At 72.4% G+C, this 55832-nt stretch carries 52 protein-coding genes (2 of these 52 running past the window's edge); 24 read left to right on the forward strand and 28 right to left on the reverse strand.

From position 1 onward, the window contains the following. Positions 1–846, reverse strand: partial view of a DNA cytosine methyltransferase gene (locus OG989_RS07590; protein WP_327030093.1) — the 5' portion only. It extends 441 nt beyond the left edge of the window; only the first 846 of its 1287 coding nucleotides appear in the window; it begins with the start codon at positions 844–846; its stop codon lies beyond the left edge, outside the window. A 342-nt stretch (positions 847–1188) separates the two neighbouring features. Here OG989_RS07590 and OG989_RS07595 point away from each other — a divergent pair, with 342 nt between their 5' ends. Then, positions 1189–1320, forward strand: coding sequence for a hypothetical protein (locus tag OG989_RS07595; RefSeq protein ID WP_327030094.1), 132 nt, complete (start codon positions 1189–1191; stop codon positions 1318–1320). Between the two features lie 101 nt (positions 1321–1421). Here the strand turns inward: OG989_RS07595 and OG989_RS07600 are convergent, their stop codons facing one another. Together OG989_RS07600 and OG989_RS07605 are read right to left on the reverse strand one after the other, a co-directional pair. Beyond that, positions 1422–3122, reverse strand: a complete 1701-nt coding sequence (locus tag OG989_RS07600; protein ID WP_327030095.1) for an ATP-dependent helicase — start codon at positions 3120–3122, stop codon at positions 1422–1424. Further along, positions 3112–5004: an ATP-dependent nuclease gene (locus tag OG989_RS07605; protein WP_327030096.1), complete on the reverse strand. Its 1893-nt coding sequence runs from the start codon at positions 5002–5004 to the stop codon at positions 3112–3114. Before OG989_RS07605 ends, OG989_RS07600 begins: the two co-directional genes overlap by 11 nt. Before the next feature lie 553 nt (positions 5005–5557). Here OG989_RS07605 and OG989_RS07610 point away from each other — a divergent pair. Beyond that, the gene (locus OG989_RS07610) at positions 5558–5878 is read left to right on the forward strand and encodes a hypothetical protein (RefSeq protein WP_327030097.1); all 321 of its coding nucleotides are present in this window, start codon (positions 5558–5560) and stop codon (positions 5876–5878) included. A 313-nt stretch (positions 5879–6191) separates the two neighbouring features. Here the strand turns inward: OG989_RS07610 and OG989_RS07615 are convergent, their stop codons facing one another. Next, positions 6192–7394 (reverse strand): MFS transporter, encoded by a 1203-nt coding sequence (locus tag OG989_RS07615; protein WP_327030098.1) that lies wholly within the window; start codon positions 7392–7394, stop codon positions 6192–6194. Positions 7395–7825: 431 nt separating this feature from the next. Then, a complete protein-coding gene (locus OG989_RS07620; RefSeq protein WP_151454353.1) occupies positions 7826–8638 on the reverse strand; it encodes an alpha/beta fold hydrolase in 813 nt (270 codons plus the stop codon). A 480-nt stretch (positions 8639–9118) separates the two neighbouring features. On the opposite strand from OG989_RS07620, the gene OG989_RS07625 reads away from it, so the two are divergent. After that, positions 9119–9415 carry a hypothetical protein gene (locus OG989_RS07625; RefSeq protein WP_151454354.1) on the forward strand — a complete coding sequence of 99 codons (297 nt, stop codon included), beginning with the start codon at positions 9119–9121 and terminating at the stop codon, positions 9413–9415. Positions 9416–9894: 479 nt separating this feature from the next. Further along, positions 9895–10605 (forward strand): SAM-dependent methyltransferase, encoded by a 711-nt coding sequence (locus OG989_RS07630; protein ID WP_327030099.1) that lies wholly within the window; start codon positions 9895–9897, stop codon positions 10603–10605. A gap of 166 nt (positions 10606–10771) precedes the next feature. On the opposite strand, the gene OG989_RS07635 is transcribed toward OG989_RS07630, so the two are convergent. Then, positions 10772–11287 (reverse strand): nucleotidyltransferase domain-containing protein, encoded by a 516-nt coding sequence (locus OG989_RS07635; protein WP_327030100.1) that lies wholly within the window; start codon positions 11285–11287, stop codon positions 10772–10774. A gap of 205 nt (positions 11288–11492) precedes the next feature. Between OG989_RS07635 and OG989_RS07640 the strand changes: the two genes are divergently transcribed. Beyond that, positions 11493–12272, forward strand: coding sequence for a DUF4253 domain-containing protein (locus tag OG989_RS07640; RefSeq protein ID WP_327030101.1), 780 nt, complete (start codon positions 11493–11495; stop codon positions 12270–12272). 108 nt (positions 12273–12380) lie between these two features. Here the strand turns inward: OG989_RS07640 and OG989_RS07645 are convergent, their stop codons facing one another. Together OG989_RS07645 and OG989_RS07650 are read right to left on the reverse strand one after the other, a co-directional pair. After that, positions 12381–13478 (reverse strand): hypothetical protein, encoded by a 1098-nt coding sequence (locus tag OG989_RS07645; protein WP_327030102.1) that lies wholly within the window; start codon positions 13476–13478, stop codon positions 12381–12383. Positions 13479–13557: 79 nt separating this feature from the next. Next, positions 13558–13878, reverse strand: a complete 321-nt coding sequence (locus OG989_RS07650; protein ID WP_132235558.1) for a PadR family transcriptional regulator — start codon at positions 13876–13878, stop codon at positions 13558–13560. Between the two features lie 106 nt (positions 13879–13984). On the opposite strand from OG989_RS07650, the gene OG989_RS07655 reads away from it, so the two are divergent. Beyond that, the gene (locus OG989_RS07655) at positions 13985–14866 is read left to right on the forward strand and encodes an LLM class flavin-dependent oxidoreductase (protein ID WP_151454358.1); all 882 of its coding nucleotides are present in this window, start codon (positions 13985–13987) and stop codon (positions 14864–14866) included. A gap of 57 nt (positions 14867–14923) precedes the next feature. On the opposite strand, the gene OG989_RS07660 is transcribed toward OG989_RS07655, so the two are convergent. After that, entirely contained in the window at positions 14924–15355 is a 432-nt protein-coding gene (locus tag OG989_RS07660; RefSeq protein WP_327030103.1) for an ASCH domain-containing protein, read from the reverse strand. Between the two features lie 104 nt (positions 15356–15459). Here OG989_RS07660 and OG989_RS07665 point away from each other — a divergent pair, with 104 nt between their 5' ends. Further along, positions 15460–15996, forward strand: a complete 537-nt coding sequence (locus OG989_RS07665; protein WP_151454360.1) for an alpha/beta hydrolase — start codon at positions 15460–15462, stop codon at positions 15994–15996. Here OG989_RS07665 and OG989_RS07670 read toward each other — a convergent pair. Together OG989_RS07670 and OG989_RS07675 are read right to left on the reverse strand one after the other, a co-directional pair. Then, entirely contained in the window at positions 15984–17192 is a 1209-nt protein-coding gene (locus OG989_RS07670) for a hypothetical protein (protein ID WP_327030104.1), read from the reverse strand. The two genes, OG989_RS07665 and OG989_RS07670, sit on opposite strands and share 13 nt — an antisense overlap. A gap of 33 nt (positions 17193–17225) precedes the next feature. Further along, positions 17226–17777 (reverse strand): phosphoribosyltransferase, encoded by a 552-nt coding sequence (locus tag OG989_RS07675; RefSeq protein ID WP_327030105.1) that lies wholly within the window; start codon positions 17775–17777, stop codon positions 17226–17228. 230 nt (positions 17778–18007) lie between these two features. Here OG989_RS07675 and OG989_RS07680 point away from each other — a divergent pair, with 230 nt between their 5' ends. From OG989_RS07680 to OG989_RS07695, 4 genes are all read left to right on the forward strand, one after another. Next, positions 18008–18649, forward strand: a complete 642-nt coding sequence (locus OG989_RS07680; protein WP_192581377.1) for a septal ring lytic transglycosylase RlpA family protein — start codon at positions 18008–18010, stop codon at positions 18647–18649. A gap of 100 nt (positions 18650–18749) precedes the next feature. Continuing rightward, positions 18750–19877 carry a PP2C family protein-serine/threonine phosphatase gene (locus OG989_RS07685; protein ID WP_151454363.1) on the forward strand — a complete coding sequence of 376 codons (1128 nt, stop codon included), beginning with the start codon at positions 18750–18752 and terminating at the stop codon, positions 19875–19877. Positions 19878–20028: 151 nt separating this feature from the next. Then, the gene (locus OG989_RS07690; protein ID WP_327030106.1) at positions 20029–21885 is read left to right on the forward strand and encodes an acyl-CoA dehydrogenase; all 1857 of its coding nucleotides are present in this window, start codon (positions 20029–20031) and stop codon (positions 21883–21885) included. A 1051-nt stretch (positions 21886–22936) separates the two neighbouring features. Further along, positions 22937–23206 (forward strand): DUF6458 family protein, encoded by a 270-nt coding sequence (locus OG989_RS07695; RefSeq protein ID WP_013730795.1) that lies wholly within the window; start codon positions 22937–22939, stop codon positions 23204–23206. A gap of 55 nt (positions 23207–23261) precedes the next feature. Here OG989_RS07695 and OG989_RS07700 read toward each other — a convergent pair whose 3' ends face one another. Beyond that, the gene (locus OG989_RS07700) at positions 23262–23801 is read right to left on the reverse strand and encodes a SixA phosphatase family protein (protein WP_327030107.1); all 540 of its coding nucleotides are present in this window, start codon (positions 23799–23801) and stop codon (positions 23262–23264) included. A 115-nt stretch (positions 23802–23916) separates the two neighbouring features. On the opposite strand from OG989_RS07700, the gene OG989_RS07705 reads away from it, so the two are divergent. Continuing rightward, the gene (locus OG989_RS07705) at positions 23917–24201 is read left to right on the forward strand and encodes a DUF6458 family protein (protein ID WP_132235282.1); all 285 of its coding nucleotides are present in this window, start codon (positions 23917–23919) and stop codon (positions 24199–24201) included. 67 nt (positions 24202–24268) lie between these two features. On the opposite strand, the gene trhA is transcribed toward OG989_RS07705, so the two are convergent. Beyond that, positions 24269–24946: a PAQR family membrane homeostasis protein TrhA gene (trhA, locus tag OG989_RS07710; RefSeq protein WP_151456780.1), complete on the reverse strand. Its 678-nt coding sequence runs from the start codon at positions 24944–24946 to the stop codon at positions 24269–24271. A gap of 107 nt (positions 24947–25053) precedes the next feature. On the opposite strand from trhA, the gene OG989_RS07715 reads away from it, so the two are divergent. From OG989_RS07715 to OG989_RS07725, 3 genes are read left to right on the forward strand one after another with little or no spacing between them, the layout of a single operon-like run. Then, complete coding sequence (locus OG989_RS07715; protein ID WP_327030108.1) at positions 25054–25737, forward strand: 5-oxoprolinase subunit B family protein; 684 nt, start codon at positions 25054–25056, stop codon at positions 25735–25737. Then, the gene (locus OG989_RS07720; RefSeq protein WP_327030109.1) at positions 25734–26591 is read left to right on the forward strand and encodes a biotin-dependent carboxyltransferase family protein; all 858 of its coding nucleotides are present in this window, start codon (positions 25734–25736) and stop codon (positions 26589–26591) included. The genes OG989_RS07715 and OG989_RS07720 overlap by 4 nt, the downstream gene beginning before the upstream one ends. Beyond that, on the forward strand, positions 26575–27324 hold the full coding sequence (locus OG989_RS07725; protein WP_327030110.1) for a LamB/YcsF family protein: 750 nt from the start codon (positions 26575–26577) through the stop codon (positions 27322–27324). Before OG989_RS07720 ends, OG989_RS07725 begins: the two co-directional genes overlap by 17 nt. Before the next feature lie 2 nt (positions 27325–27326). Here the strand turns inward: OG989_RS07725 and OG989_RS07730 are convergent, their stop codons facing one another. The 3 genes from OG989_RS07730 to OG989_RS07740 form a co-directional block, all read right to left on the reverse strand. After that, positions 27327–29168, reverse strand: a complete 1842-nt coding sequence (locus OG989_RS07730) for an NHL domain-containing thioredoxin family protein (protein ID WP_327030111.1) — start codon at positions 29166–29168, stop codon at positions 27327–27329. 70 nt (positions 29169–29238) lie between these two features. Next, positions 29239–29484 (reverse strand): flavin reductase, encoded by a 246-nt coding sequence (locus OG989_RS07735; RefSeq protein ID WP_327030112.1) that lies wholly within the window; start codon positions 29482–29484, stop codon positions 29239–29241. Then, positions 29484–29795 carry a hypothetical protein gene (locus OG989_RS07740; RefSeq protein ID WP_327030113.1) on the reverse strand — a complete coding sequence of 104 codons (312 nt, stop codon included), beginning with the start codon at positions 29793–29795 and terminating at the stop codon, positions 29484–29486. The genes OG989_RS07735 and OG989_RS07740 overlap by 1 nt, the downstream gene beginning before the upstream one ends. Before the next feature lie 372 nt (positions 29796–30167). Here OG989_RS07740 and OG989_RS07745 point away from each other — a divergent pair, with 372 nt between their 5' ends. Both OG989_RS07745 and OG989_RS07750 read left to right on the forward strand, forming a co-directional pair. Next, positions 30168–30935, forward strand: coding sequence for a DUF5753 domain-containing protein (locus OG989_RS07745; RefSeq protein ID WP_327030114.1), 768 nt, complete (start codon positions 30168–30170; stop codon positions 30933–30935). Next, a complete protein-coding gene (locus tag OG989_RS07750) occupies positions 30926–31117 on the forward strand; it encodes a DUF397 domain-containing protein (RefSeq protein ID WP_151456787.1) in 192 nt (63 codons plus the stop codon). The genes OG989_RS07745 and OG989_RS07750 overlap by 10 nt, the downstream gene beginning before the upstream one ends. Positions 31118–31278: 161 nt before the next feature. Here the strand turns inward: OG989_RS07750 and OG989_RS07755 are convergent, their stop codons facing one another. From OG989_RS07755 to OG989_RS07780, 6 genes are all read right to left on the reverse strand, one after another. After that, a complete protein-coding gene (locus tag OG989_RS07755; protein ID WP_327030115.1) occupies positions 31279–34176 on the reverse strand; it encodes an LppU/SCO3897 family protein in 2898 nt (965 codons plus the stop codon). A 342-nt stretch (positions 34177–34518) separates the two neighbouring features. Further along, positions 34519–34656, reverse strand: a complete 138-nt coding sequence (locus tag OG989_RS07760) for a hypothetical protein (RefSeq protein WP_165947779.1) — start codon at positions 34654–34656, stop codon at positions 34519–34521. 258 nt (positions 34657–34914) lie between these two features. Further along, positions 34915–36399: a dihydrolipoamide acetyltransferase family protein gene (locus tag OG989_RS07765; RefSeq protein WP_151457452.1), complete on the reverse strand. Its 1485-nt coding sequence runs from the start codon at positions 36397–36399 to the stop codon at positions 34915–34917. A 5-nt stretch (positions 36400–36404) separates the two neighbouring features. Beyond that, complete coding sequence (locus tag OG989_RS07770) at positions 36405–37394, reverse strand: alpha-ketoacid dehydrogenase subunit beta (RefSeq protein ID WP_327030116.1); 990 nt, start codon at positions 37392–37394, stop codon at positions 36405–36407. Next, positions 37394–38569 (reverse strand): pyruvate dehydrogenase (acetyl-transferring) E1 component subunit alpha, encoded by a 1176-nt coding sequence (pdhA, locus tag OG989_RS07775; protein ID WP_132235260.1) that lies wholly within the window; start codon positions 38567–38569, stop codon positions 37394–37396. The genes OG989_RS07770 and pdhA overlap by 1 nt, the downstream gene beginning before the upstream one ends. 668 nt (positions 38570–39237) lie before the next feature. Continuing rightward, positions 39238–39831 (reverse strand): hypothetical protein, encoded by a 594-nt coding sequence (locus OG989_RS07780; RefSeq protein ID WP_327030117.1) that lies wholly within the window; start codon positions 39829–39831, stop codon positions 39238–39240. Positions 39832–40081: 250 nt separating this feature from the next. Between OG989_RS07780 and OG989_RS07785 the strand changes: the two genes are divergently transcribed. After that, positions 40082–40633 carry a phosphatase PAP2 family protein gene (locus OG989_RS07785; RefSeq protein ID WP_327030118.1) on the forward strand — a complete coding sequence of 184 codons (552 nt, stop codon included), beginning with the start codon at positions 40082–40084 and terminating at the stop codon, positions 40631–40633. Between the two features lie 176 nt (positions 40634–40809). Here OG989_RS07785 and OG989_RS07790 read toward each other — a convergent pair whose 3' ends face one another. From OG989_RS07790 to OG989_RS07800, 3 genes are all read right to left on the reverse strand, one after another. Then, positions 40810–42033, reverse strand: a complete 1224-nt coding sequence (locus OG989_RS07790) for a hypothetical protein (RefSeq protein WP_327030119.1) — start codon at positions 42031–42033, stop codon at positions 40810–40812. 114 nt (positions 42034–42147) lie between these two features. Then, positions 42148–43833 carry a GTPase gene (locus OG989_RS07795; protein WP_327030120.1) on the reverse strand — a complete coding sequence of 562 codons (1686 nt, stop codon included), beginning with the start codon at positions 43831–43833 and terminating at the stop codon, positions 42148–42150. After that, entirely contained in the window at positions 43830–45671 is a 1842-nt protein-coding gene (locus tag OG989_RS07800) for a GTPase domain-containing protein (protein ID WP_151455879.1), read from the reverse strand. The genes OG989_RS07795 and OG989_RS07800 overlap by 4 nt, the downstream gene beginning before the upstream one ends. A gap of 223 nt (positions 45672–45894) precedes the next feature. Here OG989_RS07800 and dnaK point away from each other — a divergent pair, with 223 nt between their 5' ends. The 5 genes from dnaK (at position 45895) to OG989_RS07825 (ending at position 50977) form a co-directional block, all read left to right on the forward strand. Then, entirely contained in the window at positions 45895–47775 is a 1881-nt protein-coding gene (gene dnaK / locus OG989_RS07805) for a molecular chaperone DnaK (protein WP_151455880.1), read from the forward strand. 48 nt (positions 47776–47823) lie between these two features. Beyond that, positions 47824–48552, forward strand: coding sequence for a nucleotide exchange factor GrpE (gene grpE / locus OG989_RS07810; protein ID WP_327030121.1), 729 nt, complete (start codon positions 47824–47826; stop codon positions 48550–48552). Positions 48553–48636: 84 nt separating this feature from the next. Further along, on the forward strand, positions 48637–49833 hold the full coding sequence (gene dnaJ / locus OG989_RS07815; protein ID WP_151455882.1) for a molecular chaperone DnaJ: 1197 nt from the start codon (positions 48637–48639) through the stop codon (positions 49831–49833). A 46-nt stretch (positions 49834–49879) separates the two neighbouring features. Further along, positions 49880–50320, forward strand: coding sequence for a heat shock protein transcriptional repressor HspR (locus OG989_RS07820; RefSeq protein WP_121399143.1), 441 nt, complete (start codon positions 49880–49882; stop codon positions 50318–50320). A 447-nt stretch (positions 50321–50767) separates the two neighbouring features. After that, positions 50768–50977 (forward strand): hypothetical protein, encoded by a 210-nt coding sequence (locus OG989_RS07825; RefSeq protein ID WP_327030122.1) that lies wholly within the window; start codon positions 50768–50770, stop codon positions 50975–50977. Positions 50978–51144: 167 nt separating this feature from the next. Here OG989_RS07825 and OG989_RS07830 read toward each other — a convergent pair whose 3' ends face one another. The 3 genes from OG989_RS07830 to OG989_RS07840 form a co-directional block, all read right to left on the reverse strand. Next, complete coding sequence (locus tag OG989_RS07830; protein ID WP_151455884.1) at positions 51145–51576, reverse strand: hypothetical protein; 432 nt, start codon at positions 51574–51576, stop codon at positions 51145–51147. 178 nt (positions 51577–51754) lie between these two features. Then, on the reverse strand, positions 51755–52960 hold the full coding sequence (locus OG989_RS07835) for a cation:proton antiporter (protein WP_151455885.1): 1206 nt from the start codon (positions 52958–52960) through the stop codon (positions 51755–51757). Between the two features lie 7 nt (positions 52961–52967). After that, positions 52968–53468, reverse strand: a complete 501-nt coding sequence (locus OG989_RS07840; RefSeq protein ID WP_151455886.1) for a cation:proton antiporter regulatory subunit — start codon at positions 53466–53468, stop codon at positions 52968–52970. Between the two features lie 246 nt (positions 53469–53714). On the opposite strand from OG989_RS07840, the gene clpB reads away from it, so the two are divergent. Next, a protein-coding gene (clpB, locus tag OG989_RS07845) for an ATP-dependent chaperone ClpB (protein ID WP_327030123.1) crosses the window boundary here: on the forward strand, positions 53715–55832 show its 5' portion. The gene runs 474 nt beyond the window's last position; the window shows 2118 of its 2592 coding nt (coding positions 1–2118); the start codon lies at positions 53715–53717; its stop codon lies off the right edge, out of view.

The raw sequence follows: 55832 nt of genomic DNA on the forward strand, positions 1-55832 counted from the left end.
CGTTTCATCGGCGATCGGCAAAGCGCTAGGCAGCGATTGCGCCACCGCGTCCCGAACGGAGCCACGTACCTCCGAGTGCCGTTCCCAATAGGATCCGTCTAGTTGACTCCTAATTAGCGCCTCACGTGAATGGCTCTTACGGGGCGCGAAGCGTTGGAGCCAATCCTCAGCTGTGATGCCAAGGCTGGCCTTAAAGGCCACGATGATCACGCGGTTTCGCACCTGAGGCACCCCGTAATCGGCGGCGTTTACCTCTATGGGTACGACGACATAGCGCTCTTCGGAATCCTGAGGTATCTCTAGGTCGCGCTGGATCAACTGGGCATTATGCGTTTCCCAGCTCGCGTCTTTAGCGCGCTTCTCGAAGGGTAAAGAGAGTTCCCTAAGAATGTATTCAAAGTAGGGGCGAAATGATGTCCTAAGGAGCCCTCGGACGTTTTCGCAAATGATCGCGTTCGGTCGAGTCTGCTCCACTACCCTAAAAAGTTGGGGAAACATGTTGCGGGTGTCTTCGTCGCCCTTGTGAACGCCACCGAGGCTGAACGGTTGGCAGGGAGGGCCACCCGCTACAACGTCAACCTTACCCGCGAGATACCCAAACTGGAATTCCCGAATATCACCTTGAATCAGTGGCCACTCGTCATTCAGGGCCAGGGGGATATGATCTTCGCTCTTTCGCTTAACGGCGCCGTTCTTCAGGAGGGTCTCGCATGCCCGCGGCGCAAACTCATTCATCACTAGGTGACGAAAGCCCGCTCTGTGCATCGCTAGCGCGAGGCCCCCGCCACCCGAGAAGAGTTCAATGCTGGTGCCGACCTCGGTCAGCGGTTCGTTCTGGTCCTCCACCCTCAAACCATACCGCGGAGAAGTCGATCGTGGTAGTGCGACACGCCATACCTGTCCGTGCGCGGGTGCCAACACAGCCGGCGACGGGCGGTGTGGACCGCAAGCCTGCCGCGCCGCTCGATCGCGCCTCGGAAATGACGTCGGGAGGGACTGGAAGCCTGGCAACCACACCGGATCCGAGTAGCGAGGAGGCCGGTGCGGAGATGGCCCTGGATGCTTGTGGCGCTCGTGGCGACCGTCTGGGTCGGCCTCGTTGCTGATCTAGCTCCGTGGGCGGTGCGGAAGCAGTTGGAGGGCAGACCGGGGTGAGACGGCTCCGAAGGCCGTTGCGCGATGTGGTCTTTGAGGCTCAGCGCCGGCGAGGAGATCGGGCTGTCGCGGGTACTGGCCGGACCGCGTCGTGACGAGCTGCTGCGGCAGTGGCGCGACTACCGGGCCGAGATGAACATTCCCGGCGTCCGCCTCAGAAGCTAGAGACGGTGGGGCCGAGTTTTATTGGGCCGCAAGGAGCCACGGAGTGGCGTGGGTGACCCGTGCGGAGGGGCGCGTCCGGTGGGCTTCGGAAGCTATACAGGTTAGGAGATCAGGGATGGTTGCGAGGCGTGGCGAATGATCACCACATGATGGCGTGCCCGCGTGATCGCAACTCGCAGAAGCCGTCGCCGGGACTGTATCTCGGCCTCCTTTCTCGTGAGATCGATGAGCTGGTCATTGCCAAATCTTGTCTCCGCGATGATCACGCCATCGAACTCCTTACCTTTTGACTTGTACATGTTCATGAACGTCGTGGACGCGGTTCGTTCGGCTTGGGTCGCCTCAATCATTCGATTGGCCAGCACTCGACGCACAACCGCAGCAGCGTCCGTATACGCGGTGCCGTTCCAAGCGTCAGTTAATTCCCAAGCAATTGCATCGGTTGCTTCCAGTAGCCGGATGAGCCGCGCCTTGCCGAAAATCTCCTTCAGCTCGGTAGAGCCGCTCAAGCGGGCGCGAGCGAGTTGCCAATCCTGCACTGGACTACCGGTGAACCGGATCCCCTCGGAACAGGCTGCAACGATTATCTTGGCAGTGTTTGATCGAACCTTCGTCCCAGAAGCGATGTTCTGCAGCGCACGTTCAAGCGTTGAAACAGTACCCTTCGCGCCTGCGAACCTAGTGGACTTGACACGGTAGAAGTTGCCGATGTGTTTCAACGTCGTCGTGAGCGCCTCGCTTGTATTGAGGCCAGGCCACTCCAGGATGGAGGCAACTACATAGGCAGACGCAGTCGCGAGGTCCTGGTCGAGGTTGAGCTCGTGGTCCACGGCGGGATAGATCTTTCCGCCGAGCTCGGTGTCCGTCGCCGCCGTCTCCGATAGCCGACCCACGAGGGCGTTCGTCGGGGCGAGTACCGCTACGGTCGGCTCTCTGCCCAGTTCCTTGTGCAGGTGCTGGCGCAGTACGACCAAATATGCGTGTACGACGGTCTCTACCGTCCTTGGGTAGCTGTAGGTGCCATAGGTCAAGTTGTCGGGTACCGGGACGATTGGGTCGTTCCGTAGCACGGCGTTCGCGTATGCGAGCAGGCCCTGCCCAGGGCTGCGGTGGTTGTCCTTCGATAGGTCGAACGCTTTCGGCTGCAGGGTCTCGATAGCGTCCTGGATTCGTCGCTCGTTGACACCGGGCAGGTGATCGTAGATCCGCTGGTCGGGGTCGGCGAGGCAGATAACCGTTGATGCCGAGCTCAGTGCGCGGATTGCTCGCCACTGGTCGTCATTGGTGTCTTGGAACTCGTCCACGATCACGACGGGGTACGCGTTGCTGTAGAGGGCCGCGAGAGCGAGGTAGCGCTCGAAGAGGTCGCCTGTGGTGCAGGCGAGCAGGTCGAACACATACTTTCCTTCGTCGGCGGCCAGGCGGCGGGTCTCGGCGGCCCAGTCCCCCTCGAACGCCGCTTGGAGCTGCTGCTCTTGGTCAGGAGTGATGAAAGATGATGGCTTGCCGGTTTGGAAACGGCCGTGGCTCCGTACGACGTCCATGAAGAAAGCGTGAAAGGTGCGCACCTCTAAGCGCCGCCGTGTCTGCAGATTAAGCAACCCCGTCATTCGGTCGCTGATCTGTCGCACTGCGGCTCGTGAGAAACTAAGGAACAGTACGGACTGTTCCGGCTCTAGGGCGGAAACGGCCTCGCGTGCTTTAAGTAGAGCAATGGAGGTCTTGCCGCATCCAGGACCGCCGACGATGAGTAGATGACCCGATGCCGCAAGGATGTCGAGTCGGGGTTGATCAAGATTCATCGGCGGCTACGCCTACGATATCGTTAGCTACCTCGCTCGGTGTCTTCTCGGAAAGCTCCTCGTTCATCTTAAATAGGAAGTCGACGATCGTCGCCGGAAGATCCGCCTGAGTACGACACTCTTCGACCAGCAGTGGCGCGTAACCGTCGAAAGACCCCTTGCGCTTCCTCAGCACGTTACGCGTGTGATCTTTGACGTCCTGTTCGCCTGCGGTGGCATCGAGGAGGCCGCAGTCCTGCGGGTAGTCGCTTCTGGTGCTGACGGCAGTACAAAATCGGCGCTGTACCTCAACCGGGATTTGATCGGTTAGCAACTCCTCGATCCCGGCGTAGTCGATTACCTTGTAGATGGTGAACTCGATTGCCTTTAATTCCTGCTCGGGTGTCAAGGGTCTGACCGGTGTGTCATGAATACCGAACACAGGCTTGCCCATCGCAGCGAAAACCGGCGCGTACAGCGGCACCGACGTATCTCCGCCGGCATCGAATAAAGAGATGCCCATCAGATCGAGGTGCTGATAACCCGAGGTCGGATCCCGCTCTAGTATGTCGGCAGCGACGCGCATGGCGGCGAGCTCGGTGGCTCCTTCCACGACACAGACAGCGCGTGCCAGGACCGCTTCCGCGAACTGACGCTGGTTGGTCCGATATTTTTTCAGCTTGTAGTCAGGTGGGAGAGCCACCGGCCAGCTAGTTAGCGCTCCGGCATCGTCTCGGGCTACGGTGACCACATGGTCGGGGTCGAACATCTCGATGACGTAGGGCGAATGCGACGTAACAATGACTTGGTCCATCTGATCGAGCGTGAACCGGACCAACCTGCGCTGCGCATGCGGCGGCAGCGCGATTTCCGGCTCCTCCATCGCGAAGATAACGGACTGGTCCTCAGTCAGTTTGGCGATATATGTGAGCAATGCGAAGACCAGCAGATTCAACGACCCGGTACTCAGTCGGTTGAACGGGACCGGGTAGGTGCCCGGCTGTGTCGACACGAACAGCCGGAGGACTTCGCGTAGATGTTCGCGGGTGAGATCCGATACGTGCACGTCCACGGCTGCCGGATGGTCCGTAAGATTGATGAACTGGCTAACGAGTTTGCGGACCTCGGTACGGATCTTCGCGAAGCCCGAGCCGTCCCCAGTGACCACCACTTGGTGCACGTCGCGTATCGCCCGCTCCCATAGCGACGCGTCGGTGCCCTGGGCCTCTAGCCGGACGATCGTATCGATCAACGATCCCCGTTGGAAGCTGAGTGCTCGGTTGCCGGTCCGATTGGCGCGCAGGTAGATAAACCCGCAAAGCCGCTTGTCCTCGCGTTTAAAGGGCTTGAGGCCTTCCCCGAGGTCGCCCCCGAAGTCGGCGAAGCTGTCGGCAATGGCCTCCGGGTACGCGAAGAAGGTACCTGCGGCAAAGTCGTCTTCGTCGGGATCGAAGCGGCCGATGAATACCACCGGTAGGCACCATGCTCCGTCCGACACCGCATCTGAGGTCGGCGCCGTAGCGGCGGTGGGATCCGGGGCCTCGCTGAGCGTCGGTGCAGGTGGTACCACCTCGTTCAGCAAGTCCTGCGTGCTCGCCGACCAGACGCGCAGGTGGCTGCGGAAGCGGCGAGTGGCTTCTTCGGAGAGGTCGGTCAGGATTACCTCGATTCTGACTTCCGGGGTAGTTCCGTCCTCCAGCAGATACTGGCCGGCGAAGAAGTCATGCTCGTCGATCACGGGGCGTCGGCTCATCCGCTCCGGCCCCAACACGAGGTCGAGGGCGTCACAGATCGTGGACTTGCCGACACTGTTACCGCCCACGAGCAAGGTGTGGCCATCCAGGAGCACCGTTCCGCTCTTCGCGCCGCGGAAGTTCTGGAAAGTGATGCGACTTACCTTCACCTGCACTCCTTGAGGCATGCCATGCGGTCCGGCCAGTATGGGGCCAGCCCAAGCCGAGCGCGATGCCCGGATCCGGGCCGTACTGGTTGCGTGTCCGAATAGGACCGCTGTCGCAACGAGCCGGCTAGACAAGGTGAGGTGCACCGATCTGCCTGATCGGCACTCGGGCTTTCGCAAGCCACCTGGCGAACGTCTGTCGCACATCCGACGGACCCAGCTTGCCCATCATCTGCTGCTGAATTGGCCTGTACTAGATCAAGGCACCGCGCTGCGCGCGGTGCGGGCGCGGTGGTCCCGTCCGGCGGCAAACCGCCCCGGCTGTCTGCGACGCCGGGGCGGGAAGCCGCCGACAGCCGACGGGCTGCCGCGCCCGCATCAATCGGGAGCCAGTACGACGATCGGGACCAGGCCGTGACGATCGCCAGGGTGGCCGGCCGCCGTCGAGCTTCCGGCGATCGGCTGCCGCACCGGCTACGCCGGCTTGCCCTCGACCTTTCCGAGTCACCCACACCGCACCGGAGCTGACCGCCCCAGCGCCGCCTACGCTGTCGCGGTGGACGCGGGCAGGGTGTGGCGGCTGTACCACCGGGGCGAGCTGGTCGGCGAGATCGACGAGCAGAGCCTTGACTTCCCGTGGACGTACGGCAGGTTCCGTCCGCTACCGGGGTTCGAGCCGCTGCGCCCGCTCTTCGTCGCCCGGAGCGCTGCCCTCGACGCGGACGACGACGAGGCCATGATCCGGATCGACGACGAGATCCGGGCCGCCCTCACGATGACGCACCCGGACGGCCGCCAGGTGGCCGAGTTCCTGCTGAGCATCGAGGGCGACGAGGCTGGTTTCCGGTGGCATGACGAGCCGTTCGAGGACGGGTAGCCCGTGCCATTAGCGTGCCATTAGGCCAGGACAACCGGGGTCAACCCAGGCCACCAGGGACCGCCGTGACCAGGCCGCCGGCCCTACGACCTGCCGCCCATCGGCAATTCCCAAGCTGACAGTGCGGGTTCGATTCCCGTCACCCGCTCCACGCGAAAGGCCCTGGTCAGGACGCAGATCCCGACCGGGGCCTTCGACGTTCCCCGAGCCCGTGATCATGCCACGGGCCATCCACGGGCCACTACCGGCGCCGGACCACTCTGCGGCCATGCCGTCGTCCGGGTCATCGGGCTGCGTCCGGCCCGCCTTCCTGTCACGGCGAAGCGATCACGAGTGGGCCCCGACGTCCCAGCGCCCACACGGTGAGCGCGAAGCAGCAGAGCACCGCTCCCGCGATCGTGACCGCTGTCCAGCCGCCCGCAGACCAGAGCGTGGTCGCGGCGGCGGAGCCGATAGCAGCGCCGATGAAGTTGCCGGTGGCCAGCGCCGTGTTGAGCCGGCTGCGGGCCTCGTGGGACAGGGCGAACAGCCGCGCCCGGTTGAGGAGAGCCTGCGTCTGTAGGGCGACATCGAGCATGATGATCGCGATGATGATGAGTACGACGGAGCGGCCGGCGAACGCCGCGACGACGAATGCGCCGAGGGCCAGTACCCAGGCCGTGCCGGTGGCCGCAAGCGACCAGCCGCGGTCGTGCAGACGACCGCCGTGCAGGCCGGAAAGGACACCAGCGAGGCCGGCCAACCCGAACAATCCGATCACCGCTACCGGGTACCGGAACGGTGGGCCGCTGAGCAGGAACGTCAGCGCCGTCCAGAACAGCGAGAACGTGGCGAACCCTGTGGCGGCCAGGACCAGCGTCCATCGGGCTGCCCGCTCCCGCATGACCACCGCGCCTACCGAGGCGATGAGCTGCGGGTACGGCATGCGCGTCCGCGGTGCCAGCGGTGGAATCGCGCGGTAGAGCACGACCGCGAGCAGGACGGCGACGATCGCGGCGAGGGCGAAGATCGTACGCCACCCGGCGGTGCCGGCGACCAACCCGCTGATCGTGCGGGAGGCCAGGATCCCGGTGAGGGTCCCGGACCCGACGACGCCGACGATCCGACCGCGGTGGGTGTCGCCGGCCAGGTCCCCGGCGAGCGGTGTGAGGACCTGCCCGGAAATCGTCGTCATGCCGAGCACGCCCAGTGCGAGGAGGAGTAGACCGATCGACGGCGCCAGCGCGCACAGCAGCAGTGCGGCGGCCGAGGTCAACAGCATCACCGGGACGAACCGGCGGCGGTCCAGGACGTCACCGAGCGGTACGAGCAGCAGCACGCCGACGGCGTACCCGATCTGCGTCGCGGTGACGAGCCAGCCGGCTGTCGCGGTCGCGGCGCGCAGGTCGCCTGCAATGAAGCCGAGTAGCGGCTGCGCCCAGTACAGGTTGCCGATGGCCACGCCCGCCGCCAACGCGAACAGGAACGTCAACCGACGGCTCATCTTCGACGGCGGTGCCCTGCGGGGTGCTGCCACCCTGCCACGCTAAAGCGCGGTATCAGGGCGCGGGGCCCAGCAAGGGCCTGAGCGTGGCAGGGCCGCGCATCCGCCGGAATGTCCACATTCTTTCCCGGCACCCTTCAGGCGTGCTCAGACATTTCGACACGGCGGGCAACGACAGTCCCCACCGGTGGGGCCGCAATAGGGAACCGGACGCTGCCATGGCGATCGCGCGGGTATGGCTCGTTGCGTTCGCCGGCCAGCGGGCGGCATCGTCGCCTTGGCAGATCGGATGTGCACATTTGCCTGCGATCAGCCGGTTTGCTACACAGCGCCGTCAGGTGATGTGCGGCAGGGTCCGGCGATCGAGGGGCGGCAGGTCAGCCGCCCGACCAATGCCCTGTCATGCCGAGTAGCGGATGTGCTTCAATCCGTCCGGTTCCGCGGCCATTTGGGACCGCCGATTCTCAGCCGCTCGTTGCCCACGTCAGCATCGCTTGCCAGTGGGCCGGCGAGGGCGTGTGGGCTGCGTCCTCGCTGATCCGAACCATGGCGTTGGGTATCCGTGCGGCGATCAGCGGTGCGTCGGGGACGGCTCGGCCGGGGTCGTGTCGGCCAGCCCAGATGAGGACGCGGCAGGGGACGTCGCGCAGGCGGAACCCCCATGGGCGGATGTCGGTGGCGAGCCAGTCGCTGGCCAGCCCGGCCGCGCCTTGGCGGGCACCTTCGCGGTTGGACTCCTCGTAGGGCTGCATCCAGGGGTCCTGGCCCGCGGCAAGCAGTTGCCGATGCTGTTTGAGCGGATCCTCGGCATACCATGCGGCGGCGCGGGTCACGTAGCGGGGCCCGAACCCCGGAACGGTCCGCAAGGCCCACGCCTGAAACCGCTGCCAGCCACCCACCGTGCGCAGCTCTCGGTAGGGGCCGGTGAAGCCTGCGGCGACCACCCCGGTCAGTCGATGCGGGAACCTGGCCCCACAGGCCACGGCGTACGGCGCGCCGCCAGAGAACCCGATCAGCCCGAAGCGCTCGATCCGCAGAGAGCTCATCAGTGCACCGACGTCGTCAGCGACCCCGAGGAGCGTCGGCTGTCGGACAGGTGTGGACCGACCGTACCCGGGCCGGTCCACGGTGATCAGGCGGACACCCGCCAACGCCGTGTCGTCCGGGCGGCTGATCCGCGAGCCCGGCGTGCCGTGCAGGAACACCACCGGCGGCCCGTCCGGATCGCCGTACTCCGCCCAGCCCAGGACCCGGCCGTCCGGCAGCGTGAAATCCATATCGCCCCTCCGCTAGACGCCCGACGCGACACCCAGCACAGCGCGTGGAAACAGTCGCCGTATTGTGCAGCGGGGCAAATGTCGAAGCGTAATCACATGCCGCGATCAGCGCACTGAGGTATCGCAAATCGGTCTGCGGACGTCTATCGCACATCGGTCGGCGGAGGGCAATAGCGCGTGCTACCGCGCCCGCACCGGCTAGAGACCGGCGACCGGGACCAGGCTGTGACGACCGCCAGGGTGGTTGGCCGCCGTCGAGCTTCTGGTGATCCGCTGCCGCACCGGCTACGCCGGCTGCCCTCGGTCCCCCGAGTCACCCACACCGGCCTTCGGCGTTCCAAGGCCAATGATCTCGCCGCGTGCCATCAGCCCCGCGCATTCTCAGCCGGCCGGCGACCTCCGGTCGACATCGGACGGTCCACGACGGCTCGGCGAGGAGACCCGCTAGCTCCTACCGCCGGGGTCCTCGATACTCACAGCGTGATCGACAAAGACTCTCACGCCCCATGGTTGCCTCGCGTTCCTCACCCGGCTGACAGCCCGGCGCTGCCCATCTACATGGTCATCTTCTTCTTCCTGGGTCTCGCCGGATTTGCCGTACACGGACTATCTGACGGAAGGGAAGCACTCGTCATTGCGAGCATCGTCTCGGGGGTGTTCTTCACGTGCTTCCTGATCCTGTTCGCGATCTACTGGACCGGTTACCTGCTGAAGGGACACGCCAACTGGCAAGCCGAGCGCCAGGCTGATTCCGACGGGCCATCCACGGGCCAGTAACCAGAGGGTTGGCCGGTCAGGTGGGCACGAAACGCAACCAAGCGGCCACCGGACACAGGCGTTTCGCGCTCCACGGCCGGTGGTGCGGCTCCTTCACGCGGACGGCGCGGTCACCGCTCACCGCCGGGCGAAGAGGGGAAACCCGCCGGGTGCGACTGAACCGGAGCAGCGCGCCGCCGAGAAACAAGAGTCCCAGCCCAGGCCGGCCGCCGCGGTATCAGAGCCGCTTGAACGTCTGCGGCGACCGAGCCGGCACTGGCTACTTCCGGCGTGTGGGCCAAGCTGCCCAAGCCGCAGCGACGGCACAGAGCATCAGGCAGACGAGGAGGCAACTCAGCGCGCCGCAGAGCACCGCGCCGAGGGCTCCCAGACTCTCCACGGACATGATCGTTCCATGCTGAGGCCTTGACCAGGAGGGGAGCCCTCGACCAACGTTCTCGTTGCCCTCGGGCACGGGCCCGCTGTCGTACCGTGTGCCGGTGAACAGCCAGGATCGCAGTACCTACCTGGCCGCCGCCGCGGCCAACCTGACCTTCAACTCGCCGCTCGGCGAGGAGCGGGTGGCGGACCTGGTCCGGCGACTGACCCCCACCGGGCCGGGCTGGCGGGCCCTGGACCTGGGCTGCGGCAACGGCGAGCTGCTCCTGCGGCTGTGCGAGGCCCACGGCATCGCCGGCGACGGGGTGGAACGCCACGCCATCGACTGTGAACGGGCCCGGCTGCGCGCGACGGAACGGGGAGCCGCCGAGCGGGTCACCTTCCACGGCGCGGACGCGGCCACCTGGGACCGGCCCGCCCACCTCGTCGTCAACGTCGGGGCCGGCCAGATCTGGGGCGACGCCGCGCGAGCCCTCGCCGCGCTGCACCGGCTCACGCTGCCCGGCGGCAGGCTGCTGTTCGCTGACGGCTTCTACCAGGCCAGCCCCGGTGTGCAGGTCCGCGAGATCTTCGGCGACATGCCCGACCTGGCTGGCCTGGCCCAGCTCGCCGTGGACGCCGGGTTCCGACCGCTGCACGTCGCCGTGTCCACCCTCGCCGAGTGGGACGACTTCGAGTCCGACTGGCGTGCGGGCATCGAGCGCCTCGGCACGCCGGAGGCGCGTGCGTTCGCCGACGAGCGGCGCGTCGAGTACCTCACCGGCTACCGCGACGTCGTCGGCTTCGGCTGGCTGATCCTGACACCGGCCTGACCGCCTGACCGCCGGCCCGCCGGACCGCTGCGCAGCGTGGATGTTCCCCGGGCGTGGGGCGGCGTCCGGGCTGAAGTCGTACCGGCCAGCCCGACGACGGGGCCCGGGCAGGTAGAGCCGCTGATGGACGGTTCCGGCGAAGCCCAGGTCCGGAGCGGCCGCTGGCTCAGGGTCTCCGTTCGTCGCCGGGCGCCGGGCGCGTGGCGAGGCGGTGCAGCCAGGCAAGGTCGGCGCGGTCCACGTCGCGCGGTTCGTAGCCGCTGTGGAACAGCAGCTGCTGGGTGACCGAGATGCAGTCGACCCGGCGACCGGCGATGGTGCCGGTGGTGAAGCAGCCCTTCGGCCAGCGGAAGGTGCCGCCGTCGAGGCTGGCCTGGTGGCCGTCGCCGGCCTCGTCGAACGCCAGCGGATGCAGGTCGACCCGCCCCCGCCCGTCGGCGACGACCTCGACGCGGACCGGCCGCCAGTCGGTCTCGACGACGTAGCCGAGCCGGCCGAGGGCGTTCAACGCCGCGGCCTCCTGCTCCGCGGCGACGGCCAGGTCCAGGTCGCGGTGCGCACGGGTCTGGTGTCCGACGAGCGCGTCGACGCCCCAGCCGCCGCCGATCCAGGCCCGGCACCCGGCGGCGGTGAGAGCGGCCAGGACGGCGTGGACCTCGTCGGCGTCCATGTCGGCGGTCACGACCACCGTTCTAGCCCCTGCGGGCAGGACTCAGCCACCGAAATCCACCGCCCGGGCCGGACGGCGGCGAGATCGCCGCGTTCACACCGAGCATCGACGGCGTCCAGGCGCGGTGCCGCGGCACGACGAGCGGTCCGAGGCCCCGTAGGCCCGGGGCGTCGCGGGCGGGCCAGGATTGGTCGTACGGGCCGCCTACGCTTTCGCCGTGATTTCGGACCTCTCCCGGTTGCTGAGTTCGCTACCGCCCGCGACGCTGCCGCCCGGCCGCACCGTCGAGCCGGAGGACGGTGGACCGCCGCCGTACTGGCTGAGCGACGCCCCGGTCGATCCGGGACTGTGGGCGCGGATGCGGTCGCGGCATCCGGAGTCCGGGCTGTGGCCGCTGCTGCTGAGCGGGCTGTCGAGTGACGAGAGCCGCCCGTGGGCCGACGGCGAGGTGTCTCCGGCCGACATGTCGTCGCCGGAGCAGCACGACGTGGCGAAGGTGCTGGCCCGGTGGTGGGCCGACTGTGCGACGACCGGCGAGGACGGCACGTCGGACGTCACGGCCCCGTTCGGCCAGGACTGGCCCGGCCTCGCCCCGCCCGGCGACCTGGCGGAGGCGCCCGACGTGCTCGCCGACGAGTGCGCGGAGTTCCTCGTGGACGGGCGGACGCGTCTCGGGCTCGTGCCGGCCGCCCGCAGCGCGGACACGCTCGCCGTGGTGGGCTGGTACGGCCCGGCGAACCACACCGGCGACGCCGGGGAGATCTCGGCGGTGCTGCGGAGTTGGGAGGACCGGTTCGGCGTACGGGTGGTCGGCGTCGGGTTCGCGACGCTGAACCTCAGCGTCGCCGCGCCACCGACGTCGACCGGGCACGCCTTGGCGGTCGCGGCCGAGCATTTCGCCTTCTGCCCGGACAACGTCTGGCAGGGCGCCGGGTCCCTGACCGCCTACGCCGAGCAACTCCTCGGCCTGCACTCCTGGTCGTTCTGGTGGGACTGACGACGGATCGGAGCTGGTAGGACTGGCGCCGGAGAGCGTTTCGTCGGACACGGCCGCCGTCCGACGCCACCACGTCCGACGTCGCCCCGCCGCCCGATGTCCCGGCGGTCAGCCGACGGCGGCCGTCGGCTGCGGGCTGCGCCGGGGTACGGCGGCCAGCGCCAGCCCCAGCAGCGCGCTCGCCGCGCCCACCACGAACAGCAGCGAGCCCGCCGGCTGACCCAGCCACTCCCACAGCGGGTGCCACGTCGGGTGCGGCTCGGCGCGGTGATGCTGGAGCAGGCTCGGGACGGTCAGCAGTGCGGGCGTCCACCAGAGGAACAGGGTGATCGCGAACAGGACGCTGACCGCTCCCCGGGCGGGATTTCCCGCCTCGGTGCGCCGGCTGGCCCAGCCGAAGACCAGCCAGCCGAGGGCCGCTCCCAGCAGGCCACCGGCGACGCCGGCCGGCAGCACGGCCGGCGGGGCCGTCCGGCTCAGCGCCAGCGACAGGTTGCTGCCGTCGGGCGAGGGCGGGGCGGCCACCTGGAGCTGGAGGACCGTGTCGCCGCGCCGGGCGAGCAGGGTGGTGTCGGTGATCGTGACGACCTGGGCGCACGTCTTGTCGACACAGCCCGGGTTGCTGCGGACCTCCGGCGCGTACACCTGCCAGCCGGTTTCGCGCAGGCGCCGCTGCGCCAGGGCGAGCGTCTCGTCGGCGGGCATCGGGGGTGTGCCGGCCGTGCCGGCCACGACGGCGCTCTGCTGGTATTCGCCGCCGTCCCCGAGCAGCAGGTTGTCCAGCGCCCGGACGGTGAGCGGCTGGCTGTAGAAGGTGAAGAAGGCCGGCGCCAGGTCGACGTCGCCGAGGTCGTGACCGGGCAGCACGGCGGCGAAGACGGCGGCGGTCTCGGCCCGGTCGGGCTGCGGCGGAGAGGTCTCCCAGGCGGCCCGGGTGGCGAGGGCGGCGGTGAACAGGCCGCAGATGACGGCGGTGAGGGTGGCCCAGACGCCGACCGTGCGGCTGGCCGGTCGTCCCAGCCGGCAACGCAGGCCGTGCCGGATCAGGTTGGCGGCCTCGCGCGGCGTCGGCCGGGTGCGGTCCGGCGGCGCCGCGTCCAGCAGTACCCCGACCATCTCGTCGGCCCGGGCCTGCCGGTAGGCGCGGGGGTGGCAGAACAGCAGCCGCCGGTAGCGGCGGGCGAGCGGGTCGCCGGTCGTCGGCATGACTGTCCTTCCGATCGGTACGCACCGGCGGGCCGGTGCGGGTGCGGCAGACGCGGGTGCGGGTGCGGGTGCGGGGCGGTCAGGCGGTGCCGGGGCGGAGCGCCCGCAGCCGGCTCTCGGCGGCGGTGGCGAGCTGGCGCAGCCGGGCGGTCTCGACGTCCAGGGCGCGGATCCCGTCGGGGGTGAGGCGGTAGTAGCGGCGGAGCCGGCCGTCGACGGTCTCCTCGCGGTCGGGCGCGACGAGCCCCTGGGCGTGCAGCCGGTCGAGCGCGGCGTAGAGGGTGCCGGGCAGCAGGGTGACGCGCTGCGCGGACAGGGCGGTGACCTCGCGGATGATGCCGTAGCCGTGCCGGGGGCCACCGGCGAGCGCGGTGAGGATCAGGAAGGTCGGCTCTCGCATCGCGGTCACGGGCGACACCATATTCAGATCATCGATATATGGTCAAGGCCGGCCCCGACCGCGACGGCCTGGCCCGCCCTTCGCCACGAGGCCTAGGCTGGCGATCATGCGGATTGGCATCGTGATCCTTCCCGACCAGCGTTGGTCCGACTCGCGTCGCCGCTGGTCGCAGGCGGATGAGTGGGGCTTCGACCACGCCTGGACGTACGACCACCTGGGCTGGCGGGACCTGGTCGACGGCCCGTGGTTCGACTCCGTGACCACGCTGACCGCCGCCGCGACGGTGACCTCCCGGATCCGGCTCGGCACGCTGGTCGCCTCGCCGAACTTCCGTCACCCGGCCGCGTTCGCCCGGCAGGTCACCGCGCTCGACGACGTCTCCGGCGGGCGGCTGCTGCTCGGCCTCGGCGCGGGCGGCATCGGCTTCGACTCGGCCGTCCTGGGCGGGGAGACGCTGCCGCCGCGCCAACGGGTGGACCGGCTCGCCGAGTTCGCCGAGCTGCTCGACCTCATCCTGCGCGAGGACGGCACGACCTGGCGCGGGGAGTGGTTCACCGCCGTGGACGCGCGGAACAACCCGGGCTGCGTACAGACGCCCCGGGTGCCGTTCGTGATGGCCGCCAACGGGCCCCGGTCGATGCGGCTGGTGGCGCGGTTCGGCCAGGGCTGGGTCACCACCGGGCCCGACGAGGACGACCTGGAGCGCTGGTGGGACGGGGTGGCCGAGGCCGCCGCCCGGATGGACGCGACGCTCGCCGCCGCCGGCCGCGACCCGGGCACCCTGGACCGCTACCTCTCGCTCGACTCCGCGCCGGTCTTCTCGCTGCGCAGCGCCGAGTTCTTCGCCGACCAGGTCGGCCGGGCCGCCGCCCTCGGCTTCACCGACGTGGTCACCCACTGGCCCCGGGCCAGCAGCTGGTACGCCGGTGACGAGGCCGTCCTGGCGGACGTCGCCACCCGCCTGCTGCCCGAGCTGCGACGCGCCTGACCGGGCGCCCTCGCCGGAGACGTCAGCCCGGCCGGCGGACGCGTCGAGCCGGCGACCTCAGGTGCCGAGGTCTCCGGTGGTGATGCCGCCGTCGCCGCCGGAGACCAACCGGAACCGGATGCAGACCACCTCGCTGTCGTCGGTGACGGGGGTGCCCACGCGCGCCCAGTAGGCGGCGTGACCGGCGCGCCACTCCTCGATGGAACGATCCCCCTCCCCTTCGGAGCGGGCGAAGTCCCACGGCACGTCCGCGAAGCGGACCACCTCGACGCCGGTGACCTCCACGACGCCGACCAGCGCGTCCTCGTCGTCGACGAGGGCCAGCCGCTCGCCGGCGTGCTCCAGCTCCTCGCCCTCCTCGGCGTACTCGGTGGTCAGCCCGGCGGTCGCCGTCTTCACCCCGGCGAGCACCAGGGCGTTGAGCCGCGTACGCAGCTCACCGGGAGTGCCGAGGGCGAGGGTGCGCAGTCCACCGATCCGAGGCCACATCCTGCCGACCGTACCGTCGCCGTCGATCAACCGTCGTGGCATTTCCGCCCCCACCGTCGGTGCGGCGGGCGCTACGGTGGGTGGGGCGACGATCGGGAGGCGGCATGGCGGACAGGCGCGCGGTGCTCATCCCCGGCCGGGGCTACGACACCCGGTTCCCCCTCTTCGTCTACGCCGGCGAGGCGCTGCGCCGCGTCGGCTACGCCCTGCACGCCCTCTCGTGGGAGGTGCCGGAGCAGTTCGCCCCCGACCGCGACGGGCCGGGGCCGGCCATCGAATGGGTGGTCGGGCAGGTCGCCCCGACCCTCGCCGAGCCGACGCACCTGCTGGTCGGCAAGTCGCTCGGCTCGATGGCCACGCCGCTCGCGGCCGACCGCGGGCTGCCGGCCGTCTGGCTCACCCCGCTGCTGCACGTGCCCGCCGTGGTCGACGGCCTGCGCCGCGCCACCGCGCCGTTCCTGCTGGTGGGCGGCACGGCGGACCCGTCCTGGGACGGCCCGCTCGCCCGCCGGCTCACCCCGCACGTGGTGGAGATCGAGCAGGCCGACCACGCGCTGATGGTGCCGGGCCCGCTGGCCCGCTCGGCGGAGGCGCTCGGCCGGGTCTGCACGTCGGTCGAGGACTTCGTTCAGATCAGGTGACCGGCATAGCCGGCGACGGCGAGCACCCGCTCGTCGCCGCTCGCCGCGTGCGCGTCCAGCACCGCGTCGGCCAGCTTCACCACGTGCGCGTCGCCGTGCCGGGCGGCCCGGGCGAAGACCTCCGCCGGGGCGCCGGCAGCCAACGTCGATGGCACGGCCGGGCGCTCCGGGGCGTACACCGAGGTCACGGCCGCCGTCGCGGACCAGGCCGCGGCGACGCTCGCCGCCCACAGCGCCGGATCGAGAGCCGGCAGCGTACGCAGCACCGCCGTCGGGGCGGTCACCGCGTGCACCAGCATCACGGGCTCGGCGTGCCCGAAGCGTAGGTAGTCGAGGCTGGCGCCGTGCACCAGCGCGACCAGGTCCCGCTCGGCCCCGGCCGGTGTCCCCGCCGGCCGCAGCGCCGCCACCGCGGCCGGCCACCGCGGTACGGCCGGCAGCCGGCCCAGTCGTTCCCGGATCCCCCCGGTCCGGTCGGCGATGCGGGGCAGCCCGGCCAGCGCGGCGGCGACGTGCGGCGCGACATCGTCGGCGACCGGGGTGCCCGGGGTCGGCAGGTCTCGTCCGGCCGGGTCGCCCGCGGTCGACGGGTGCCATGCGTCCGGCCGGGCGTGGCCGTCGCCGGGGACAGCGCCTTCCCCGGCCAACGCGGCGTGACCCGGGTCGACCGTTCCCGCACCGCTGGGTCGGGCGGCGCCGGGGACCGGCTGCCACCGGGCGGCCCAGTAGGCGAGGGCCTGGCCCAGCTCGGCGAGCCGCTCCGGGCTCTCCGCCCCCTCGCGCGGGGCGCTGCCGGGCGGCCGGGCGGGTGCCCCCAGGGCGCGGACGGCGTGACCGACCCGGATGACGCCGTGGGTGGCACCGGCGGCGATGCCCGGCAGCAGCCGGGGCCACCAGGTGCCGAGCACCTCCCGCCAGGGCCGTTCCCGCAGCTCCCGGTCGAAGTGCGCCAGCCAGTCCCCGGCCCGCTTCGGGTCGCCGAGCGCCTCGCGCCAGTCCTCGATCGGCCGCAGGCCGCGCGGCAGCTCGTCCAACCGCCCCAGGTACGCGTCCAGCCAGCGGTGCACCACCCCGTCGTGCCCGTGCCGGACCAGCGCCTCCACGGCCATCGGCCCGTGGTTCGAGAGCCAGCCCTTGTACTCGGGGCCGGTGCGGTGCAGCCGTCGGTACGCCTCGTCCAGGATCTCCTCACCCATGCGGCGATCCTCCGACCTCAACCGAGGTTCAGGTCAAGCCGTGAGATCCGCCCCGTCCACGAGCCCCCGTACGCGCAGCTCGGTGGCGATCGCCGGGGGGCAGTCCAGCACGACCGTGGCGGTGCCGACCGGTTCCGCGCCCCGCGCGGCGCAGATCTCGTAGAGCGCCCGCACCTGTGCCCCGGTGGCCACCCAGTCGTCCACCACCAGCACCCGGTCACCCCCTTGCAGGCCGTGGTCCCGCACGGCCAGGTCGACCCGTCGGCCCCGGAAGTCCGGCGGGCTCTGCGCCCAGGTGAGCGCCCCGGCGGGCAGCCGGCCGTCGCCCGGCTTGTGGGCCGGCACGAAGCCGACGCCGAGCGCCGTCGCGGCGAGCGGACCGAGCAGGTATCCGGTGACCGCCGGCGAGACGACCACCGTCGGCCGGGCGGCCCGGAACGGCTCCACGAGGGCCGGTCCCAGCCGGGCGAGGACCTCCGGGTCCCGCCACCAGCCGGAGACGTCGCTGACCAGGTGCGTGGCGCCGGGGCCGGGATCGATCCACCTGACCAGCGCGGCGAGGCGTCCGCTCAGCTCGGAGGGCATGGACCCATCCTGCGCCACGCGGTCTGGCTGGCCGTCGAGTGGGTGAGCCCGACGGGGACCGGGCCGGCGGTCCGCCCCGTACCCGGGCCGCCCGGCCCACGTCGGATCGGATGATCGGCTACACGTATCACTGCAATTGCGGTCATACCACCATGATCACGTTGACTTCGGATGTGCTTCTCTCGTTACGGTCCGATCCGGTTTGTTCAGATGACGAAAGGACCGGGCCGGTGGCTGGCAGGCACTCCCGTACCCGCATGTTCTCCTCGCCGGCCGGCATCGCGGCCACCGCAGCGGTCGGGGTCGCCCTCGCCGTGGGCGGCACCGTCGGCGCCGTCCAGCTGACCTCGGACGCGGAGCCCGCCCGGCCGACCGCGGTCGACCTCGCGCCCACCGGCCTGCCGACCAGCGCGGCCCCCAGCTCCCCGGCCACCCCGCCGGCCGCCTCGCCGAGCGCCAGCGCGTCGCCGAGCGCGACCGCCGCCCCCAAGGCCAGCCGGTCCGCCCAGGCCCCCTCCCGGAGCAAGCCACGCACCGCGGCGCCGAAACCCACCGCGACGAAGAAGAGCAGCACCGCCCGCCCGGTCGTCGACAGCGGCTCGTGCGGCGCGTCGTTCTACTCCGAGGGGCAGCTCACCGCCAACGGCGAGAACTTCGATCCGTCCGCGCTGACCGCCGCCCACAAGACCCTGCCGTTCAACACGAAGGTCCGGGTCACCAACCCGGCGAACGGCAAGTCCGTGACGGTACGCGTCAACGACCGTGGCCCGTTCATCGAGGGGCGTTGCCTCGACCTGTCCCGGGCCGCGTTCGCCCAGATCGCCTCGCTCGACGCCGGCCACGTGGAGGTCCGCTACGAGGTGCTCGGCTGAGCGCCGGCCGGGTGGCGATCGGTCCGGCGACACGATCCGGGTGGGCAGAACATCCTCGGACGACGGGCCAGGTTCATTCACCCGCTCACGTCCATCAGGCATGCTGTCCCTCGTACGCACGCGACCCTTCCAGTCGGGCCCCGGCCCACTGAGCCCCGGATCCCGCGCCGGCCTCGGCGCGGCCTTCGTCCTGCTCGCGATCGTCTCGGCCGTGGAACTGGCCGACGGCCGTCCGGCGAACTACATCGCGCTCATGGTGGCCGCGCCGTTCCTGACCGCCGCGCTGGCGTCGTGGCGGATCGTGCTCGGCGTGGGCCTGGCCGCCACGGCCCTGGGCACCGGCTTCGCGCTCTGGGAGGCGACCGCGGCGCTGCCCACCACGGTCGCCGTCGCGGGCATCGCGCTGGGCACCGCCATCGCGGTGGCCACGGCGGCCGTACGGCAGCGGCAGGCCGAACGCATCGCCGAGCTGTCCCGGCTGGCCTCGGTCGCCCAGCAGGCAGTGCTGCGCCCGCTCGGGCCGCAGGTCGGCACGCTCTCGGTGGCCGCCAGGTACATCTCGTCCACCGCCACCGCCGAGATCGGCGGTGACCTGTACGAGGCGGTCGACACGCCGTACGGGGTGCGGATGATCATCGGCGACGTGCGGGGCAAGGGCCTAGACGCGGTGCGGCTCGCCAGCATCGTGCTGGGTTCGTACCGGCACGTGGCGTACGAGCGGGCGGACCTGCGGGCCGTCGTGACCGACCTGGACCGGGCGGTGGCCCGGAGCGTGGGTGACGAGGACTTCGTCACCGCCGCGCTGGTCGAGGAGCGGGGCGGGACGCTCACCATCGTCAACTGCGGCCACCCGCCGCCGCTGCTGCTGCGCCGGGGCGCCGTCATCCCGCTCGAACCGCCGGCCCCCGCCCCGCCGCTGGGCTTCATGCCGGTGGTACGCCCCCGGGTCGAGCGGCTGGAGCCCGGCGACCGGCTGCTGCTCTTCACCGACGGGCTCGGCGAGGCCCGCCGGGACGGGGAGTTCTTTCCGACCGCCGACCGGGCCTGGCGGCTGCTCGGCCACGGCACCGTCGGCGACGGGCTCGCCTCGCTGGAGACCGCCCTGGTCGAGTGGGTGCACGGCCGGCTCGACGACGACATCGCCCTGGTCCTGATGGAGTACACGGGCTCGCGCGGCGCCGCCACGGTGGCCGTCCCCAGCTGGGAAGTCGGCGCGGCCGAGAGCTGAGCCGGGGCCGCTCGGCGCCCGCCTTCGCAACCCGAACGACAAGTGTGTAATCGCCGTCACTTCGGTGATCGGCTTGTCGCTGCCTACCCATCGGTAATACAGTCTGGAGTTACTGATCGGTAACACCTGTCCGGAAGCGGGGCCAGCGAGCATGACCCACTACAAGAGCAACCTTCGGGACCTCGAGTTCAACCTCTTCGAGGTCTTCGGGGCGGACCAGGCGTTCAGCCAGGAGCCGTACACGGACCTGGACGTCGACACCGCACGCGACATCCTCGCCGAGGTCGACCGCCTCGCCCGTGAGGATCTGGCCGCCAGCTACACGGACAGCGACCGCAACCCGCCGGTCTTCGACCCGGCCACGCACACCGCGCCGCTGCCGGAGTCGTTCAAGAAGTCGTACCGGGCGTTCATGAACTCCGAGTTCTGGCGGCTGGAGCTCCCGACGGAGCTGGACGGCAGCAACGCGCCCCGGGCGCTCGTGTGGTCTCTCGCCGAGCTGATCCTCGGCGCCAACGCGGCCGTGTGGATGTACTCCTCCGGACCGTCCTTCGCGCACGTGCTGCACGTCGAGGGCACCGAGCAGCAGAAGCGGTGGGCGAAGCTCTTCGCCGACAAGCAGTGGGGCTCCACGATGGTGCTCACCGAGCCGGACGCCGGCTCGGACGTGGGCGCCGGCCGGGCCCGCGCCATCCAGCAGCCCGACGGCTCCTGGCACATCGAGGGCGTGAAGCGCTTCATCACGTCCGCCGAGCACGACCTGAGCGACAACATCATCCACTACGTGCTGGCCCGCCCGGTCGGCGTCGAGGGCGTCGGTGGCCCGGGCACCAAGGGCCTCTCCCTCTTCGTGGTGCCGAAGTACCACTTCGACGAGAACACCGGTGAGCTGGGCGAGCGCAACGGCGTCTTCGCCACCAACGTCGAGCACAAGATGGGCCTGAAGGTCTCCAACACCTGCGAGGTGACCTTCGGCGAGCACGGCGTACCGGCCAAGGGCTGGCTGCTGGGCGAGAAGCACGAGGGCATCCGGCAGATGTTCATGATCATCGAGAACGCCCGGATGATGGTCGGCACCAAGGCCATCGCCACCCTCTCGACCGGCTACCTGAACGCCCTGGAGTACGCCAAGAGCCGGGTGCAGGGCGCCGACCTGACCCAGATGGCGGACAAGACCGCGCCGCGCGTCACGATCACCCACCACCCGGACGTCCGCCGCTCGCTGCTGCTGCAGAAGGCGTACGCCGAGGGCCTGCGCGCCCTGGTCTGCTACACCGCCACCTGGCAGGACAAGGTCGCCATCGCCGAGGCGGCGGGCGACGAGAAGGCGACCAAGCTCGCCAAGCGGGTCAACGACCTGCTCCTCCCGCTGGTCAAGGGCGTCGGCTCGGAGCGGGCGTACGAGCTGCTCGGGCACGAGTCGCTGCAGACCTTCGGTGGCTCCGGCTTCCTCCAGGACTACCCCCTGGAGCAGTACGTCCGGGATGCGAAGATCGACACCCTCTACGAGGGCACGACGGCGATCCAGAGCCTCGATCTCATCTTCCGGAAGATCGTCCGGGACAACGGCAAGGCCCTGATGGCGGTCGCCGGCGAGATCCAGGAGTTCATCGCCACCGAGGCCGGCAACGGTCAGCTCAAGGAGGAGCGGCTGGCGCTGGGCAAGGCGCTCGCCGAGATCCAGAACATGCTGGGCGTCATGACCGGCTGGCTGGGCGAAGCGCAGGGCGGCGACACCCGGGCGCTCTACAAGGTCGGCCTGAGCAGCCGCCGCTTCCTGCTGGCGATCGGCGACCTGGTCGTCGGTTGGCTGCTCCAGAAGCAGGCCGACGTGGCCCTGAAGGCCCTGGCCGGCGAGGTCTCCGCCGCCAACAAGGCGTTCTACACCGGCAAGGTGGCCGCCGCCCGGTTCTTCGCCCGCGAGGTGCTGCCCCGCATCGGCGCCGACCGGCGGATCGTCGAGAGCACCGACCTGGACGTCATGGACCTCCCGGAGGAAGCCTTCTGAGGTACGCCGTAGCGCGCCACGGCGCGGCGGCGGGGTCGGGAACGACCCGGAGATGATCGGCACGACGGCCGGCGGGCAACAGCTCGCCGGCCGTCGTCGTCCACCCGCCGGCCGGCCCCGAAACCGCCCCGGGCGTCGCCGAAGGTGTCGTCGGAGGCACGCGAGTCACCCCCGAAAGAGCGTGCTCCCGCCGCCTCCGCCCCTCGCGCCAGCGCGCTCCGCGCTGCCAGCGCCCCCTCGCGCGAGCGTGCTCCCGCTGCCTCCGCCCCTCCGCCCCTCCGCCCCTCCGCCCCTCCGCGCGAGCCTGGTCTCGCTGCCTCCGACCGTCGCGAGCCTGGTTCGCTGCCTTTCGTCGGCGGCCCGCACCCTGCACCACGAGGGCACGTCAGGTCGCCGCCCGGCGCTGTCCACCCCACCCCACCCCACCCCCCCCGCCGCGCCGCGCACGTTGATCATGAAGTTATGGCCTACGGAAAGCGCATTCCAAGGCAATAACCTCATGATCAACACCGAAAAGGGTGCGGAAGTGCGGGCAGGGGCGCGGCCGGGCCTGGGCGGGGCTGAGGCGGGGCTGGGCCCAGGTCGGGTGCGGAGTGGGTCTGGGATCAAGCCGACCACGCAGCGTCATCAATCGGCCGCCTCTCCGACTTGCCCCTCGCCGCCCTTTGCTCTGCATCCACGGAGGCGCCAGCAACTCTGGGTGCCTGTTGCGTCCATGGATGCAGAGCAAAGCGTCTGGGGAGGGGTGCCGGTGGGGGTGTCGGTCGCATCCAGTGGTTAGCAATTAGGCATGATGCCCGTTTTTGCGGGCGGTGCTGCCTGGTGGCCGTAGTTACGGCGAGTAGCGGCACGGATTTTGGGGTTGCAGTCACCGTGTGCAGTCGTGGCGGCGCAATCGGGTCGGTCCGGAAGAGCGGTGGCTGGCCCGCCGGTGTGGGTTCCGCCAGCTATTCGGGGACGCCATCCGGGTAGCCGGGCGGTGTGGCGGGTAACCGTCGCGAGGCCACGTCAGAGAACGCCCAGAGCCACCGCACGGGGGAGTGCAGCGCACATGGGCATTGGTAGCGGAATCTTCCTGATCGCCATCGGCGCGATCCTGACCTTCGCCATCAGAGCCAACGTCTGGTGGGTCGACCTGCGCGCGGTCGGCTGGGTGTTCATCCTGGCCGGGCTGGGCGTCCTGCTCACCACGCTCTGGTTCTGGCAGGACCGGCGGAAGCGGGCGCGGACCCTGATCGTCGAGGAGAACCGGCTCTCGCACCCGACCGCGATGATGCCGCCGCCGCCCGATCCGCCGCCGCCGACGGCACCACCGTCCTGAGCCACCACTGGTGGCGTCACCGTCTTGAGCCACCCGCCACGTACCGGCGGGTGGCTCAGCCGCGTGCGGTGTGGCGGTCGGTGATCGGTGCCCTGCGAGGGCCCAGTTCCGGCCAGTCGACGTCGGGCCGGTGCACCACCACGTCGCTGGTGCCCAACCCGTCCTGGTCCGCCCGCTCCGGGTCGAGCAGCGCCGAGAGGAGCGAGATGCCCGGGTTGTGCGCGATCAGCAGCACCGTACGGGCGGTCGGGTCGACGTCCCGGACCAGCGTCAGCAGGTCCTCCGGGTGCGCCTCGTACGCGTCGGCCTCGTAGCGCACGACGGGAGCGGGGCCGGCCGAGCCGCCCTCCGGTGGGGAGCCGGTCATGCCCATCGCCACGCCGTGCCACGTCTCCCGGGTGCGCCGGGCGGCCGAGCAGATGACCACGTCCGGCAGCAGGTCGTGCTTGGCCAGCCAGGCGCCGGCCGCGGCCGCGTCGGCCTGACCCCGTACGGCCAGGGGACGCTGCACGTCCGGCACCACCTCGCCGGGCGGCTCAGCCTTGGCGTGCCGGAGCAGTACCAGCGTGCGTCCCCGGGCGGAAGCGTCGGTCATGTCCTCAGCTTGCCCGATTGGCGATCAGAGCGCTTGGGTAAGTCGATGGGTGCCGCAACCTCACCGATGGCCGCGGCGGAAGAAAACGCCAGGGGACAGCCGAGGAGGCGACGAGATGGGCTTTGGTGGCAGTATCTTCCTGATCGCGTTGGGTGCGATCTTCGCGTTCGCCGTGGAGGCGGATCTGGGCTGGCTCAACCTGGCCGTGGTGGGCTGGGTGCTGATGCTCGCCGGCGTGGCCGGTCTGCTGCTCACCCTCCACTTCTGGAACTCGCGCCGTCGGGCCGTGGTCGCCCCGGTGCGCGGTGAGCGCGTGGTCGCCGAGCAGGTCGTGCCGGTGCGGGACGACCGGGTCGTGGAGGAGTACCGCGAGGTGCGTCAGCCGCGCCGGACCGTCTGACGTCAGGACGGGACAGCTTCTTTTCCGGGGGCTCCGCCAGGCGGCGGGGCCCCCGGATGCGTGTCCGTCAGGCGAAGAGGGCGAAGTAGATGGCGATGTGGTGGCAGAGCGCGGCCACGAGCGTGCAGGCGTGGAAGAACTCGTGGTGGCCGAAGACGGTGGGCCAGGGGTTGGGCCGGCGGAGCGCGTAGAAGACCGCGCCGACGCTGTAGATCGCGCCGCCCACGATGAGCAGCACCAGGGCGGTGACGCCCCCCTGGTGCAGGATGTCAGGCAGCATCGCGACCGAGACCCAGCCGAGCGCCAGGTAGAGCGGCGCGGAGACCCAGCGCGGGGCGTGCGGCCAGACCAGCTTGACCGCCACGCCGGCGAGCGCACCGCCCCAGACCAGCGCCAGCATGATCGTGGCCGGTCGGGGTTCCAGCAGCAGTACGCAGAACGGCGTGTAGGTGCCGGCGATGAACACGAAGATCATCGAATGGTCCATCCGGCGCATGATCTGGTAGCCGCGCTCGGACCACACCCGCCGGTGATAGAGCGCGCTCGTGCCGAAGAGCCCGCAGACCGTCAGGCTGTAGATGAGGCAACTGACCAGCGGGGCCCAGCCGGGCCGGGTGGCGGCGACGGCGCTGAGCACGATGCCGCAGAGTCCGGCGACGAAGAATGCGTACGTGTGGAGCCAGCCGCGCATCCGGGGCTTACCGATGTCGACCGGCTTCAGTCGAAGCGGGGCGGGGGTGGTCACGCCATTAGGTTACGACACCGTAGGTTACTTTCAAGTAGTGCGTCCGGTCACGTGGGACGACGGTCGACCGACCCTGGTGCCATGCGCCGGTCGGGGAGTATGGCGGCATGCGGATCCGACCCGTCGGTGCCCACGCCCTGCTGATCGACTGTGCCGACGCCGACCAGGTGGAGGCGTGGCGGGCCGAGCTGTGGCGGCGGCGCGAACGCGGTGAGCTGACTGCCGTCGAGATCGTGCCGGCGGCCACCACCGTCCTGCTCGACGGGGTGCCGGACCCGGCCACGGCGGCCGCGCGGATCGCCGCGTGGCCGCCTGGACCAGCCGCACCGCGGAGCGCCGCGCCGACCGTCGCCGCCGCGCCGACCGCCGCTGCCGCGCCGACCGTCGCCGGGGAGGCTCCCGAGGCCGCGGCCGAACTGGTCGAGGTTCCGGTGACGTACGACGGGGAGGACCTGGCTCTCGTCGCCGAGCACTGGGGCGTGGACGTGCCGGCGGTGGTCGACCGGTTGCGGCGTACCCCGTTCCGGGTGGCCTTCTGCGGCTTCGCCCCCGGGTTCGCCTACCTCACCGGGCTGCCCGCCGAACTGGCGGTGCCCCGGCTGCCCACCCCGCGCTCCCGGGTGCCGGCCGGCTCGGTCGCCCTGGCCGGCCCGTACGCCGGGATCTATCCGGCGGCTTCGCCCGGCGGCTGGCTGCTGGTCGGGCGTACCACGATGGGCCTCTTCGACGTGCACGCCGACCCGCCCGCCCGGCTCACCCCGGGCACCCGCGTACGCCTGGTGGCCGCGTGACCCCGGTGGTCGAGGTGCTCCGCGCCGGGGCGCTGACCACCGTCCAGGACCTGGGTCGGGCCGGCTGGGCGCACCTCGGCGTACCCCGGTCGGGCGCGCTCGACCCGGCGGCGCTGCGGCTGGCCAACCGGCTCGTCGGCAACCCGGAGTCCGCCGCTGGCCTGGAGATCACGATGACCGGCTGCGAGCTGCGGTTCCTCCGCGCGACGGCGGTCGCGGTGACCGGTGCCGAGGCCGCCGTGCGGGTCGGCGACCGCCCCGGTGACGTGGGTCGGCCGCTGTCGGTGCCGGCGGGCGCCGTGCTGCGGATCGGCCCGCCCCGCGATGGCCTGCGCAACTGGCTCGCGGTCGGCGGCGGGTTCGCCGTCGAGCCGGTGCTCGGCAGCCGCGCCACCGACACCCTCTCCGGGCTCGGCCCGCCGCCACTGCGCGACGGCGACCGGTTGCCCCTGGGCGCACCGGCCGGGCCGCCCGCCCCGGTGGACGTCACCGTCGGGGCGCCCACCCCGACCGACCTGCGGCTGACCCTGCGCCTCGGCCCGCGCGACGACTGGTTCACCGCCACCGCGCTGGACCGGCTGTTCGGCAGCGCGTACACGGTGAGCCCGGTCAGCAACCGGGTCGGCGCGCGACTCACCGGCGCGGCGCTGCCCCGCGCGGTGGCCGGGGAACTGCCCAGCGAGGGCATCGTGCTCGGGGCGGTGCAGGTGCCGGCGGACGGCCAACCGTTGATCTTCCTCGCCGACCATCCGACCACCGGCGGGTACCCCGTCGTCGGGGTGGTGGACGACGTGACCCCGCTCGCGCAGGCCCGGCCAGGGACTACGGTCAGGTTCCATGGACCTCAACGCTGACCTCGGCGAGGGATTCGGCATCTGGCGACTCGGCGACGACGCCGCGCTGCTGGACCTCGTCACCTCCGCCAACGTCGCCTGCGGCTTCCACGCCGGCGACGCGTCCACCATGCGCCGGGTCTGCGAGGGTGCCGCCGAGCGCGGGGTGGCCGTCGGCGCGCAGGTCGGCTACCGGGACCTCGCCGGCTTCGGCCGGCGGCACATCGCGTACGCCTTCGCGGAGCTGCGCGACGAGGTCACCTACCAGCTCGGCGCCCTGGACGCGTTCTGCCGGCTGTTCCGCACCCGGGTCCGCTACCTGAAGCCGCACGGGGCGCTCTACCACGCCGCCGCCCGCGACGAGACTCAGGCGGCGGCGCTGGTCGCGGCGGTCGGCGACTACGACGACCAGCTGCCGCTGCTCTGCCTGCCCGGCTCGGTCCTCGCCCAGCTCGCCGCCGGCGCCGGGCTGCGGGTGGTCGCCGAGGGCTTCGCCGACCGGGGCTACCTGCCCAACGGCTCGCTGGTGCCGCGCACCGCACCCGGGGCGTTGGTCACCGACCCGGAGGAGGTGGCCGCCCGGGCCGTGCGGATGGCCACCGAGCGGTCCGTGGTCGCGGTCGACGGCAGCGTCGTCCCGTGCCCGGTCGAGTCGATCTGCCTGCACGGCGACACCCCCGGCGCGGTCCGCTGCGCCGAACTGGTGCGCGCCGCCCTGATCGACGCGGGGGTGACGCTCACTCCGTTCGCGTGACGTCAGGCGTCGTCCAGGCCCCTGAGCACCAGCGGGAGCCGGGCGGCGGCACCCTCGACCACCCGGACCGGTACGCCCCAGTCCTGCCGGGTCAGGTGGCAGGCCGCGTGCTCGACGTCCGCGTCGCAGGTCGCCGCCTGCGCGGTCACCTGGAGCACGCCCCCGGCCACCGTGCCGTCGACCACCAGCCGGCGGGACAGCTCGGTGCCGGTCCCCGCCCCCTCCAGCAGCAGCTCCGGCGGCGACGCCGACACCACCAGTCGCGTCGACGGGCCGTACGTCTCGTCGAGCTTCTGCCCCGGCGCGGGCGTGAAGATCACGTCCAGGGTCACCTCGCCGGCCGCCACGTCGGTGGGCTTGCGCTCGGTGCGGTGCCGGGGACCGTCGACGGTGCTGGCGCCGGCCGCCGAGAGCGCGCCGGGCGCCAGCCGGGTCAGCCGGTGCGCGGCGGACTCCACCACCAGCACCTCGCCGGCCGGGGTGAGCACCAGGTCGCTCGGCTCGGCGAGCCCGTCGGCGACCGTCGAGACCCGGTTGCTCTCCGGGTCGAAGCGGCGGACCGCCCCGTTGTACGTGTCGGCCACCAGCACCGAGCCGTCCGGCAGCGCGCACACCCCCAGCGGGTGCTGGAGCAGCGCCTCCGCCGCTGGCCCGTCGACGTGCCCGAAGTCGAAGAGTCCCTGCCCGACGGCGGTGCCCATGACGTCGTTCTCGACGTACCGGATCGCGCTGGTCTCGCTGTCGGCCACCCAGAGCCGGGCGCCGTCGGCGGAGACGGAGAGGCCGGACGGCTGCGCCATCCACGCCTCGGCCAGCAGGCCGTCGCGCAGGGCCTCGACGGTCGTGCCCGCGTACATGCCGGCGGTGCGTTTCACCGGGTCGAACCACCAGAGCTGGTGGATGCCGGCCATCGCGATGACGACCTTGTCGTCGTACCAGGCCAGGTCCCAGGGGGAGGAGAGGTCGACCGAGAGCGCGTCGTGCGAGTGGTCGTCGACCGTGGAACGCCACTGCCGGCCGGTGCCGGCGACTGTCACCACCTCGCCGTCGGCCAGCCGTACGCCGCGCAGCAGGTGGTTGACGGTGTCGGCGACGACGAGGTCGTAGCCGGCCACCTCGGCGGTGTGCGCCGGCAGCAGGCACAGCCCCTGCGGCTCGGAGAAGGTGGCCGCCCCGGCGGGACCGTCGACCCGGCCCCGGCTGCCCGTGCCGATCCGCCGCACCAGCGTCTCGCCGTCGGGGGCCAGTTCCGCCAGCGAGTGCCGGGCCGAGTCGGACACCAGCAGGTTGCCGTTCTCCAGCAGCACCGCCTTGCCCGGGAAGCGCAGCGTGGTCTGCGGCTCGGCGGGCGGGACGTACGGGCCGTCGCCCCGGTGCAGGGTGCCCTTGGCCTCGTGGGTGGCGATGAGGTCGTCGACGAGGCGGGCGAGCCCTTCGGCGTGACCCTCGCCGGCCATCGTCGCCACCACGTAGCCCTCGGGGTCGATCACCGACAGGGTGGGCCAGGCGCGGGCCGCGTACTGCTGCCACATGTCCAGCTCGGGGTCGTCGAGCACGGGGTGGTGGACGCCGTACCGTTCCACGGCGGCGGCCAGCGCGTCCGGGTCCTTCTCGTGCTCGAACTTCGGCGAGTGCACGCCGATCACGACGAGCACGTCGCCGTACTTCTCCTCCAGCGGGCGCAGCTCGTCGAGCACGTGCAGGCAGTTGATGCAGCAGAACGTCCAAAAGTCAGCGATCACGATCTTGCCCCGCAGATCGGACAGCTTCAGCTCTCGCCCACCCGTGTTGAGCCACTGCCGGCCCCGCAGTTCGGGGGCACGTACGCGCGGTGTCGTTCCCATGCCCGCCAGCCTGCCACGTCGGGCTTGCGTGAAGTCGGACCCGTGACCCGGACGACAGCGGCGAGCCGGGCTAGCGGGCGCGGGCCCAGCCGGTGAAGCGCACCGCCAAATCCGCCGGCGGGCTGCCGTGGTCCAGCCCGGCGAGTTCCTCGGCGGCCTCGGCGCACAGCGCGGCGAGGTGGATCATCAGCGCGTCGCGGTTCCCGCGGTACTTCGCGAGCAGGAGGAGCTTCGCCGTCGAGCAGGGCCACGCCACCCCGCAGGCGCCACAGCGCCAGGTGGGACGGCTGGGGACGTGGGCGCGGACGTGCACCATCAGCCCACCGCCACGCGGGGGCGGGCCGGTGGCCGGCGGGAGAGGGCAGGCCGGGCCGGGGGTGGCGCGGTGACGACCCACTCAAGACCCTCGCGCAGGACGAACAGCTCGCGCTTCGCCACCGCGCGGCCCCTGGCGTCGAGCTGGTAACCCTCGAACCAGAGCCAGCCGTACGGCGGGAAGCGGTCGACGAGTTCGCGGATCACGCGGACGCGCATCGGGGTCACGAACTGCGGCGACGCCGCCCGGGTCAGGTGGAGGACCTCGCCGGCCCGCAGCATCCGTACGGGAGGCGGTGTTCGGGCGGTCACTGCGGACCCCGGTTGCACCGGGCAGACCAGCGCGACGCGGGGACGACGTTGCTCACGCGGCCTGGCCCCCGGTACGGCGGGATGAAGGGACCGATCGGCCCCGGGACGACCGGGCGGGCCGGCGGCGGGTCGCGCCTCGGCGTGGGTGTCGGTGTCGGCCTCTCCTCGGGCATGGCTCCCCCTCGTGCGGCGGGTGGTGGGAGGGCCGGCCCGGCTGCTCGCAGAGCGGCCCCCGTCAGCGCGGCCGGCGGGCTCCCATCGCCTCCACCGGCTCACGCCGTCTACAAAGCACTCTGCCGAGGGTTGCTGGACAATCACACAGCGTTAGATGATTTCTCGGGAACGTTCTGATCGCTCCAGAGGGGACGCGGCATGAACCATGCATTTGTGGCGGCGCTCGCCGAGGCGTGCGAGACAGCCGAAAGCCTGGGAGGCCGCCTCGGAATTCATCCCAAGACCGTTGCTCGGTGGGCAAACCCGGGACGTATCCCGCAGAGTCGACATCGTGCGGAAGTAGCGAAGATCCTCGGCAAGAACGTGTCGGAACTCTGGCCGGACACGCTGAACCGCCGGGAACCTGTGTGGTTCAGACCGTGGGTCGACATCGAGCGTGAGGCCGTAGCCCTACGGGCGTTCCAGCTCGCCTGGGTGCCGGGCCTCCTTCAGACCGAGGCTTATGCGCGGGCCACGTTCACCGGCCAGCCGCTAGCCAAAGACGAGGTGGGTGAGTTGGTCGCGGCGCGTGTCGCCCGTCAGGGGATCCTGACTCGTGATCGAGGACCCCTGTTCGTCGCGGTGCTCGACGAGGGGATCATCCGTCGTCCCGCAGCAGGAGACCGGAGACTCATGGCCGAGCAGCTAGCCCATTTGGTGCGGTGTGCCGAGATGCCGAACGTTCAACTCCACGTCGTGCCACGTGAGACAGCGACTTATCCAGGCCTCGACGGACCGTTCACGCTCGCCGAACTTCCCGACGGGACGCGGGTGGCGCACGTCGATAGCCAAGCGCGCGCACAAATAGTCGACCAAACATCCGACATTGCTACGCTGGAGCACCGGTGGGAACGCATACGGGGCGAGGCTCTTCCCCGAGGGCGCTCCTTGGAACTTCTCAGAGAAGCGGCGGCATCATGGACCTGACCGGCGCGCAGTGGCGCAAGAGCACGAAGAGCGGTGGCAACGGCGGCGACTGCGTCGAGGTGGCCGACAACCTTCCCGGCGTCGTAGGGGTCCGCGACTCGAAGGATCCGACCGGCCCGGCCCTTCTCTTCGCCCCGGCCGCCTGGCGGGTCTTCGTCGCGCAGGTCGCCGATCAGTCCTGAACCACCAGACCCCGAAAGCGCCCGTCCCCGATCCCGGAGGCGGGCGCTTTCCGTTTCCGTACCACGGTCACTGCCGTTTTCCGCAGCCGTTCCACGGCGCTGCCGGCCGGAAACGGCGGCGGGGCCACGGTCTCCCGTGGCCCCGCCGTCGTCTTCGTCTGCTACTGGCCCGCCGGCTTGAGGCAGAGCACGCGGTTCGTCCCGCCGCCCTTGAGCACCACGTGCGGCTGGGTCGGGTCGGCGCACTTGTCCTTCGCGTCCACCTTGGAGACCACGGTGAAGGCGCCCGCCTCGCCGCACTCCGCCGCCGCCGCCGTCTCGCCCGACTTCTTCACGCAGCTGCCGACCGCCGGGTCGAACGCCGGGGCCGGGTCGTCGCCGCCGACCTTGCCGAGCAGCATGAGCAGCCCCAGCGGCACCGCCAGGATGAGCACCGCCGCGACGAGCACCGCGGCGAGCACCCGGCCGTTGCGGATCTTGGGCGTGGGGGCCGGCTCGGTCTTCGGCTCCGCGATCGGCTTGAACGAGTCGAAGCGGTTCTGCTCCTGCTCCGGGCCGCCCTGGTCCCAGGGACCGGGCTGCTGCGGGGGTGGGGGGAACGCCGACGGGAACGCGCCGCCCGACGTGGGCGCGGCGGTCGGGGCGGGCCCGTAGCCGGGTGCCGCGCCGCCGGCGTTCGGCGTACCGAAGGGGTCGGCGGGCCGGTCGGCGCTGTCGTGCGGCCGGACCCCGTTCACCGGCCGGTCGCTGGCCGGCGGGTCGACGAAGGACGGTACGCCCGGCGGGAAGGCCGGGGGCGCGGCCGGGGAGGCGGGCGCCATCGGGGCGACCGCGCCGAAGACGGCGGTCCCGCTCGGTGCCCGGTCCCGGTCGTCGAAGCGGCCCTCGTGGCCCTGGTCGAACCGGTTGTCCGGGCCCTGGTCGAACCGGCTCTCGGTGCCCTGGTCGAACCGGTTGTCCTGACCCTGGTCGAAGCGCGGGTCCGGTCCTTGGCCGAAGCGCGGGTCCGGTCCCTGCTCGAAGCGCGGATCCGGTCCCTGGCCGAAGCGCGGGTCCGGCCCCTGGTCGAAGCTGGGCGCCGGCGCGTGGTCCGGCCGGTGTCCGCGCGGGTCCTCCTGCTCCGGCTCGTCCGCCGGCTCAGGGCGGGCCGGTCGGCCGTACACCCGAGGCTGCGGCGCGGGCGCACCGCCCGGTCGCAGGGCCTGGTCGGTCGGCGGCAGCACCCGGCTGGCCAGCGGCACCGAGGCGCTCGCCGAGACGCTGCCGGCGGCCGGTTCGGCACCCTCCGGCGACGGTACGGCCGCCCGCCCGCCCACCTCCGGCGAGGTGCGCGGCGCGGGGACCGCAGGACCGGCGGGTGACTGCGGCTCGTCGTGCCGGGAGCCGGCCTGGGCCCAACCCGGCTGCTCCTGCTCGTACGCCGGCAGGCCGCCGTCCCGGCCGGGCTGCTCGGGGGCGAACTGGGCCGGCGGCGCGTAGTCGACGGGCGGGGCGGAGGCCAGGCTGGCGCCGGGCACCCGCTGCTCCTGCGGCGGCAGCGGCACGGCGTTGGCCGGCGAGATGCCGGGCCCCGGTGCGGGCTGGTAGATCGGGGGTTCCTCGGCCCGCTCCGGCTCCCAGCCGTTGCCGGCCCGGCCCGGGGCGGGCTCGCCCGCCTCCGCGCGGCCCCACACCTCGTCCGCCGACCACGGCTCGACGTCCGGTACGGCCGGGCGCTCGGCGGCGTTGCCGGCCCACTGCGGCGGGTTCTCCGCAGCGGGACCCCACGGCTTCGGACCGCCGTCGCCGGGTACCGGGACGGAGGCGCGGCCGGGCGGGGTGGAGGTGGGCTGCGGGGCACCCCAGCCGTTCGCGTCCCGGTCGTCGGACTGCGAGGGTACGGACGCGGCACCCCGTGGGGAGCGCTCGTCCCGGGCCGGCCACTCGCCGCCCTGGGGCTGGTCGTCCCGGGGCGCGTCGTCGCGGGAGGCGGCCCAGGTGCCACCCGGAGGCTGCTCCGCACCGGCGTCCCAGCCGGGCTGCTCGCCCTGCTGCTGCTCGGTGCCGGACCAGCCGCCGGAGCGGTTGGGGTCGTCCTGCTGCTGTCCGGGGTTCCAGCCGTTGGCGGGGTCCTGAGGGGACTCGGCGTTCCAGCCACCGGAGCGGGAGGGATCGTCCTGGGCGGGCCAGGGCTGGGGGGTGGGTGCGGGCGCGGGCTGCGGGACCCGGGCGGCGCCGCGGGCGGCGGGCTCGGGCTGCGCCCAGGCGGGGGACGCCTGCTCGCCGGATCCCCAGGCGGGCTGCTCGGCCTGCTGCTGGCCGCCGGCCCAGCCGCCGGAGCGGTTCGGGTCGTCCTGCTGCCAGCCGCCGGAGCGGTTCGGGTCGTCCTGCTGCCAGCCGCCGGAGCGGTTGGGATCGTCCTGCTGCTGGCCGTCGCCGGGGCGGTCGGCGTCGTTCTGCTGCGCGGCCCAGTCGCCCTGCGCGGGCCGGTCGTCCGGGGTGGCACCGCCGGCCCAGCCGCCGGGCCGGGGCTGCTCGTCCTGCTGCTGCTGGTCGCCGGCCCAGCCGCCGGAGCGGTTGGGGTCGTCCTGGGCGGGCCAGGGCTGGGGGGTGGGTGCGGGCGCGGGCTGCGGGACGCGGGCGGCGGGCTCGGGCTGCGCCCAGGCGGGGGACGCCTGCTCGCCGGATCCCCATGCGGGCTGCTCCGGGGCGGCGTGTGGCGGCTGCGGGGCGGCGGCAGCCCAGGCCGGGCCGGCCTGCTCCTGCGCGCCCGGCCATGGCGGCTGCGGCGGCTGCGGCGACGCGCCGGACGGTCCCCACTGGCCGGACTGGGCCGGGTCGGTCTGCTGCGGCGCCTGGGCGGCCCACGCGGGGGCCGGCGGCTGCTCACCCTGCGCGCCCCAGGCGGGCGGGTTCGGTCGCTCCGACGGGGGCGGGGGTGCCCAGCCCAGATCGGGGGCGCCGGCGCCGTAACTGTTGTCCTGCTGTGCCGGGCGGTCGCCGTACGGCGCCGGTCCGCCGGCGCCCGGCGACACCTCGTCCGGCTGCTGGCCGGGGTGGTGCGTGCCCTCGGACGTCATGCGTGCGCCTCCTCCATCACCTGTCGGCCGCCACTGCCGATCGGTCTTCTCGGCAGGGTGGCCGGCGTCGCCGGTGTACCGGCCGTGCCGGCTCCCCGCACCGTATCCGGTGACCGCCCGAGGGCGACCGGGGAGCACGATCGTCACTCCCCGTGGCCGGATGGTGTCGAGCGGCTTCTATCGACTCGACTGCTCCGGGTCGGCGGGCGACGACCGAAGCCCACCGTACCGGGCGCTGAGGCGAGGTGGAATCCCGGTGTCAGCCGCTGCGAAACGCCGATGACCCGCCCGGGCGGACCGGGCGGGTCATCGATCTGGAGGAGGTGAGAAAGGTTCCGGGCGTCAGCTCATGTGACGCTGGGCGATGGCGAGGATCTCTTCGCGGACCGCGGGCGAGTTGGCGGAGCGCAGCGCGTGCTCGATGGCACGGGCGCGGCGGTTGGCGTCGCGGCGGTTGCGGATTCGCTCGATCATGCTCATGGGTCTCTCCTCCTGGCTATTCGGTTGTCAGCCCCTTGATGTCTTCCATTGAACCCCAAGACGGGCGCAAATTCCATCGATTGTTAGGTGAGCTGGGACACGGGCCGAACAATCGAAGGTGAGGGGGGCCTGTGACCCACGCAATCCTCTGTCTCTAGAGGCGGCCGGTGCCGGACGTGCGCGCGCCACAAAAGGACACGGCCGGTGTGCCGGGCGTCAACCCGTCGCACACCGGCCGTTCGGCTGGCGTCAGGACCGTCAGGTCCAGGCGAGCAGCGCCGCCTCCGGGTCGGCCAGGAACTCCCCGATGTCGCGCAGGAACTTCGAGCCCAGCTCACCGTCGATGATCCGGTGGTCGAAGGAGAGGCCCAGCGTGGTGACCTGACGCGGCCGGACCTTGCCCTTGTGGACCCAGGGCATCTCGCGGACCGCGCCGAAGGCCAGGATCGCCGACTCGCCCGGGGGCAGGATCGGCGTACCGGTGTCCACCCCGAACACGCCGACGTTGGTGATCGTCAGCGTGCCGCCGGACATGTCGGCCGGCGAGGTCTTCCCGGCCTTGGCCGTCTGCACCAGGCCGGTCATTGCGTCCGCCAGCTCGCGCAGCGAGAGCCGGCCGGCGTCCTTGATGTTCGGCACGATCAGCCCGCGCTCGGTGGCCGCCGCGATGCCCAGGTTGACGTAGTCCTTGACGACGATCTCGTCGCCGGCCCAGGTCGAGTTGACCATCGGGTGGCGCTTGACGGCCAGCAGCACCGCCTTGGCCACCAGCAGCAGCGGCGAGACCCGCACGTCGCGCCACTCCCGCCGGTTGCGGAGCCGGTCCAGGGCCTTCATCGCCCGGGTCACGTCGACGGTGAGGAACTCCGTGACGTGCGGAGCGGTGAACGCCGAGCGGGACATGTTCTCGGCGGTGAGCTTGCGTACCCCCTTGACGGGGATGCGCTGCTCGCGGTCCGCGCCGAAGCTCGCGGCCGCCGTGGCCGGGGCCGACACCGCGAGCGGCTCGGCCGCCGCCGTGGCCCCGCTCGCCGCCCGCTGTACGTCCTCCCGGGTGATCGAGCCCAGCGGCCCCGACCCGGTCAGCGCGGACAGGTCGACGCCGAGATCCTTGGCGAGCTTGCGTACCGGCGGCTTGGCCAGCACCGGCCCGCCGGCCGGGCCGTGACCGTTCGACGGCGCGGTCGCCACCGGGGCGGGCGGCGCCGGCGGGGCCGGAACGACCGGGGCAGCCGGCGCGACGGGTGCGGCCGGTGCGGCCGCCTGGGCCGGCAGCGGGGTGCCACCCTTGCGCGGGCGGCGCTTGGCCGCCGTGGTGCGCGGGCCGTAGCCGACCAGCACGGCGGTACGGCCGCCCGGGGCGGGACCGCCGATCAGGCCCGGCTCGACCGCGCCCTCTGCCGGCGCCACCTGGACCGCGGCCAGCGACGCCGCCGACGGGGTGGGCAGGGCCGCGTCCGGGGCGCCGGTCGTCGACGCCTCGATCGGTCCGGCGCCCGGGTCGGTGTCGATCGCGATGATCGGCGTGCCGACCTCGACCGTGCTCCCCTCCGGGTGGAAGATCGCCTGCACCTGGCCGGCCCACTTCGCCGGGATCTCGACGGCCGCCTTGGCCGTCTCCACCTCGACGATCGGCTGGTTCAGCTCGATGACGTCGCCGACCTTGACGAGCCACGCGAGGATCTCGCCCTCGGTCAGTCCCTCGCCCAGGTCGGGAAGGTTGAACTCCTTGATCCGTGACATGCCGCTCACCAGCCGAAGGTGCGGTCGACGGCGTCGAGCACCCGGTCGAGGTCGGGCAGGTACTCCTCCTCCACCCGGGAGGCCGGGTAGGGGGTGTCGAAGCCGGTCACCCGCAGCACCGGGGACTCCAGGGAGTAGAAGCACTCCTCGGTGATCCGGGCCGCGATCTCCGAGCCCAGGCCCAGGTTGCCCGGGGCCTCGTGCACGACCACGCAGCGGCCGGTGCGCTTCACCGACTCGTACGCGGCGGTCAGGTCCAGCGGGGAGAGCGAGCGCAGGTCGATGACCTCCAGCTCCCGGCCGTCCTCGGCGGCGGCGGTCGCCGCGTCCAGGCAGGTCCGCACCATCGGCCCGTACGCCAGCACCGTGGCGTCCGTGCCGGGCCGGACGACCCGGGACGAGTGCAGCGGGTACGCACCGGACAGCGGGCCGTCCAGCTCGACGGGGTCCTTCTCCCAGTAGCGCCGCTTCGGCTCCAGGAAGACGATCGGGTCGTCCGAGGCGACGGCCTGCTGGATCATCGTGTACGCGTCCTGCGGGTTGGCGCAGGACACCACCTTCAGGCCGGCGGTGTGGGCGAAGTACGCCTCCGGCGACTCCGAGTGGTGCTCGACCGCGCCGATGCCGCCGCCGAACGGGATCCGGATGACCATCGGGATCCGCACCTTGCCCTGCGAGCGGTAGTGCATCTTCGCCACCTGCGACACGATCTGGTCGTACGCGGGGTAGACGAAGCCGTCGAACTGGATCTCGCAGACCGGCCGGAAGCCCCGGATGGCCAGGCCCACCGCGGTGCCGATGATGCCGGACTCGGCGAGCGGGGTGTCGATCACCCGCTGGTCGCCGAAGTCCTTCTGGAGGCCGTCGGTGATCCGGAAGACGCCGCCGAGCTTGCCGACGTCCTCGCCCATGATGACGACCTTCGGGTCGTTCTCCAGGGCCCTGCGCAGGCCCGTGTTGAGTGCCTTGCCGAGGGTGAGCGTCTCCGTGGCCATCAGTGGGCGCTCCCCTCGAACGACTCCATGTACTTCGTGAACTGCGCCCGCTGCTCGTCGAGCTCGGGGGACCCGTTGGGGTAGACGTGGTCGAACATCGTCACCGGCTCGGGGTTGGGCATGGCGAGCACCCGCTCGCGCAGGTGCACCGACTCGGTGCGGGCCTGCTCGTCGACGGCCGCGAAGAAGTCCGCGTCGGCGATCTGCTGCTTCTCCAGGAACGCCTTCATCCGGGCGATCGGGTCCTTCGCCTGCCAGGCCTCGACCTCGCTGGCGATCCGGTAACGGGTCGGGTCGTCGGAGGTGGTGTGCGCGCCCATCCGGTAGGTGTAGGCCTCGATCAGGCTGGGGCCCTGGCCGAGCCGGGCGTTGTCCAGCGCGTGCCGGGTCACCGCGTACGACGCGAGCACGTCGTTGCCGTCGACCCGGACGCCGGGGAAGCCGAAGCCGCCGGCCCGCTGGTAGAGCGGCACGCGGGTCTGGCGCTCCAGCGGCTCGGAGATGGCGTACTGGTTGTTCTGGCAGAAGAACACCAGCGGGGCGTTGAAGACGCTGGCCCAGACGAACGCCTCGTTGACGTCGCCCTGGCTGGTGGCGCCGTCGCCGAAGTAGGCGATCACCGCCTCGCCGTCCTCGGTGCCGGTCTTGCCGTCCATGTGGACGCCCATGGCGTAGCCGGTCGCGTGCAGGGTCTGCGCCCCGATCACGATCGTGTACATGTTGAACTTGAACTCGTTCGGGTCCCAGCCGCCCTGGTCGACGCCCCGGAACAGGCCGAGCGGCATGATCGGGTCGATGCCCCGGCAGTAGAGGACGCCGTGCTCCCGGTAGGTCGGGAAGGCCATGTCCTGCGTACGCAGCGCGCGTCCCGAGCCCACCTGCGCGGCCTCCTGGCCCAGCAGGCTGGCCCACAGGCCCAGCTCGCCCTGGCGCTGCAACGCGGTGGCCTCGGCGTCGAGCTTGCGGACCAGCACGAGGTCGCGGTAGAGCCCGCGGTACTCCTCGTCGGTGAAGTCGACGCGGTACTCGGTCCCGTCCGGGCCGGTCGCGCTCTCGATCCGCTCACCCTCCGGGGTGAGCAGCTGCACCAGCTGCGGGTCGCCGGTCGCACCCTTCTTGGACCGGGGTGCGGCCCGTCGGCCGCGACTGGAGACCCCGGGGTCGCCCTTTGCCATCCGTCTCTCCCTGTCTGTCTGCGTCGGCACCGGGGGGTCACCCGGCCGCGCAACTCGTGCGCCTGCCCGGCTGGTGCCGGACGGGTTCCTGGCGGCCGCGCCTAGCCCCGGTGGGGGTTGCCGCGCGGCGTGAGCCGGATTCTGGCCGAACCCGGATCGGGAGCGCCGGCGCCCAGCCGCGCCTGCCGCGAGGGTGCGCGGAGGTCGTGGCTGCGTTGCCGTCGTGGTCCATATTCGCATCACACGTGAGCGCGCCCACAGTGCGCCCGTCCCGGCCGATCGCGGTGGCCCGCTTCGTCGCACGGCGCGCCCGGTGTCCGTTGCATCGACGCGCGGCCGATCCGGCGATGGTTCGTCACCGTTCGGCCAGATACGCGTGTCGACACGCTGTGCAGGGTTGGCCGACCGACCGTCACTGGTCCAGGCTGATTGGCGCGGGATCGTCCGCGTCGGGGCGGTTTGCCGCTTCCTCGTGTCCGGGCGTGCCCCGGGCGCTCGGGCCGGTCGCCGTACCGGCCCGTCCACCGTCGGAGTCGACGAAAGGGGTGTGTGGTGTCCGAGCCAGGCCCAGATCCCACCGTTCCCCTCCTCGGCCGGCACCGGGCCGGCGGCTACCGCCGGCTGGTCGGGGCGCACCGGGCCCCCGGCTCGGGCGGGCCGTCCCGGGGCTACCTGTTCACGGTGGCACTGCTCGCCGGCACCGCGTCGATGCCCATCCTCGCCGCGATCAGCACCGGCTCCGCCACCGTCGGCAGCACGGCCCTGCCGGACGGCAGCACCCCGTTCCTCCCGACGCCCTCGGTCGGCCCCGTGGTGATCCCGGTGCCGGCGACGGGCCGCCCCCCGGTAGCCCCGTCGACCCCGTCCCCCGCCGTGGCCGACCCGGGCGACTGGCGGACCGTCGTGCCCTTCCCGCGTACGCCGATCGTCGCGGCGCCCGCCCCGCCGCCGCCGCTCGGCCCGGCGGCGCGTCCGAAGCCCCCGTCCCGGCCCGGCGGCCGACCGGTACCGCCGCCCTCGTCCCCGAGGCCTTCGGCGCCCTCGTCCCCGAGGCCTCCGGCGTTCCCGAGCCCGTCGCCGAAGCCCTCGCCGAGCCCCAGCGCGAGCCCGGCACCCACGCCGACCGGCGAGCCGACGTCGGTGGAGCCGACGAGCACCCTCTCGCTACCGCCGCCCGAGCCCACGGCGTCCCCGGCGCCCAGCGCGTCTCCGGCACCCGACGGCCCGACCGCCAGCGCGACCGTCGACCCCGACCCGACCACCGGCGATCCCGGCGGGACCGGGCACCGGGACGGCCGGCCGCGGGTACGGTGACGGTCGACGGCAGGTGATCCACGGCAGGGCCCCGGCCCGGTCGGAGCGCCGGGGTACGGACGGGAACGGTTCCGGGCGACGGCCCGGGGTGGACGCAGAGGCGGGGCGCTGAGCGGGACGGGTGGTTCGGACGCGGAGCCCCACAGCCGTCCGGCCGCCCCGCCACCACCCGGCCGGACCCTCCGGCTCGCTCGGTTCGTGACCGAGCTGACCGCGCCCGCGGTGCTGGTCTCGGCGCTGACGCTGGCGGTCGGCTGGCACAGCGCCCAGGGCGCGCACGGGCTGGCCTGGGGGCTGCTGGCCACGCTCTTCGTCAGTGGGATCCCGTTCGCGTACATCCTCGGCGGGGTGCGTCGCGGCCGGCTGACCGACCATCACGTGGGGATCCGCGAGCAGCGCCGCGTCCCGCTGCTGTTCGGGCTCTGCTCGGTCGCCGCCGGGCTGGCCCTGCTCGCCGTGCTCGGCGCGCCGCGACCGGTGCTGGCGCTGGCCGCCGCCGGGCTCGTCGGCCTGGTGGTCGCCGTGACGGTGAGCCACTGGTGGAAGATGTCGATCCACTCGGCGGTGGCCGCCGGCACGGTGGTCGTGCTGGTGCTCACGTTCGGGGCCGGGTTGCTGGCGACGGCGCCACTGCTCGCGCTGGTCGGTTGGTCCCGGGTCCGCCTGCGCGACCACACCGTGCCCCAGGTGGTCGCGGGACTAGCCCTGGGCGCCCTGGTAGCCGCCCTCTTCTTCGCCCCCCTCCGCTAACCCCACCCCACCCCACCCCCCTCCCTCCCCGTCCGTGCGCCCCCGGCCGAGGCCGTCGATCATGCGGTTGTGGTGCCCCGCAAAAGCCGCGGAATGCTGCTTTTCGTCCACCACAACTGCATGATCGACGCGAGCGGGAGGGAGGGCAGGAGGGTGGAAAGGGGGCGGGTGGGGGGTCAGGCGGGGTCGTCCGTGAGGCGGTGGCGGTTGGCCTCGATCCAGGCGTCGAGGGCGGCCGGGTCGTCGGGGTCGACGCCGTCGGCCATCAGCTGCGCGACGGCGGCGGTGGCGGGGCTGCGGCGTTCGCCCGTGCTGTAGAGGCGGGCGAACTCCGGCACCATCTCCTCGACGGCCGTGTCGATCTGCGTCGCCGCCTGCTCGGGCAGCCCGCGCTTGCGGGTGGCGTAGCCGGCCCAGGCGCGCAGCACCCGGGGCAGCAGCGCCGCGTCGTCCATGTCCAGCACCGCGCGCCGGTGCACCCAGTCCAGCAGGAACAGCCCGGCCACGGTGGGGCTCCACCGCAGCGGGTCGGCGTCCGGGAAGCTGGCCGCGTGGTCCAGCAGCAGGCTGAGGCAGAAGTGCAGCGAGGCCAGCTCCGCCCCGTCGATGGTGTCCAGGCCGAAGCGGGCCGCCTCGGGCGAGGCGAGGAACCGGCGGACCAGGTCCGTACGCTCGGCGGCGGAGAGCGGTTCGGCGGCGGGCGCGGGGGCCGCCCCGGCCGCCTGCGGCAGCCGTGCCAGCCGGGCGCCGAGCAGGGCGCGGTCGGTGGCGAGCGAGCCCTCCCCGGGCAACTCGGTCAGGCCGTCGGTGATCGCGAGGTGGCGGGTCACCTCGGCGCGCATCCGGGCCGGCTCCTCGTCGCGGAACCAGGTCAGCTCGTCCCCGGCGCACATCTGCCGGACCTGGTCGAGGATGCGGTCGGGCGGCCCGCCGACGAAGACGTCCTTGGTGATGCCGATGTTGTGGTCGAGCAGCGTCACCACGGCGTGCGCCGAACCGCCGGCCGGGTCGTCGTAGGCGAAGGTCGCCAGGTAGGAGGTCTGGTCGCCGTACACGTCGCCGTAGGACCAGCAGCCGGTCAGGTGCACGCGGCCGAGCTGGCCGGCCCAGGCGGGGGTGGCGGCGCCCGGGCGGACCCGGTCGGTGCCCTCGGCGTCGGGCACCAGCGCGGCGAACACGGAACGGATGGTGGTCGCCGCGGCCGAGCGGCGGCGGGAGGTGGCGGCCAGGAAGCCGGCCACGAAGTCCCGGACGGCGGCGTCACGTTCGGTCTCGGCGACCGAGTAGACGCTGCCGAGCAGGGCCGCGCCGAGCATCTCCGCGTCGAGGGCGTTGTCCAGCTTGGCCACGTCGCGGGCGGCGTGCAGCACCGCGTCGTACGGGGTCTGAGGCGTTCCCATCCACCGACCCTACGCCGCCGCCCGCCCCGGGACGGTACGAGCGACCCGAGCGTCCGGCCCGCGTCGCGCCGCCACGCCGCCGACCTGCGGTTGTCGCGGGACGGGATTTTCGGCTCAGCGGCCGGCGGCATCCCTGAGGGCCGTACGGGCCTCGGCGTAGGAGGCGAGCACCGCCCGCACCGGGGTCAGCACGTGCTCCTCGCCGATCGTCGCCACCGCGTCCGTGAGGCGCCGCTCGGCCCGGCGACGGGCGCGGCGGGCCGCCCAGCGGACGATCGGCCTGGTCAGGGCGGCCACCAGCAGCCCGGCGAGCAGGCCGCCGAGGAGCAGCAGGGTGGGCAGCGGCACCTCGCCGACCATCGGGTGCTCCAGCGCCGGCAGGCCCAGCGCGCGCAGCGCGTAGCCGAGCGCCAGCCAGCCCAGCCCGGCCAGCGCCGCCAGGGTCACCAGCCACTGGAGGCCGCCGACGAACCGCCACCAGAGCGGTCGCCGGTCCATGCCCAGGTCCGTGTTGGCCACCGCGCGGTCCAGCGCGTCCGGTAGGTCGGCGAGGCGGGAGCGGGCGGCGGCGGTCACCGCGGCCGGCCAGGCGGCGGGCAGGTCCGCCCCGGTCCGGTCGGCCACCGACCGGATCGCCAGCCCGAGCGCCGCGCGCTGCGCTGCGGTGGGGTCGGGCACCGAGGTCGCGGCGACGAGGCTCTCCGCCGGTTCGTCGCGCCCGGCGGCCGGGCCGGGCAGGTGCAGCCGGCGCAGCGGGTCGGGCCGCAGCCGCCGCCAGCCCCGCACCAGCGGCCAGCCGGTGGTGGCGGCGCCCCGGTGCCGGTACGCCTGCTCGACCGCCTCGGCGACCGCCGGCACCCCGGCGGCGCCGGCGAGCGCCCGGTGCAGCGCACTGACGGCGGCGGCGTCGGGTCCCCCGGCCGGCGAGGCGCCGCCGACCAGCTCTTCGAGCCCGGCCACCACCGCGTCCACGTCGCCCTGGAGCCGCCGCAGCGCGGCCTGCCGCTCGGCCACCGTGCGTTCGAGCGCCTCCCGCAGCCCGACCATGCCCGCCGGGTCGACGGCGGTGGTCGCCAGCAGCGGTACGCCGTCCAGGCCGTCGGAGTCGAGCAGCCGGCGCAGGTCGGCCAGCACCCGGGGCAGCTCGGCCGGTGGCAGCCGGTCGGCCTGGTTGAGCACGACCAGGGTGACGTCCCGGTGCCGGTGGAACTCGCGCAGGTAGTTGGTGTGGATGACGCGGTCGGCGTACTTCTGCGGGTCGACCACCCACACCACGAGGTCGACCAGGCCGAGCAGTCGGTCCACCTCCAGCCGGTGCGACCGCTGCACCGAGTCGAAGTCGGGCAGGTCGAGCAGGATCAGCCCGTGCAGGGCGGACTCGTCGTCGCCGTCCAGCACGCTCTCCCGGACGAACCGGTGCCGGGGCAGCACGCCCACCCAGTCGAGCAGGCGGTTGCCGCCGTCGAGCGGCCCCCACACGCAGGCGTGCGCGACGCCGGTGGTGGGGCGGCGCACCCCGACCGTGGAGAGTTCCATTCGGGCGAGCGCGTTGAACAGACTGGACTTGCCGCTGCCGGTCGCGCCGGCGAGGGCCACCACGGTGTGGTCGCGGGAGAGCGCCAGCCGGGTGCCGGCCCGCTCGACGAGGGTGTGCGCCGACACGAGCCGCGCGTCCGGCAGGTGGCCGTCGACGACCGTCAGGAACCGGCGTACGGCGTCGAGGCGGGCGACGAGCGCGTCGGCGTCCACCCGCTGGTCACCGCGGAACGCCTCGCGCATCCGCCCGACGATGTTGGTCATGACCCTCCGTCCCCGGTGCCGGGCGGGCCCGCGACGGCCGCGCCGGAGAGGTCGCTGCGGTTGCGGGCGATCTCCACCCGGTTGGCGGCGCCGCGCAGGGCCTCCGCGGTGTCCGCGGCGGGCCGCGCCTGCGCCGTCCGGTCCAGGTAGCGGGCGGCCTCGTCGTCGAGCAGGGCCCGCACCCGGTCCAGCAGGTCGGCCCGGGCCTTGGCGGCCAGCGTACGCACGGCCTGGTCGCCGAAGATCGCCTGGAGCACGGTCTGCGCGGCGACGGTCGTGCCGGCCCCGGTGGCCACCTCCAGCCCGGTGGGGATGAACGCCGTCGAGGCGAACACCGCGATCATGACGGCGAGCCCGGTGGCGTTCACCGCGTACGCGGCCGTCCGGGCCACGAAGCGGCGGTCGCCGCCCTCGGCGCGGACCAGCTCCAGCACGCCACGCTGCCACTCCCGGACCAGCCGCTCGGCCCGTTCGGGCAGGTCGGCGGAGGGGTGGGCCAGCTCCGGTTCGAGCAGCGCCGCCCCGGCGGGATGCGCCTTCCACCCGGTGTACGCGTTCTCGGCCGCCTCGGCGGCGACGCCCCGCAGCAGAGTCACCAGCTGGGACTCGATGGCGTCCCGCAGCTCGGACGCGGGCGCGGGCCGGCCGGTGACCGCCGCCACGACCCGGTCGCGGAGCCGCCCGATGCGGGCCTCCATGGTGCGGAAGAACTCGCCGGTGCCGACGAACTCCTGCCAGCGGGCCAGCACCTCGCCGCGGAGCAGCCGGCCGTCCTTCAGCCCCTGCCCGACGGTCCGGTACGCCCCCCGGTACGCGGCCAGCACCCGCTCGTCGAGCGCGTCGGCGGCGGTGACCTGCTCCTCGGCGGCGTCGGCGAGCCCTTCGACCGCCGGGTGCAGCGCGGCGAGCGCGCCGTCCAGGGTCTGCCGGACCACGGCGGCGCGGGCGTCGGCGTCGGCGGCCAGCCGGGCGAACCAGGCGGCGAGCGGCGCGGTGACCCGCTCGGGCAGCAGGCCCTGCCCGTCGACCCAGGTCTCCGGCAGCACGAAGAGCGGGGCCGCCCCCAGCTCCTGCGCGGCGAGCATCTCCGACAGGTGTGCGGCGATCTCGTCGGCCGCCTCCGCAGGCACCCGGTCCAGCACCATGGCGATGACCGCGCCCCGGGCCCGGGCGCTGCGCAGCAGCTCCCAGGGGACGGCGTCGGCGTAGCGGGCGGCGGTGGTGACGAAGAGCCAGAGGTCGGCGGCGGCCAGGAGCTGACCGGCCAGGGCCCGGTTGGCGTCGACGACCGAGTCGATGTCGGGGGCGTCGAGGAAGGCCAGCCCGGCGGGCAGGGCCGGGGCGGTCACCAGTTGCAGGGTGCGCGGGTCCTCGCTGGGCTCGGTGGTGCGGGTGAGGCCGGGCAGCAGCTCGCCCTGGCGGAACCAGCCCGAGTCGGCCGGGTTGCAGACCAGCACCGGGGAGCGGGTGGTCGGGCGGAGCACCCCGGCGGCGCTCACCCGCGCCTGCACCAGGCTGTTGACCAGCGTGGACTTGCCCGCGCCGGTGGACCCGCCGACCACCACGAGCAGCGGCGCGTCGAGCCGGCGCAGCCGGGGCAGCAGGTAGTCGTCGAGCTGGTCGGTGAGGCTCCCGCCGGCGCGCCGGGCAGGCTCGGCGGAGGGCAGCGCGAGCGGGAACCGGGCCGCCCCGATCGCGGCGCGCAGGCCGGCCAGTGTGGCGGGCAGGCTGTCGTCCCCGGTGGTGGCGGGCCGGTCCTCCCCGGCGTCCGTGGGGCCGGTGCGGGCTGCGACGGTGGGCGTGCCGGCCGGGGTGGCGGGATCGCCGTGCGTCGTCACCGCTAAAGCGTGCCCGACCGATGCAAGGGAAGACAACCGATCGGTACGAACCTGGGGTTGCGTCGGGTCGACTCAACCCCGACTTGACGATTTCGCGGGGCGTGGCACTATTGAGTCAAGTTCACTCAACTTGTGGTGGGGTCGCTGCGGGCGACGCCCGCCGGGCAGCTCGACGGGCGTCGCCCGTCACCTGCCCACAACGTGATGAAGCGAGGAAGCGAAGATGGCACGTGCGGTCGGTATCGACCTGGGCACGACGAACTCCTGCGTCAGCGTTCTGGAGGGCGGTGAGCCCACCGTCATCGCCAACGCTGAAGGCTCGCGGACGACCCCGTCGATCGTCGCGTTCGCCCGCAACGGCGAGGTGCTCGTCGGTGAGGTCGCCAAGCGCCAGGCGGTGACGAACCCGGACCGGACCATCCGCTCGGTCAAGCGGGAGATCGGCACCAACTGGTCCGTCGACATCGACGGCAAGAAGTACACCCCGCAGGAGATCTCGGCCCGCACGCTGATGAAGCTCAAGCGGGACGCCGAGGCGTACCTGGGCGAGCAGATCACCGACGCGGTGATCACCGTCCCGGCCTACTTCAACGACGGCCAGCGCCAGTCCACCAAGGAGGCCGGCGAGATCGCCGGCTTCAACGTGCTGCGGATCGTGAACGAGCCGACCGCGGCGGCCCTGGCGTACGGGCTGGACAAGGGCTCCAAGGAGCAGACCGTCCTGGTCTTCGACCTCGGCGGCGGCACCTTCGACGTGTCGCTGCTGGAGCTGGCCGAGGGCGTCGTCGAGGTCAAGTCGACCAGCGGTGACAACAACCTCGGTGGCGACGACTGGGACCAGCGGATCATCGACCACCTGGTGAAGACCTTCCGCGGCGAGCACGGCATCGACCTGGGCCAGGACAAGATGGCCCTCCAGCGGCTCCGCGAGGCGGCCGAGAAGGCCAAGATCGAGCTGTCCGCCGCCACCACCACCAACATCAACCTGCCGTACATCACGGCCGGCGCGGCGGGCCCGCTGCACCTCGACGTGACCCTCAGCCGGGCCGAGTTCCAGCGGATGACGCAGGACCTGCTGGACCGCTGCAAGGGCCCGTTCGAGCAGGCCGTGAAGGACGCCGGCATCAAGGTCTCCGACGTCGAGCACGTCATCATGGTCGGCGGCTCGACCCGGATGCCGGCCGTGACCGACCTGGTCAAGCAGCTCACCGGCAAGGAGCCCAACAAGGGCGTCAACCCGGACGAGGTCGTCGCCGTCGGCGCCGCCCTCCAGGCCGGCGTGCTCAAGGGCGAGGTCAAGGACGTCCTGCTGCTCGACGTGACCCCGCTGAGCCTGGGCATCGAGACCAAGGGCGGCATCTTCACCAAGCTGATCGAGCGCAACACCACCATCCCGACCAAGCGCTCCGAGGTCTTCACCACGGCGGACGACAACCAGCCGTCGGTGCTGATCCAGGTGTTCCAGGGTGAGCGGGAGATCGCGGCCTACAACAAGAAGCTCGGCACCTTCGAGCTGACCGGCCTCCCGCCGGCGCCGCGCGGCGTGCCGCAGATCGAGGTCACCTTCGACATCGACGCCAACGGCATCGTCAACGTCCACGCCAAGGACCTCGGCACCGGCAAGGAACAGAAGATGACGATCACCGGCGGCTCCTCGCTGCCGAAGGACGACATCGAGCGCATGCGCCGCGACGCCGAGGAACACGCCGAGGACGACAAGCGTCGCCGCGAGGAGGCCGAGACCCGCAACCTGGCCGAGGCGCTCCAGTGGCAGACCGAGAAGTTCCTGGCCGAGAGCGGCGACAAGCTGCCGGCGGAGTCCCGTGACAAGATCAACGAGGCGCTCGGTGAGCTGCGCGGCGCGCTCGGCGGCCAGGACATCGAGAAGATCAAGTCGGCCCACGAGCGGCTGGCGCAGGTCTCCCAGGAGGCCGGCTCGCTGCTCTACGCCCAGCAGGGCGAGCAGCCGGGCGAGGCCGGTCCGGGCGCGGCGGGTGCCGCGGGCGCCGGGGCGACCGGCGGTACGCAGGCCGGCGGGCCCGCCGGCGGCGCGGACGACGTGGTCGACGCGGAGATCGTGGACGAGGACAAGGACAAGAAGTGACGATCCGTCCCTGGACACGGCACCACGGCAGAGGGATGAGGTAGCCCCATGACGGAGAAGCCACGAGCTGCCGACCCGGGTGCGACCGGGTCGGCGCCGGGTGGCTCCGCGCCCGCCGAGCAGGCCGGCGACGGGCCGCGGGTCGTCATCCGTGACAACCGCAAGATCAGCGAGACGTCCGAGCCGGCCGCCGCCGACGCCGGCTCGGACGCCCCGGCCGAGGGCCTGGTCGAGGAGTCCGAGGTCGTCGTCGACGAGATCGAGGTCGAGGCGACCGAGGTGACCGGCCCGCCGGTGGTGGACGCCCCGACCCAGCCGGTCGACGGCGGCCCGAGCGCGCTCGGCGCCGAACTCGAGGCGCTGCGCAAGGACCTCGACGAGCGGACCCGGGACCTCCAGCGGGTGACGGCGGAGTACGCCAACTACCGCAAGCGGGTGGACCGGGACAAGGGTCTGGTCACCGAGCAGGCAACCGGTGCGGTGCTCGCCGCGCTGCTGCCGATCCTCGACGACCTGGACCGGGCCCGCGAGCACGGCGACCTGGTCGGGCCGTTCGGCAGCGTGGCCGACCAGCTCACCACGGCGCTCGGCAAGTTCGGGCTCACCCCGTTCGGCGAGCAGGGCGACCCGTTCGACCCGACCCGGCACGAGGCGGTCGCGCACCAGACCTCGGCCGACGTCACCGAGCCCACCTGCGTACAGGTGATGCGTCGGGGCTACCAGGTCGGTGAGCGGCTGCTGCGGCCCGCAATGGTCGCAGTCGCCGACCCGGAGTAGTGCGGAACGACGACCGGACCGTCCCGCCCGCCCGCAGAGGGCCGGCGGGACGGTCGGTCCCCAGCTAGGGAAGGGGGTGGACCGGTGAGTTCCAAGGACTGGATCGAGAAGGACTTCTACGCCGTGCTGGGCGTGGACAAGGCCGCCACCGCCGACGACGTCAAGAAGGCGTACCGGAAACTGGCCCGGGATTCGCACCCGGACCACAACCCCGGCGACCCGAAGGCCGAGGAGCGCTTCAAGGCCGCCTCCGAGGCGTACGCCGTCCTCGGCGACGACGCCAAGCGGCGGGAGTACGACGAGCTGCGGTCGCTGTTCGGCTCGGGGGCGTTCCGGCGCGGAGCCCGTGGCGCCGGCCAGCCCGGCGGCGTGCCGTTCGACGTCTCCGACCTGTTCGGGGGCGCCGCGGGCGGGGGCGGTGACCGCCGCTTCGGCGGGGCCGGCTTCCAGGACCTGTTCAGCTCGATCTTCTCGGGCGGTGCCGGCGGTCCCGCCGCCGGCGGGGCGGCGGCCCGTGGCCCGGCCCGGGGGCGGGACGTCGAGGCCGAGGTGGCCCTCGACTTCGACGACGCCGTACGCGGGGTGACGCTCCCGCTGACGCTGCGCGCCCCCGGGGTGTGCGACACCTGCCACGGCAACGGGGCCAAGCCCGGCACCCAGCCGCGCACCTGCCCGGTGTGCCACGGGGCCGGGGTGGCCAACCGCAACCAGGGGTCGTTCAGCTTCTCCGAGCCGTGCCGCAACTGCCAGGGCGTGGGCACCGTCGTGGACGAGAAGTGCCCCGAGTGCCAGGGCACCGGCGGGGTCACCAAGACCCGCACGCTGAACGTCCGCTTCCCGGCCGGCGTGGCGGACGGCCAGAAGATCCGGCTGGCCGGGCGGGGCGAGCCCGGCGCGCGAGGTGGCCCGGCGGGCGACCTCTTCGTACACGTGAAGGTGCGGCCGGACGAACTGTTCGGGCGTACCGGCGACGACCTCACGCTGACGGTGCCGGTCACGTTCGCGGAGGCCGTGCTCGGCACGGACCTGCGGGTGCCCACCCTCGACGGCACGGTGACCCTGCGGGTGCCACCGGGCACGCCGAGCGGCCGGATCCTGCGGGCGCGGGGCAAGGGGGTGGTCCGCCGTGACGGTCAGGCGGGCGACCTGCTGGTGACGCTCGACGTGGTGGTACCCGCGAAGGTGTCCGACGAGGCGCGAGCGGCGTTGGAGGACTTCGCCGCGCAGACCCCGCCGGCCGCCCGGGAACATCTCGAGGCGCGCGTACGTCGATTCAGTTGACCCGGTGTTCAGTCGGCTCGGTGGAGTGCACGCGGAGGTGAGCGGGATGTCGGACGAGTTCGTCGGCTCGGGTGACCCTGCCTACGAGGCCAAGGTGCTGATGATCTCGGTGGCGGCGCGGATGGCGGGGATGCACCCGCAGACCCTGCGCCAGTACGACCGGTTGGGCCTGGTCCAGCCGGGACGTGCCGCCGGCGGCGGGCGCCGCTACAGCGTCCGCGACGTGGTGCTGCTGCGCGAGGTGCAGCGGCTCAGCCAGGACGACGGGATCAACCTGGCCGGAGTCAAACGGATCATCGGGCTGGAACGGCTGCTGGAGCAGGCGCAGCAGCGGGTGGCCCGGCTGGAGGCGGAGCTGGACGCCGCGTACCGGCGGATCGCCGAACTGGAGGCGCTGGCCCGCTTCCCGGGCAGCGACCTCGTGCCGACCAACCGCACCTCCACCGCGCTGGTGGTCTGGCGTCCCCGCCGGGGCCCCGAGCGCTGACGACACCTCCCGCGCCCGGCCGCTCTCCCGCGGCCGGGCGCGGTCGTCTTTCCGCTCCCGCGCGGCGGGCGCGGTCGTCCTCCCGTCCCGCTCGGCGGCCCGGTGGCGGGCGTGGTCGCCACTGCCGGTCCCGCCGGTCCGCCGCACCCGAACGTGCACCCTTCCGGCTCCGGCTCCGGGTGTGCCGTCGTCGGTCGCTGCCGCTATCGCCGCACCGCCCGCGTTGCTGGCGGGCAGGCCTTCCAGGCGCGTCGTGTCCGCCGTGTCGCCGAACACCGCTCCGCCTGAGCCACGAGTGGAACACCACGGGTGTCTCCGCCCCCGGATGACACCCCTGGTGTTCCACTCGTCGCGGTTGCCGGTTTGCCGGCGGGGGAGGCACCGGATCCGCTAATCTGCGAATCAGGTCCAACCCGCTTAATCCGGACTCCAATGGCAGGGGGAGCCATGACGGAAGCCGCGAGGAAGGTTGCCCAGCAGGCGGAGGAACGGCTCGAAGAGGTGGCGAAGAACGTCCGGGAGAAATTCGACCGGGTCACCGAGGGCCGCTTCACCGACAAGGTCAAGAACGGCGCGTTCGCCGACCGGGCCGACCACGGCACCGAGCAGGGACGCGACGAGGCGAGACGCCGCGAAAGGGGCGGATCGGAGCACTGACGTTCCGCCGACGTGCGGGCCGGGACCCACGGGGGGTCCCGGCCCGCACGTCGTCGGGGGCGCGGACCGGGACGCTCGTGGGCTGCGGCCCGTTCGTCGTCGGGGTGTGGGCCGGGACGCCCGTGCGGGGCTGTGGCCCGGTCGTCGTCGGACGATGCCTGCGTTGCTCAGGCGATGCGGCGGTTCTCCCGGACCAGGCCGCCCTCGCACCAGTCCCGGTAGACGAAGAGTTCCGGGCGGGCCAGCAGCGCCCGGCTGTTGTACGCCCAGGTGCGCATCAGGTCGTCGCCGTCGCGCTCGGCCTGCTCCACGAGCTTGCGGAAGCGCCGCTTCGGGTGGGCGCGGAAGTTCGTCCGGATGCCGTCGGCGGCGTAGATGTAGAGGCAGTGCAGCGCGAACCGGCGCGCCGGGCAGGCCGGGTCCATGGCCAGGGCGAAGAGCACCGCCACCAGCCGGTCACCGGAGACCAGCAGGTCCCAGTCCGGCGGCATCGAGGTCAGCGGTACGGAGTCCGGCTGGTAGGCCCACGCCCGCAACTCGGCGGGGGTCGGGTCGACGGGGTTGGCGAAGCCGTGGAACGTCGACTCCTGCACGCTCACCGGCCAACCTTCCGCTCTGAGCCCGCGCGGGCGTCGGCCACCCGCGAGCTCTGGCTGCTGGGGCGAAACGGTAACCCGGAGCGCTGATCGGCGGTAGACCCCGCGCGGAGCAATTCGACATCCGTTGGCCGAGGGCCGACCCGACCGTACGGTCGATGCGGCCCTCGGCCAACGTGGATCAGTCCGCCACAGGTGCCGGCTGGGCCCGCTGCGCGGCGCCGCGCTGCCGGAGCCAGCGCTTGAACCACGCGAAGTCGGGCAGCCGTGCCAGCATCGGCCCGGTCACCACGGTGATCAGCACGTACGCCGTCGCGAGCGCCGCCAGTTTCGGCTCGACGCTGCCGGCTGCCACCGCGAGACCCGCGATGACGATGGAGAACTCACCCCGTGGCACGAGCCCCAGGCCGGCGCGCCATCGACCGGGTTCGCCGATGCCGACGCGGCGGGCCGCCAGGTAGCCGGTGAGGGTCTTCGTCGCCATGGTGACGATGGCCAGCGCGAGCGCGGGCAGCAGCACCGGCGGGATGTCCCGGGGATCGGTGACCAGCCCGAAGAAGACGAAGAAGACCGCCGCGAAGAGGTCACGCAGCGGCGTGAGCAGCTCCGTGGCGTTGTGTGCCACCGGCCCGGAGAGCGCGATGCCGACCAGGAACGCCCCGACCGCCGCCGACACCTGGAGCTTCGCCGCGATGCCGGCCACCAGCAGGGTCATCCCGAGTACGCCGAGCAGCAGCGCCTCCGGGTCCTTCGCCGACATGGCGGTGGAGATCAGGTTGCCGTACCGGATGGCGACCACCAGCACCAGGAGCACGGTGCCGACCGCCACGCCGAGCGCGATCCCGCCGCCGAGCAGGCCGGTGCCCGCCAGCACGGCCGTCAGCAGGGGCAGGTAGAGCGCCATGGCCAGGTCCTCGATCACCAGGACCGAGAGGATCACCGGCGTCTCCCGGTTACCGAGGCGACCGAGGTCGGCGAGCACCTTGGCGATGACACCCGACGAGGAGACCCAGGTGATGCCGGCGAGCACCAGCGCGGCGACCCAGTCCCAGCCGAGCAGCAGTGCGAACGCCGCCCCGGGCAGCGCGTTGAGCAGCCCGTCGATCAGCCCGGCGGGGGCCGCGGCGCGCAGGTTGCCGACGAGCTCGTTGGCCGAGTATTCGAGGCCGAGCATCACCAGCAGCAGGATCACGCCGATCTCGGCGCCGACCGCGAAGAACTCCTCGCTGGCGGCGAGGGGGAGCAGGCCGCCGTGCCCGAAGGCGAGCCCGGCGAGCAGGTAGAGGGGGATGGGTGAGAGGCCGATCCGGCGGCTCAGCCGACCCAGCAGGCCGAGCAGGAACAGCAGCGCGCCGACTTCGATGAGCAGTGTTGTCGTGTGGTGCATCCGCGCCTCAGCCGTCCGGGTCGCTGTCGGCGAGAATGGCTGTCACGCCGTCCAGGCCCATGCGGGTCCCGACGACGACCACCACGTCACCGGCTGCGAAGCGGAAGGACGGGTCCGGCGAGGCGATCACCTCGCCGTGGCGCAGCACCGCGACGATCGAGGCGCTCGTACGGGAGCGTGCCTGCGTGTCGCCGAGCTTCCGGTTGACGTACTTCGACCCGGCCGGAATGGCGATCTGCTCGGTGAGCAGCCCGGCGGCCTGGTCGCGCAGCCCGGAGAGCTGGCCCAGCATCAGCGACGCCCCGAGGATGTCGGCGAGCGCCTCCGCCTCGTCGTCGGTCAGCGGTATGTCGTGCTGACATGAGTCGGGATCGTCCGGGTCGTACAGGACGAGGTCACGGCGGCCATTGCGGTGGGAGACGACGCCGAGGCGGCGGCCGGATTCCGTCAGCAGATCGTGACGGACCCCGATGCCAGGCAGGGCGGTCTGTTCGACACGTACGCGCACGCGGTCAGGCTACTCCCCGCCGTCACCTGCGGATCCAGTCAGGACGCGCCTGTCGCTGAGTGATCTGTCAGTGCTTCTCCGCCACCGATGCGGACGGCTCGGCTCGCCAGGGGCCGGACCTCAAGGCCGGAGAATTCGGCCGTCGCGCGGGACACGTGTGAGTCAGCTCACGTGGTCAGGGTTGAGCGGAATAGGCTCAACTCTGGTTGTGTCCTTTCCAGTGGACACGCCGATCCGGGGGAGCCCATGAACACGGAACGTCTCACCACCAAGAGCCGCGAGGCCATCACCGGTGCCGTCGCGCTGGCGAACCAGCGCGGCCACGCGACCGTGGAGCCCTGGCACCTGCTGCTGTCACTGCTGGACACCGACGGTTCGACCGCCGCCGGCCTGCTGCGCGCCGTCGGGGCCGACCCCGGCGAGCTGCGCCGGGCGGCCCAGCGCTCGGTCGACGGCCTGCCCGCCGCGCGGGGCTCCAGCATCGCCGAGCCGACCCTGGCCCGGGAGTTCGTCAACGCCATCGGGGCCGCCGAGCAGATCGCCCGGCCGCTCGGCGACGAGTACACCTCCACCGAGCACCTGCTCGCCGGCCTGGCCCGGGTGGGCGGCGCGGTGTCGAACGCGCTGAAGTCGGCCGGTGCCACCGAGGAGACGCTGGTCGCCGCCTTCCCGTCGGTGCGCGGCGGGGACCGGCGGGTCACCAGCGCCGACCCCGAGCAGACCTACCAGGCCCTGGCCAAGTACGGCGTGGACCTGACCGCCAGCGCCCGCGACGGCAAGATCGACCCGGTCATCGGCCGGGACTCGGAGATCCGCCGGGTGATCCAGGTGCTGTCGCGGCGTACCAAGAACAACCCGGTGCTCATCGGTGAGCCGGGCGTCGGCAAGACCGCCATCGTGGAGGGCCTGGCCCAGCGGATCGTCGCCGGTGACGTGCCCGAGTCGCTGCGGAACAAGAAGCTCGTCTCGCTCGACCTGGGCGCGATGGTCGCCGGCGCGCAGTACCGGGGGCAGTTCGAGGAGCGGCTGAAGTCCGTCCTGGAGGAGATCAAGAACTCCGACGGGCAGGTCATCACCTTCCTCGACGAGCTGCACACCGTCGTCGGCGCCGGCAAGGGCGAGGGCTCGATGGACGCCGGCAACATGCTCAAGCCGATGCTGGCCCGCGGTGAGCTGCGGATGGTCGGCGCGACCACGCTTGACGAGTACCGCGAGCACATCGAGAAGGACCCGGCCCTGGAGCGGCGCTTCCAGCCGGTGCTGGTCGGCGAGCCGACGATCGAGGACACCATCGGCATCCTGCGCGGGCTCAAGGAGCGCTACGAGGTGCACCACGGCGTACGGATCACCGACGCCGCCCTGGTCGCCGCCGCCGCCCTGTCGGACCGCTACATCACCGACCGGTTCCTGCCGGACAAGGCGATCGACCTGGTCGACGAGTCCGCGTCCCGGCTCCGGATGGAGATCGACTCCCGGCCCGTCGAGGTGGACGAGATCGAGCGGGCGGTGCGCCGGCTGGAGATCGAGGAGATGGCGCTGGCCAAGGAGCCGGACGCCGCCTCCGCCGAGCGGCTGGAGCGGCTGCGCAAGGAGCTGGCCGACAAGCGCGAGCAGCTCACCGTCCTGTCGGAGCGCTGGCAGCTGGAGAAGAGTCACATCACCAAGCTCTCCACGGCCAAGGAGGAGCTGGAGCGGCTCGGCGGCGAGGCCGAGCGGGCCGAGCGCGACGGCGAGCTGGAGCGGGCCGCCGAGCTGCGCTACGGCCGGATTCCCGCCCTCAAGAACGAGCTGAAGCAGGCCGAGGAGGAGCTGGCCCGGCTCCAGGCCGAGGGCGCGATGCTCAAGGAGGAGGTCGGCGCGGATGACATCGCCGCCGTGGTCGCCTCCTGGACCGGCATCCCCGCCGGCCGGCTGCTGGAGGGCGAGACCGCCAAGCTGCTGCGGATGGAGGAGTCGCTCGGCACCCGCGTGGTCGGCCAGGCCGAGGCGGTCGGCTCGGTCTCCGACGCGGTCCGCCGCGCCCGGGCCGGCGTCGCCGACCCCGACCGCCCGACCGGCAGCTTCCTCTTCCTCGGCCCGACCGGCGTCGGCAAGACCGAGCTGGCCAAGGCGCTCGCCGAGTTCCTCTTCGACGACGAGCGGGCCATGGTCCGCATCGACATGAGCGAGTACGGCGAGAAGCACTCCGTCGCCCGGCTGGTCGGCGCCCCGCCCGGCTACGTCGGCTACGAGGAGGGCGGCCAGCTCACCGAGGCGGTGCGCCGCCGGCCGTACTCGGTGATCCTGCTCGACGAGGTCGAGAAGGCCCACCCGGACGTCTTCGACATCCTGCTCCAGGTGCTCGACGACGGCCGGCTCACCGAC

This window comes from Micromonospora sp. NBC_01740, assembly GCF_035920365.1.
In the GTDB taxonomy this organism is placed as follows: Bacteria; Actinomycetota; Actinomycetes; order Mycobacteriales; family Micromonosporaceae; genus Micromonospora; species Micromonospora reichwaldensis.

Excerpts from the sequence above, each read along its gene's own strand:
- OG989_RS07600 (WP_327030095.1), bottom strand. The coding sequence starts at position 3,122 with ATGAATCTTGATCAACCCCGACTCGACATCCTTGCGGCATCGGGTCAT.
- OG989_RS07620 (WP_151454353.1), bottom strand. The coding sequence starts at position 8,638 with ATGGATTTCACGCTGCCGGACGGCCGGGTCCTGGGCTGGGCGGAGTAC.
- OG989_RS07645 (WP_327030102.1), bottom strand. The coding sequence starts at position 13,478 with ATGCCGACGACCGGCGACCCGCTCGCCCGCCGCTACCGGCGGCTGCTG.
- OG989_RS07650 (WP_132235558.1), bottom strand. The coding sequence starts at position 13,878 with ATGCGAGAGCCGACCTTCCTGATCCTCACCGCGCTCGCCGGTGGCCCC.
- OG989_RS07655 (WP_151454358.1), top strand. The coding sequence starts at position 13,985 with ATGCGGATTGGCATCGTGATCCTTCCCGACCAGCGTTGGTCCGACTCG.
- OG989_RS07660 (WP_327030103.1), bottom strand. The coding sequence starts at position 15,355 with ATGTGGCCTCGGATCGGTGGACTGCGCACCCTCGCCCTCGGCACTCCC.
- OG989_RS07665 (WP_151454360.1), top strand. The coding sequence starts at position 15,460 with ATGGCGGACAGGCGCGCGGTGCTCATCCCCGGCCGGGGCTACGACACC.
- OG989_RS07670 (WP_327030104.1), bottom strand. The coding sequence starts at position 17,192 with ATGGGTGAGGAGATCCTGGACGAGGCGTACCGACGGCTGCACCGCACC.
- OG989_RS07675 (WP_327030105.1), bottom strand. The coding sequence starts at position 17,777 with ATGCCCTCCGAGCTGAGCGGACGCCTCGCCGCGCTGGTCAGGTGGATC.
- OG989_RS07685 (WP_151454363.1), top strand. The coding sequence starts at position 18,750 with ATGCTGTCCCTCGTACGCACGCGACCCTTCCAGTCGGGCCCCGGCCCA.
- OG989_RS07690 (WP_327030106.1), top strand. The coding sequence starts at position 20,029 with ATGACCCACTACAAGAGCAACCTTCGGGACCTCGAGTTCAACCTCTTC.
- OG989_RS07695 (WP_013730795.1), top strand. The coding sequence starts at position 22,937 with ATGGGCATTGGTAGCGGAATCTTCCTGATCGCCATCGGCGCGATCCTG.
- OG989_RS07700 (WP_327030107.1), bottom strand. The coding sequence starts at position 23,801 with ATGACCGACGCTTCCGCCCGGGGACGCACGCTGGTACTGCTCCGGCAC.
- OG989_RS07705 (WP_132235282.1), top strand. The coding sequence starts at position 23,917 with ATGGGCTTTGGTGGCAGTATCTTCCTGATCGCGTTGGGTGCGATCTTC.
- OG989_RS07715 (WP_327030108.1), top strand. The coding sequence starts at position 25,054 with ATGCGGATCCGACCCGTCGGTGCCCACGCCCTGCTGATCGACTGTGCC.
- OG989_RS07725 (WP_327030110.1), top strand. The coding sequence starts at position 26,575 with ATGGACCTCAACGCTGACCTCGGCGAGGGATTCGGCATCTGGCGACTC.
- OG989_RS07730 (WP_327030111.1), bottom strand. The coding sequence starts at position 29,168 with ATGGGAACGACACCGCGCGTACGTGCCCCCGAACTGCGGGGCCGGCAG.
- OG989_RS07735 (WP_327030112.1), bottom strand. The coding sequence starts at position 29,484 with ATGGTGCACGTCCGCGCCCACGTCCCCAGCCGTCCCACCTGGCGCTGT.
- OG989_RS07745 (WP_327030114.1), top strand. The coding sequence starts at position 30,168 with ATGAACCATGCATTTGTGGCGGCGCTCGCCGAGGCGTGCGAGACAGCC.
- OG989_RS07750 (WP_151456787.1), top strand. The coding sequence starts at position 30,926 with ATGGACCTGACCGGCGCGCAGTGGCGCAAGAGCACGAAGAGCGGTGGC.
- OG989_RS07755 (WP_327030115.1), bottom strand. The coding sequence starts at position 34,176 with ATGACGTCCGAGGGCACGCACCACCCCGGCCAGCAGCCGGACGAGGTG.
- OG989_RS07760 (WP_165947779.1), bottom strand. The coding sequence starts at position 34,656 with ATGAGCATGATCGAGCGAATCCGCAACCGCCGCGACGCCAACCGCCGC.
- OG989_RS07765 (WP_151457452.1), bottom strand. The coding sequence starts at position 36,399 with ATGTCACGGATCAAGGAGTTCAACCTTCCCGACCTGGGCGAGGGACTG.
- OG989_RS07770 (WP_327030116.1), bottom strand. The coding sequence starts at position 37,394 with ATGGCCACGGAGACGCTCACCCTCGGCAAGGCACTCAACACGGGCCTG.
- pdhA (WP_132235260.1), bottom strand. The coding sequence starts at position 38,569 with ATGGCAAAGGGCGACCCCGGGGTCTCCAGTCGCGGCCGACGGGCCGCA.
- OG989_RS07790 (WP_327030119.1), bottom strand. The coding sequence starts at position 42,033 with ATGGGAACGCCTCAGACCCCGTACGACGCGGTGCTGCACGCCGCCCGC.
- OG989_RS07795 (WP_327030120.1), bottom strand. The coding sequence starts at position 43,833 with ATGACCAACATCGTCGGGCGGATGCGCGAGGCGTTCCGCGGTGACCAG.
- dnaK (WP_151455880.1), top strand. The coding sequence starts at position 45,895 with ATGGCACGTGCGGTCGGTATCGACCTGGGCACGACGAACTCCTGCGTC.
- grpE (WP_327030121.1), top strand. The coding sequence starts at position 47,824 with ATGACGGAGAAGCCACGAGCTGCCGACCCGGGTGCGACCGGGTCGGCG.
- OG989_RS07820 (WP_121399143.1), top strand. The coding sequence starts at position 49,880 with ATGTCGGACGAGTTCGTCGGCTCGGGTGACCCTGCCTACGAGGCCAAG.
- OG989_RS07825 (WP_327030122.1), top strand. The coding sequence starts at position 50,768 with ATGACGGAAGCCGCGAGGAAGGTTGCCCAGCAGGCGGAGGAACGGCTC.
- OG989_RS07835 (WP_151455885.1), bottom strand. The coding sequence starts at position 52,960 with ATGCACCACACGACAACACTGCTCATCGAAGTCGGCGCGCTGCTGTTC.